Source organism: Thermobifida alba (genome assembly GCF_023208015.1).
GTDB lineage: Bacteria > Actinomycetota > Actinomycetes > Streptosporangiales > Streptosporangiaceae > Thermobifida > Thermobifida alba.
This window is the reverse complement of record NZ_CP051627.1, coordinates 1-57,671: the sequence shown is the minus strand read 5'-3', so window position 1 is coordinate 57,671 and position 57,671 is coordinate 1. Positions and strand designations below refer to the sequence as shown.

47 protein-coding genes, 2 pseudogenes and 1 riboswitch (1 of these 50 running past the window's edge) are annotated in these 57,671 nt (G+C 71.2%); of the genes and pseudogenes, 14 read left to right on the top strand and 35 right to left on the bottom strand.

Annotation, left to right across the window (positions count from 1 at the left end):
• On the bottom strand, positions 1-604 hold the 5' portion of the coding sequence (locus tag FOF52_RS00235) for an aldehyde dehydrogenase family protein (RefSeq protein WP_248591808.1). The gene continues 818 nt to the left of window position 1, outside the view; the window shows 604 of its 1,422 coding nt (coding positions 1-604); the start codon lies at positions 602-604; its stop codon lies off the left edge, out of view.
• A gap of 316 nt (positions 605-920) precedes the next feature.
• Between FOF52_RS00235 and FOF52_RS00230 the strand changes: the two genes are divergently transcribed.
• Entirely contained in the window at positions 921-2,693 is a 1,773-nt protein-coding gene (locus FOF52_RS00230; protein WP_248591807.1) for a hypothetical protein, read from the top strand.
• A gap of 11 nt (positions 2,694-2,704) precedes the next feature.
• Here the strand turns inward: FOF52_RS00230 and FOF52_RS00225 are convergent, their stop codons facing one another.
• Positions 2,705-3,529 (bottom strand): OmpA family protein, encoded by an 825-nt coding sequence (locus FOF52_RS00225; protein WP_248591806.1) that lies wholly within the window; start codon positions 3,527-3,529, stop codon positions 2,705-2,707.
• A 255-nt stretch (positions 3,530-3,784) separates the two neighbouring features.
• Between FOF52_RS00225 and FOF52_RS00220 the strand changes: the two genes are divergently transcribed.
• Complete coding sequence (locus tag FOF52_RS00220; RefSeq protein WP_248591805.1) at positions 3,785-4,699, top strand: 3-methyladenine DNA glycosylase; 915 nt, start codon at positions 3,785-3,787, stop codon at positions 4,697-4,699.
• Positions 4,700-4,772: 73 nt separating this feature from the next.
• Here FOF52_RS00220 and FOF52_RS00215 read toward each other — a convergent pair whose 3' ends face one another.
• From FOF52_RS00215 to FOF52_RS00195, 5 genes are all read right to left on the bottom strand, one after another.
• A complete protein-coding gene (locus tag FOF52_RS00215) occupies positions 4,773-5,660 on the bottom strand; it encodes an STM4011 family radical SAM protein (protein WP_248591804.1) in 888 nt (295 codons plus the stop codon).
• On the bottom strand, positions 5,657-7,000 hold the full coding sequence (locus tag FOF52_RS00210) for an STM4012 family radical SAM protein (RefSeq protein ID WP_248591803.1): 1,344 nt from the start codon (positions 6,998-7,000) through the stop codon (positions 5,657-5,659). The genes FOF52_RS00215 and FOF52_RS00210 overlap by 4 nt, the downstream gene beginning before the upstream one ends.
• Before the next feature lie 48 nt (positions 7,001-7,048).
• Positions 7,049-7,867 (bottom strand): STM4013/SEN3800 family hydrolase, encoded by an 819-nt coding sequence (locus FOF52_RS00205; protein ID WP_248591802.1) that lies wholly within the window; start codon positions 7,865-7,867, stop codon positions 7,049-7,051.
• A 299-nt stretch (positions 7,868-8,166) separates the two neighbouring features.
• Positions 8,167-9,330, bottom strand: coding sequence for an STM4014 family protein (locus FOF52_RS00200; protein ID WP_248591801.1), 1,164 nt, complete (start codon positions 9,328-9,330; stop codon positions 8,167-8,169).
• Positions 9,327-10,295 carry an STM4015 family protein gene (locus FOF52_RS00195; RefSeq protein WP_248591800.1) on the bottom strand — a complete coding sequence of 323 codons (969 nt, stop codon included), beginning with the start codon at positions 10,293-10,295 and terminating at the stop codon, positions 9,327-9,329. The genes FOF52_RS00200 and FOF52_RS00195 overlap by 4 nt, the downstream gene beginning before the upstream one ends.
• Before the next feature lie 311 nt (positions 10,296-10,606).
• On the opposite strand from FOF52_RS00195, the gene FOF52_RS00190 reads away from it, so the two are divergent.
• Positions 10,607-11,557, top strand: coding sequence for an NADP-dependent oxidoreductase (locus FOF52_RS00190; RefSeq protein ID WP_248591799.1), 951 nt, complete (start codon positions 10,607-10,609; stop codon positions 11,555-11,557).
• Positions 11,558-11,590: 33 nt separating this feature from the next.
• Here FOF52_RS00190 and FOF52_RS00185 read toward each other — a convergent pair whose 3' ends face one another.
• The 3 genes from FOF52_RS00185 to FOF52_RS00175 all read right to left on the bottom strand — a co-directional run bounded on the left by FOF52_RS00185 (position 11,591) and on the right by FOF52_RS00175 (position 14,747).
• Positions 11,591-12,583: an STM4015 family protein gene (locus FOF52_RS00185; RefSeq protein WP_248591798.1), complete on the bottom strand. Its 993-nt coding sequence runs from the start codon at positions 12,581-12,583 to the stop codon at positions 11,591-11,593.
• A 68-nt stretch (positions 12,584-12,651) separates the two neighbouring features.
• Entirely contained in the window at positions 12,652-13,680 is a 1,029-nt protein-coding gene (locus FOF52_RS00180) for an STM4015 family protein (protein ID WP_248591797.1), read from the bottom strand.
• A 101-nt stretch (positions 13,681-13,781) separates the two neighbouring features.
• The gene (locus FOF52_RS00175) at positions 13,782-14,747 is read right to left on the bottom strand and encodes a LysR family transcriptional regulator (RefSeq protein ID WP_248591796.1); all 966 of its coding nucleotides are present in this window, start codon (positions 14,745-14,747) and stop codon (positions 13,782-13,784) included.
• Positions 14,748-14,855: 108 nt separating this feature from the next.
• On the opposite strand from FOF52_RS00175, the gene FOF52_RS00170 reads away from it, so the two are divergent.
• Both FOF52_RS00170 and FOF52_RS00165 read left to right on the top strand, forming a co-directional pair.
• Positions 14,856-15,785, top strand: a complete 930-nt coding sequence (locus FOF52_RS00170) for a serine hydrolase (RefSeq protein WP_248591795.1) — start codon at positions 14,856-14,858, stop codon at positions 15,783-15,785.
• A 108-nt stretch (positions 15,786-15,893) separates the two neighbouring features.
• A complete protein-coding gene (locus FOF52_RS00165) occupies positions 15,894-16,907 on the top strand; it encodes an MBL fold metallo-hydrolase (protein WP_248591794.1) in 1,014 nt (337 codons plus the stop codon).
• A gap of 51 nt (positions 16,908-16,958) precedes the next feature.
• On the opposite strand, the gene FOF52_RS00160 is transcribed toward FOF52_RS00165, so the two are convergent.
• Entirely contained in the window at positions 16,959-17,591 is a 633-nt protein-coding gene (locus FOF52_RS00160) for a class I SAM-dependent methyltransferase (RefSeq protein ID WP_248591793.1), read from the bottom strand.
• A gap of 66 nt (positions 17,592-17,657) precedes the next feature.
• On the opposite strand from FOF52_RS00160, the gene FOF52_RS00155 reads away from it, so the two are divergent.
• A complete protein-coding gene (locus FOF52_RS00155; protein ID WP_248591792.1) occupies positions 17,658-18,122 on the top strand; it encodes a helix-turn-helix domain-containing protein in 465 nt (154 codons plus the stop codon).
• On the opposite strand, the gene FOF52_RS00150 is transcribed toward FOF52_RS00155, so the two are convergent.
• The 3 genes from FOF52_RS00150 to FOF52_RS00140 form a co-directional block, all read right to left on the bottom strand.
• Positions 18,074-20,026, bottom strand: coding sequence for an ABC transporter ATP-binding protein (locus tag FOF52_RS00150; protein ID WP_341849704.1), 1,953 nt, complete (start codon positions 20,024-20,026; stop codon positions 18,074-18,076). The genes FOF52_RS00155 and FOF52_RS00150 overlap by 49 nt on opposite strands.
• Positions 20,027-20,137: 111 nt before the next feature.
• Positions 20,138-21,100, bottom strand: coding sequence for a hypothetical protein (locus FOF52_RS00145; protein ID WP_248591791.1), 963 nt, complete (start codon positions 21,098-21,100; stop codon positions 20,138-20,140).
• A gap of 220 nt (positions 21,101-21,320) precedes the next feature.
• On the bottom strand, positions 21,321-21,518 hold the full coding sequence (locus FOF52_RS00140) for a hypothetical protein (protein ID WP_248591790.1): 198 nt from the start codon (positions 21,516-21,518) through the stop codon (positions 21,321-21,323).
• Between the two features lie 256 nt (positions 21,519-21,774).
• Between FOF52_RS00140 and FOF52_RS22070 the strand changes: the two are divergent.
• Positions 21,775-22,419, top strand: a pseudogene (locus FOF52_RS22070) (DUF4241 domain-containing protein); the annotation flags it as partial.
• A gap of 16 nt (positions 22,420-22,435) precedes the next feature.
• Positions 22,436-22,534 (top strand): annotated as a pseudogene (locus FOF52_RS22220) (hypothetical protein); the annotation flags it as partial.
• Between the two features lie 68 nt (positions 22,535-22,602).
• Here the strand turns inward: FOF52_RS22220 and FOF52_RS00135 are convergent.
• From FOF52_RS00135 to FOF52_RS00115, 5 genes are all read right to left on the bottom strand, one after another.
• A complete protein-coding gene (locus FOF52_RS00135; RefSeq protein WP_232306521.1) occupies positions 22,603-23,310 on the bottom strand; it encodes a lytic polysaccharide monooxygenase auxiliary activity family 9 protein in 708 nt (235 codons plus the stop codon).
• A 201-nt stretch (positions 23,311-23,511) separates the two neighbouring features.
• Complete coding sequence (locus FOF52_RS00130) at positions 23,512-24,339, bottom strand: ABC transporter ATP-binding protein (RefSeq protein WP_248591789.1); 828 nt, start codon at positions 24,337-24,339, stop codon at positions 23,512-23,514.
• Positions 24,340-24,361: 22 nt separating this feature from the next.
• The gene (locus tag FOF52_RS00125) at positions 24,362-25,387 is read right to left on the bottom strand and encodes a FecCD family ABC transporter permease (RefSeq protein ID WP_248591788.1); all 1,026 of its coding nucleotides are present in this window, start codon (positions 25,385-25,387) and stop codon (positions 24,362-24,364) included.
• A gap of 4 nt (positions 25,388-25,391) precedes the next feature.
• The gene (locus FOF52_RS00120; protein ID WP_248591787.1) at positions 25,392-26,417 is read right to left on the bottom strand and encodes an ABC transporter substrate-binding protein; all 1,026 of its coding nucleotides are present in this window, start codon (positions 26,415-26,417) and stop codon (positions 25,392-25,394) included.
• A 68-nt stretch (positions 26,418-26,485) separates the two neighbouring features.
• Positions 26,486-26,663, bottom strand: a riboswitch (cobalamin riboswitch).
• A 270-nt stretch (positions 26,664-26,933) separates the two neighbouring features.
• Positions 26,934-27,137: a hypothetical protein gene (locus FOF52_RS00115; RefSeq protein WP_068753113.1), complete on the bottom strand. Its 204-nt coding sequence runs from the start codon at positions 27,135-27,137 to the stop codon at positions 26,934-26,936.
• 136 nt (positions 27,138-27,273) lie between these two features.
• Between FOF52_RS00115 and FOF52_RS00110 the strand changes: the two genes are divergently transcribed.
• Positions 27,274-27,762 carry a MarR family winged helix-turn-helix transcriptional regulator gene (locus FOF52_RS00110; protein WP_248591786.1) on the top strand — a complete coding sequence of 163 codons (489 nt, stop codon included), beginning with the start codon at positions 27,274-27,276 and terminating at the stop codon, positions 27,760-27,762.
• A 76-nt stretch (positions 27,763-27,838) separates the two neighbouring features.
• On the top strand, positions 27,839-29,296 hold the full coding sequence (locus FOF52_RS00105; RefSeq protein WP_248591785.1) for an MFS transporter: 1,458 nt from the start codon (positions 27,839-27,841) through the stop codon (positions 29,294-29,296).
• A 48-nt stretch (positions 29,297-29,344) separates the two neighbouring features.
• On the opposite strand, the gene FOF52_RS00100 is transcribed toward FOF52_RS00105, so the two are convergent.
• Positions 29,345-30,244: an arginase family protein gene (locus tag FOF52_RS00100; protein WP_248591784.1), complete on the bottom strand. Its 900-nt coding sequence runs from the start codon at positions 30,242-30,244 to the stop codon at positions 29,345-29,347.
• Positions 30,245-31,290: 1,046 nt separating this feature from the next.
• On the opposite strand from FOF52_RS00100, the gene FOF52_RS00095 reads away from it, so the two are divergent.
• The 3 genes from FOF52_RS00095 to FOF52_RS00085 all read left to right on the top strand — a co-directional run bounded on the left by FOF52_RS00095 (position 31,291) and on the right by FOF52_RS00085 (position 35,232).
• Positions 31,291-32,796 (top strand): type ISP restriction/modification enzyme, encoded by a 1,506-nt coding sequence (locus FOF52_RS00095; protein ID WP_248591783.1) that lies wholly within the window; start codon positions 31,291-31,293, stop codon positions 32,794-32,796.
• 191 nt (positions 32,797-32,987) lie between these two features.
• Positions 32,988-34,313 carry a vWA domain-containing protein gene (locus tag FOF52_RS00090; RefSeq protein WP_248591782.1) on the top strand — a complete coding sequence of 442 codons (1,326 nt, stop codon included), beginning with the start codon at positions 32,988-32,990 and terminating at the stop codon, positions 34,311-34,313.
• Positions 34,314-34,404: 91 nt separating this feature from the next.
• A complete protein-coding gene (locus FOF52_RS00085) occupies positions 34,405-35,232 on the top strand; it encodes an MBL fold metallo-hydrolase (RefSeq protein ID WP_248591781.1) in 828 nt (275 codons plus the stop codon).
• Positions 35,233-35,351: 119 nt separating this feature from the next.
• On the opposite strand, the gene FOF52_RS00080 is transcribed toward FOF52_RS00085, so the two are convergent.
• The 3 genes from FOF52_RS00080 to FOF52_RS00070 are packed head-to-tail and all read right to left on the bottom strand — an operon-like array spanning position 35,352 to position 37,079.
• A complete protein-coding gene (locus FOF52_RS00080) occupies positions 35,352-35,582 on the bottom strand; it encodes a hypothetical protein (RefSeq protein ID WP_248591780.1) in 231 nt (76 codons plus the stop codon).
• Entirely contained in the window at positions 35,579-36,166 is a 588-nt protein-coding gene (locus tag FOF52_RS00075) for a hypothetical protein (RefSeq protein WP_248591779.1), read from the bottom strand. The genes FOF52_RS00080 and FOF52_RS00075 overlap by 4 nt, the downstream gene beginning before the upstream one ends.
• Entirely contained in the window at positions 36,156-37,079 is a 924-nt protein-coding gene (locus FOF52_RS00070) for a DNA-processing protein DprA (protein ID WP_248591778.1), read from the bottom strand. Before FOF52_RS00070 ends, FOF52_RS00075 begins: the two co-directional genes overlap by 11 nt.
• Before the next feature lie 284 nt (positions 37,080-37,363).
• Here FOF52_RS00070 and FOF52_RS00065 point away from each other — a divergent pair, with 284 nt between their 5' ends.
• On the top strand, positions 37,364-39,448 hold the full coding sequence (locus FOF52_RS00065) for a UvrD-helicase domain-containing protein (protein WP_248591777.1): 2,085 nt from the start codon (positions 37,364-37,366) through the stop codon (positions 39,446-39,448).
• 44 nt (positions 39,449-39,492) lie between these two features.
• Here the strand turns inward: FOF52_RS00065 and FOF52_RS00060 are convergent, their stop codons facing one another.
• The 12 genes from FOF52_RS00060 to FOF52_RS00005 all read right to left on the bottom strand — a co-directional run bounded on the left by FOF52_RS00060 (position 39,493) and on the right by FOF52_RS00005 (position 57,163).
• Positions 39,493-39,795 carry a hypothetical protein gene (locus FOF52_RS00060; RefSeq protein WP_248591776.1) on the bottom strand — a complete coding sequence of 101 codons (303 nt, stop codon included), beginning with the start codon at positions 39,793-39,795 and terminating at the stop codon, positions 39,493-39,495.
• A gap of 44 nt (positions 39,796-39,839) precedes the next feature.
• Positions 39,840-40,559, bottom strand: coding sequence for a hypothetical protein (locus FOF52_RS00055; protein WP_248591775.1), 720 nt, complete (start codon positions 40,557-40,559; stop codon positions 39,840-39,842).
• Positions 40,560-40,703: 144 nt separating this feature from the next.
• Complete coding sequence (drmC, locus tag FOF52_RS00050; protein ID WP_248591774.1) at positions 40,704-41,495, bottom strand: DISARM system phospholipase D-like protein DrmC; 792 nt, start codon at positions 41,493-41,495, stop codon at positions 40,704-40,706.
• Positions 41,492-43,351: a DUF1998 domain-containing protein gene (gene drmB / locus FOF52_RS00045; protein ID WP_248591773.1), complete on the bottom strand. Its 1,860-nt coding sequence runs from the start codon at positions 43,349-43,351 to the stop codon at positions 41,492-41,494. The genes drmC and drmB overlap by 4 nt, the downstream gene beginning before the upstream one ends.
• Positions 43,348-46,884 carry a DISARM system helicase DrmA gene (drmA, locus tag FOF52_RS00040; protein ID WP_248591772.1) on the bottom strand — a complete coding sequence of 1,179 codons (3,537 nt, stop codon included), beginning with the start codon at positions 46,882-46,884 and terminating at the stop codon, positions 43,348-43,350. Before drmA ends, drmB begins: the two co-directional genes overlap by 4 nt.
• Positions 46,885-46,937: 53 nt before the next feature.
• Positions 46,938-47,369: a hypothetical protein gene (locus FOF52_RS00035; RefSeq protein WP_248591771.1), complete on the bottom strand. Its 432-nt coding sequence runs from the start codon at positions 47,367-47,369 to the stop codon at positions 46,938-46,940.
• Positions 47,370-47,524: 155 nt separating this feature from the next.
• Entirely contained in the window at positions 47,525-49,255 is a 1,731-nt protein-coding gene (locus FOF52_RS00030) for an ABC-three component system protein (protein ID WP_248591770.1), read from the bottom strand.
• Positions 49,245-49,505 (bottom strand): ABC-three component system middle component 6, encoded by a 261-nt coding sequence (locus FOF52_RS00025; protein WP_248591769.1) that lies wholly within the window; start codon positions 49,503-49,505, stop codon positions 49,245-49,247. Before FOF52_RS00025 ends, FOF52_RS00030 begins: the two co-directional genes overlap by 11 nt.
• Positions 49,502-50,446 carry an ABC-three component system protein gene (locus FOF52_RS00020; protein ID WP_248591768.1) on the bottom strand — a complete coding sequence of 315 codons (945 nt, stop codon included), beginning with the start codon at positions 50,444-50,446 and terminating at the stop codon, positions 49,502-49,504. Before FOF52_RS00020 ends, FOF52_RS00025 begins: the two co-directional genes overlap by 4 nt.
• 650 nt (positions 50,447-51,096) lie before the next feature.
• Positions 51,097-51,732, bottom strand: a complete 636-nt coding sequence (locus FOF52_RS00015) for a hypothetical protein (protein ID WP_248591767.1) — start codon at positions 51,730-51,732, stop codon at positions 51,097-51,099.
• A gap of 41 nt (positions 51,733-51,773) precedes the next feature.
• Positions 51,774-53,003, bottom strand: coding sequence for an AAA family ATPase (locus FOF52_RS00010; RefSeq protein WP_248591766.1), 1,230 nt, complete (start codon positions 53,001-53,003; stop codon positions 51,774-51,776).
• Positions 53,004-53,071: 68 nt separating this feature from the next.
• Positions 53,072-57,163, bottom strand: coding sequence for an Eco57I restriction-modification methylase domain-containing protein (locus tag FOF52_RS00005; protein WP_248591765.1), 4,092 nt, complete (start codon positions 57,161-57,163; stop codon positions 53,072-53,074).
• Positions 57,164-57,671 lie beyond the last annotated feature (508 nt).

The following is a 57,671-nucleotide window of genomic DNA, read 5'->3' as shown; positions in this document are numbered from 1 at the left end:
AGAACGCCCCGGCGGGCAGGTCGGTCTCGGCGAGGATCTCGCCGAGCACCAGAGCGGACAGGGGGGTGGCGGGGGCGGGCTTGACCACGATGGGGGCGCCCACCGCGATAGCCGGGGCGACCTTGTGCGCGACCAGGTTGAGGGGGAAGTTGAACGGGGAGATCGCCAGCACGGCGCCCTTGGGGACGCGGCGGATCAGCGCGACCCGGCCCGCTCCGCCGGCGTCGGTGTCCAGCCGCTGCATCCGCCCGCTGTCGCGGCGGACCTCCTCGGCCGCCCAGGTGAACACCGAGACGGCCCGCCCCGCCTCGGCGCGCGCCCACAGGATCGGCTTGCCGCTCTCCGCGGTGATGAGCTGGGCGATCTCCTCGGACCGCTCCCTGAGCCGCCGGGCCACGTGGGCGAGCGCCTCGGAGCGGACGTGGGCGGGCAGGGCCGCGGTCTCGTCCAGGACGCCGTGCGCGGCGGCGACGGCCTGCTCGATCTGCTCGGGGGTGGGAACCGCGACGGTCGCCACGGTCCGGCCCGTGTAGGGGTTGGTGACGGTGAGTTCGCTGTCGCCGGTGGTAGCAGACCCGGCCAGCCAGAACGGACGTTTGGACATGTCCGTGACGCTACTGCTCCGCAGCGTCCGATTCCTCATCCATTCGGGCCCAACAACGCGGATCTCCGCTCCATACTGGCGGATGCCTCCGGTTCCGCTGCCTCCTCCCCGCCGCGCTCGGTCGCGGGTTGTGCACAGTTGTCCCCAGTCGGTGGCACATCCGACGCGGGTCGGCCACAGTGGTGTCGGGATGCGCGCACCGGTCTTCCCCCGCCGTTCGCGTGCTCGGGGCGGCATCGCCCTGCCCGAGCCCCGAAGAGACCGGGTCCGGCCGCCCGCCGGACCGCAGCGAGAACCGTCGACTGGAGATCGCCGCTTGCCGCTCGTCTACCGCACCGTCTTCACCGTCTCTCCGCCGTGCGACGTCGTCGGACTGAGTCTCGACACGTTCTCGACCTGGCTCGCGCACAAGTCCGGCGGCCGGTGCCCGGACCTGAGCCGCTCCGGGCACCACGTGCTGGACCACCGCTACACCGTGAAGGTCGTCCGGCACGAGAACCCCGCGGAGAACGTCCGCTTCCTGCGGCTCAGGACCGAGTCCACGCACGACCGCAGCGGAACCGTCTGGCAGACCGCGCTGACCGCCGTGTCCGACCCGGGGCGCGCCGCCGACCGGACCGTCTGGATCGACATGACCGCGATCCCCCCGGGAGCGGAGGCCGCGGAGGAGCGGTTCGAAGTGGTCCGTCCCAAGCTGGTACGGTCGTTCCTGAACGCGGCGCGGTGCTTCGACGGCGCGGCGGTGCTGACCGAGGCCCCGGTGATCGTCCGGGGCCGCGACACGCGGGCGGTCGACGCGCTGCTGGCGGCGATCCGCGACGACTCGCGGCGGATGGCGGTGGTCGTCACGGGCGCGCCCCCCGACCTCACCGTCGTCGGCTGGCGGGCGGCGATGGGCCAGGTGCTCAGGTTCGCGTGCGGCATGTACTCCGGTTACGTGCTGGACCGGGCGGCCCAGGAGCGGGTGGCGGCGCGGCTGCCCCGGGAGTTCGACATCCCCGCGGGCGGGGTCCGCACCTTCCGCCCCGGGGTGCGCCTGTCCGACCCCGGCGACCACCGCCGGCATCCGCGGCTCAGCACGCACAGCATGGACGCCGCCCGCACCGGCGGCGTGATCCGCTCCCGGATCGGCAGGGCCCTGGCGCACTCGCTGCGCGAGGTGGTCCTGGACGCCCCGCTGCCCGAGGAGCTGCAGCTGCTGGACTCACTGCTCACCGAGGAGGAGGCGGACCTGTCCGCGACTCCCGCGTCCCCGCTGTCCGCCCCCGTGGCGACGGTCGTCTACCGCACCGAGTCCGCCGCAACCCCCCGGCCTCCGGTGTCCACCCCGGCCGCCCCGGACCGCGCCGCCGGACTGGCCGCCGAGGTCAAACGGCGCACCGCGCGCATCGCCGACCTGGAGAAGGAACGCGAACGCCTGCTGGCCGAACTGGCCGAGACCGTGGCGGAACGCGACCGGTACCGGGAGGAGCTGCGCGGCGCCCGCCACGAGAACGCCTGGCTGCGCGACCAGTTGCGCGGCATCGGCCAGTACGCCCTGGCCGCCGCCAAACCCCCGGAGGCGCCCAGCGACCAGCCCCCCGACAACTTCGAGGAGCTGCTGGAGCGCATGCTCGACGGGGTCTCCTTCCCCTACCTGCGGGTGACGATCGGCGACTCGCTCGACGACGTGCGGGAACTCAGCGGCAACAAGAAGGAGCGGCTGTGGGCGACCAAGGCGTGGGAGGCGCTGCGCGCCCTCAACGACTACGTGCGCTACCAGCTGACGCATCCCGGCAACGGCAAGACCCTGCACGACTACCTGCGCGACCAGCCCGACGGCTTCCACACCATCCCGGTGAAGCGGATGGCCGCCCACGAGAGCGACACCGTGCAGAACCGGGCGAAGTTCAGCGGCAAGCGGATCTTCCGGGTCCCCGCCGAGGTCCACCCCGACGGGGAGGTACCGATGTTCGCGCACATCAAACTGGACGCCGAGTACGGGATCTGCCCGCGGCTGTACTACTACCCGGACCTGGGGCCGGGGCGGACCAACCGGATCTACATCGGGTACCTGGGCCGGCACCTGCCGGTGCACAGCACCAACTGACGCCGGCCGGCTCAGCCGCCCCCCGGGACCAGCCGTTCGACCTGCGGCACGGGCACTCCCGCCACGTCGTCCCGCTCCTCGTCGGCGGGCGGGACGCCGCGGTCGGAGCGGCCGGCCCCGGGGGCGCCGGTGCCCGCGGTCGCCTCGATACGGCGGTTGCGGGCGCGTCCCTCCACGGTGCTGTTGTCGGCCACCGGGTCGGCGGCGCCGTGGCCCGCGGTGACGAAGTCGATCCCCTCCACCGGCATCCTCTCCTGGAGGAAGGCCGCCGTCTCCTCGGCGCGCTGCAGGGAGACCCGCAGGTTCGCCTCGGGGGTCCCGGTGTCGTCCCCGTACCCGTCGATGCGCACCCAGGCGGCCTCGGCCGCGACCGCCCGCTCGGCGAAACGCTGCAGTGCGACGATTCCCTCGTAGGTGAGTTCGGTGCCGTTGTGGGAGAAGTGGACCACCGCGGTGACCTCCGGGCCGGTCTCCTCCGCCGGGAGCTCCCGGCGCTCCGCCGGGCCGGCGGAGCGGCCCCCCTCGGTCCCGGTCTCCTCCGCGGGTCTTGCCTCCTCCTTCCGGGAGGCGACACCGGTGCCCCTGCGCACCGGCTCCTCGGGGCTCCGCTCGGGGGCACCGTCGGTGTCGGAGGCAGCCGTAGCCGTGTCGTGGTCGTGCGGTCCGGGCGGGAACAGCGCGACCGAGAACGCGAACAGGCCGAGAACGAGGACGCCGACGAGGGGGAGGGTGACGAAGCCGGACCACGGCCCCCTCTGCGGCTCCCGTTCCCGGCCCGCGGTCCTCGTGTTCCGGGCCGCAGCGGCCCACCAATGCCCATACTGTCGTTCCGTCACCTGACCGAGAGTAGAAAACTCCAGCCCAGACCGGGGTTCGGAAAGGGATCCGGGTGGTCTTCCACCGCCTTTTCCGGGGCCGGAACCCCGGTGTTTTTCCACCCGTTTGCCGGTCGGGTTCCGCGGCGTGTCCGACTTCTCCCCCAAAACCTTCCGGAGATACAAGTGACGCAGATCACTTCTCCTGATTCCACGGTGGATCCGGTCGAGACCGGGACGCATCCGGCGTTCACGACGTCCTACCCTGGAGCTGTCATGGACAGCGCCGCCCGTTTCCCGATGCCCGAACCCCGTGTCGTCCTCACCGAGCAGGAGTGGCGGGAGCGCGCCGCCCGGCACGCCGAGCGAGCCGAGGAGTTCGTCCGCAGCGCCCAGCGCCCCTCGGCGCGGCCGGTGGAGGGCTTCCTGTTCACCTACTACAGCCACCGCCCCGCCCAGCTGCGCCGCTGGCATCCGGGACCGGGCGTGGTCCTGCTGGGCGAGTCGGCGCGCGCCGCGTTCGGCCGCTGGTACCGCACGACCACGGTCACCGGCCCCTCCGGTGTTCCGGTGCCGGGCGTGGAGCTGGACGTCGCGGCCTTCGTCGCGGACCGGGGCCGTGCGCTGCGGTTCGTCGCCGACCTGCTGTCGGCGGTCCGGGCGCGGAGCGCGTACTTCGGCTGCTTCGGCCTGCACGAGTGGGCGATGGTCTACCGGCAGTCCCCCGAGGAGCGGCGGCACGCGCTTCCGCTGCGGCTCGGCGCGGAGGGCACGGACCGGGTCGTCGAGTCGCACCGCATCCGCTGTTCGCACTTCGACGCGTTCCGCTTCTTCACTCCCGAGGCGCGCCCGCTCAACCAGCTCCAGCCCACCCGGGACAGTCAGGTCGCCCTCGACCAGCCGGGCTGCCTGCACGCCACCATGGACTGCTACAAGTGGGCCTACAAGCTCTCCCCCGCGGTCCCCGGCGAACTGCTGCTGGACTGCTTCGAGTTGGCGCGCGACGTGCGGGAGCTGGACATGCGCGCCTCCCCCTACGACCTGTCCGCCCACGGGTACGCCCCGGTGCGCATCGAGACGCCCGAGGGCAAGGCCGAGTACACCGCCGCCCAGCGGGTGTTCAGCGAACGCGGGCAGGCGCTGCGGGACCGGCTGCTGGACGTGGTCGCGGCGCTGGAGGCGGCGGCCTGACGCCGTCCCCGCGCGGTGCACGACCATGCCCCCACGGCCATTTCGGCCGTCCCCGGTGGTTCCAGGGACATGGTCACGCGCGCAGGTCGCGGCCCCATCCCGCCGGAACCCGTTCCAGCACCCCGCCGCGGAACACCTCGTACAGGTCGAGGGGCTCCAGGTGCACGTAGCCGATGTGGCAGTCGCACCGGGCCGCCGGGCAGGGGCGGGGACGCAGCCGCTCGGCGAAGGAGCCGTCGTACAGGTTGCCCAACTCGGTGGGGAGGAAGTGGCAGCGGCGCACCGTGCCGTTCCCGTCGACCGAGACGACGGTGTCGCCGGTGCGGCACGGCAGGCCCCGGCTGGGGTGCGGGTGGCGGCTGTAGTGGAACAGCGGGTCGACGTCCTGCCACTCGGCGGCCTCGGCGTCGGTGTAGGAGCGGCCTTCGGCGGCGTTGACCCACAGGTAGACGTCGTCGGGCAGGTCGGCGCGGAGCCGACGCGCCGCGGCCAGGTGCTCGGGCAGTCCGACGATCCCCACACTGAACCGCACCCCCAGTTCCCGCAGGCGGCGGCACTTGCCGAGGAACCGGTCGTAGGGCGTCTGGGTGGGGTGGAAGGTGGTCCACAGCGCCGCGGTGGCGAGGTCGCAGTCGGCCAGCCACTCCACGCGGCCGCTCAGGTTGGTCTGGATGGCGACCCGTTCGACGTGCGGCAGGTGGCTGAGCCGGACGATCGCGGCACGGTACCAGGACCGCACCAGCCCCTCCCCCCACGGGGTGAACAGCACCGACAGGCGCGTGCCGGGGCTCTGCCCGGCCTGGTCGGCGACCCAGTCGACGAACCGCTCCAGGGCGGCGCGGTCGGCGCGCAACCGCTCGGGGCTGTCGCGCCGCTTGGCGAACGGGCAGTACGCGCAGTCGTAGTCGCAGCTGGCCAGCGGCCCCCGGTACAGCAGGGTCAGCGTCTCGGGCAGGCTCATCGCGCGTCGTACTCCGCCATCAGCCGGTTCACGCGGGCGGAGAAGAACAGCGGGCCGACCGCGTCGGAGTGGGCGAGCCCCTCCTCGGTGAGCCGCACCGGCCCGGAGCCGTCGACGACCCAGCCGCGCTCGTCGAGCAGCGCGAACTCGGCGGGGAAGTCGGTGCGCGGGTCGGAGCCGAACCGCGACCGGTACAGGCCGGGGTCCACGCCGTCGGCCTGGAGCAGCGACTGCAGCAGGTGGCGGCGGCGGCGTTCGTCGTCGTCGAGGCGGAACCCCACCTCGGCGCGGTCGAAGCCGTCCGGTCCGCGGGAGACGTAGTCGTCGAGGATGGCGCGCACCGGGCTGACCCCCACCGCGTAGTCGAAGGAGTAGTGCAGGTCGCGGGTGTAGGAGCGGGCCCCGCAGCCCAGGCCGACCATGCCGTCGGTCTGGCAGCAGTAGGCGGGGCCGTCCACGGACGGCGCGTCGACCCGTTCGAACATGCGCATGGACACCTGCCGGTAGCCGTGCTCCAGCAGGTGGTCGCGGCCCCGCCGGTACAGGTCGAGACGCTGGTCGTCCCAGGCGCGGCCGCTCCTGCCCAGCCCGGTGAGCGGACGCACGTACAGCGGGTACAGGTAGAGCTCCTCGGGGCGGTGCGCCAGCGCGGTGTCCAGGGAGTGGCGCCAGCTGTCCGGGGTCTGCCCGGCGATGCCGTAGATGAGGTCGATGTTGAGGCGGGCCGCGGGGGCGTGCTCGCGGATCGCGGCGAGGGCCCGGTCCACGTCGGCGCGGCGCTGCGGCCGTCCCGCGGCGTGCGCCTCGGCGTCCACGAAGCTCTGCACGCCGATGCTGATCCGGGTGGCGCCGCGGGCGGCCAGCACGGCGAGGCGGTCGGGGGTGGCGGTGGCCGGGGAGGTCTCCACCGAGGTGGGGATGGTCGCCAGGTCCACGCCGAGGAGGTGTTCGGCCAGGTCGTAGAGGCGGTGCAGTTCGGCGGCGGTCAGGTAGGTGGGGGTGCCGCCGCCGAGGGCGGCCCGGGCGAAGCGGGCGGTGCCGCCGAGCGCCTCGGCGACCGCGGCGGTCTGGCGGGTGAGCGCCTCCAGGTAGGCGGTGACCTGTTCGGCGGGCGGCGTGGAGCGGGTGAACAGGTTGCAGAACCCGCAGCGCACCTCGCAGAACGGGATGTGGAAGTACAGCGACAGGGCGTCGGTCGGCTCGTCACGCCACACGTCGGCGAGCCTCGGGGCGTCGGCGAGCGGCCGGTAGGCGGTCTTGTGCGGGTAGCCGTACACGTAGGAGCGGTACGGCGAGTCCGCGGGCGGTGCGGCTACGGGATGGCTGTACAGGGTGGTCACGGGCCGTCGGTCCTTCCGTGCGGTCGGGTGCGGAGGGTGGTCGCGCGGTCAGCGCCGCAGGACGAAGTGCGCGTAGGGAACCGTCCACACGGTCTCGTGGCCGAGGCGGTGGCCGGTGTAGCCGTCCTCACCGTAGGCGGTGCCGTGGTCGGAGCAGACGATGGTGAAGCAGGGGCGGCGGGAGGCGGCCGCCTCGAACAGGGCGGGGATGTGCCGGTCGACGTATTCGAGTGCGGCGGCGTGGCTGGCCGGCGAGTCGCCGTCGTCGCGGGTGGCCCCGGGCAGGTGGAACCAGTTGGGCTGGTGCAGCGCGGACACGTTCACCAGCAGGAACAGCGGCTGCTCGGCGGGGGTGGCCGCGATGACGTCGACCGCGCGCGCCACCTGGTGCTCGAAGGAGGCGGGGTCGGTGACGCCGAAGGAGGGCTCCCAGTGGCTTTCGGCGAACAGGTCGGGCAGCACCGAGCCGAGCGCGGAGAGCCGGTTGAAGAAGCCGGTGCCGCCCACGCACGCGGTGTGGTAGCCGACGCCGGCGAGCGCGGTGGGCAGGTCGGGGGCGTCGAAGGTCCAGGTGCGCTCGTCGGTGGTGGCGCTGCCGGGGAAACCCGCCGCGAACAGCCGGGGGTGGGGGCCCGGCTCGGCGGGCGTGGGCAGGAACCCGGCGAGCATCGCCAGGTGGGAGGCGTAGGTGAAGCTCGCGGGGGCGTGCCGCCGCTCCCAGCCGCCGTCGGGCAGCACCGCGGCCAGGTTGGGGGTGCGTCCCTCGGCGAGCAGGCGCGCCGCCACGTCGTAGCGGAGCGTGTCGAGGGTGACCAGCAGGATGTCGTGGGTGCCGACCACCTCGTTCATGTCGGGTCGGGTGTCCATCGGCTGCTCCGTGCGGGGTTCGGGCGGCCCGGAAGGGCCGGTCTGGTGGTTTTCCGGTGGTGCGGGCGGGGCGGGGACGGCCGCCTCCCGCCTCCGGGTCCCGGTGCGGCGCGGGCCGGCTGCTTCCGGGCCCCGTTCCCCGGCCGTGCCCGCTCGGCGCGGCCTCGGGGCGTGGTTCCCGCGGAGTTGTCCACAGTGGCCGCGGGCCCGCTTGCCGCGGGGGCTTGACAACGAACAGACTTCTTCTCGCGGTTCCTCGGTGAGGGGGTGGCCTGCCCCCGGACGGGGTGGGGCGTGGATCAGTCCGCTCTCACCGCCGTCCCCTCTCCGGTTCCCGCCGTGTCGGGCCGCGCCCGGTGCGGTGTGGCGGGCGGGGGCGGGGTGAACCGTCCCGAGAACACCGCGTCGAGCTGTTCGGCGTAGCTGTCGCGGCCTTCGTGCAGGACGCCGGGCAGCAGGTCGCCGAACGCGTTGACCTCGCACACCGCGCTGCTGCGCCAGCCGGGACTGAGCAGCAGGTCGACCCCGGCGTGCAGGGTGCGCGGGAAGCACGCGGCGGCGGCCTCGGCGGTGCGCATCGCGCTGCGCCAGGCGGCCTCGCCCATGCGGTCGCGCAGCGCGGCGAGGTCGCCGCGGGCGTTGCCCAGGTGCAGGTTGGTCATGGGCGACTTCGCGGCGCGCACCACCACGTGGGTGGCGCGGCCCGCCACGACCAGCACCCGCAGGTCGATGGTGCGGTCGTGCAGTCCCGCCTTCGGCAGCCACCGTTCCACGTGCACGCCGTCGGCGCACAGCGTGTCGACGAGGGCCGCCACGTCCGCCTCGTCGGTGTAGGTGCGGATGCGGAGGCTGTTGTACAGCTCCACTCCGGTGCCGGTGCGCACCAGGTCGGCGGAGGTGACCGCGTGCACCCGGTCCGGTCGGGCGGCGAGCGCCACCACCCCGGAGGCGGAGGAGCCGTGCACGGGTTTGACGAACACCCGGCTCCAGCCGCGTTCGGCCATGCGCGCCCGCAGGTCGGCGTAGGTGTCGACCGGGCCGCGCAGGGCGGGCGGCACCGGCACCCCGGCGGCGTCGAGCCGGGCGTGGCAGCGCCGCTTGTCGCACATGACGGCGAGGTCGCCCACGTCCTGGAGGAGCCGGGCGCCGGGGGTTGCGGCCACGGTCGCGGCGAGCCGGTCCAGTGCGGCGCGCAGGCCCGCGTGGAAGGCCGCGCTGCCCTCCACCCGGTAGGGGTCGGGCGCGTGGTCGAGGCCGCTGAGCAGCCGCGCCGTCTCGGCGTCCTCCCCGGGGGAGTCGACGCGCACCAGCGCGCCGGGCGGCACCCGCACCTGCCCGGCCGCCAGTTCCGGCCAGGGCAGCAGGACCGGGTCGGGCCGTCCGGCGGCGCGCACCGCGTCGGTGAACAGGCGCAGTCTGCGGCTGCCGGGAACGGCGACGACGGCGAGGGGAACGCTGCTCATTCGGTGACTTCGGGGTAGTAGACGAGGATCTCGGTGCCGTCGTCGTCGACGTCGTGGTCGGGTTCCTCGCGTTCGCTCAGGTGGAGGTCGACCCCGGGCAGGGCCGCGCGCAGCCGCTCCTCCATCGCCTCGGTGAGGAAGTGGTAGCGGATGACGAGGCGCTCCAGGGTGCGGAAGGCGGGAGCGGTGGCCAGCACCTCTCCGCCCGCGTCGGTGAGCACGTTACTGGACAGGTCGAGGACGCGCACCCGCTCCAGCACGGGCGCCCCGGCCAGGGCGCGCACCAGGTCGTCGCCCCACGGCGAGTTGCGCAGCCCCAGACTGCGCAGGTTCGGGACGCCCTCCCCCTCCAGGAGGGGGGCGAGGTCGGACACTTCCGTGGTGCCGCCGTACCAGTCGATCCCGAACCACAGTTCCAGGTGCTCCAGCGCGGGCAGCTCCGAGGCGAGGACACCGGTGGTGACCTCGCGCGGCAGGCCGCCGGTCTGCACGGTGAGCCTGCGCAGCGCCCCGTGCCGGGTGGCGGGGAACTCCAGGCCGTCGCCGCCGCGCACCACGAACTCCTCCAGGCGGGGGAACGCCGCCAGCAGCGGGGCCACGTCGCACTGCTGGATCCAGGAGATCTCCGCCTCCTCCACGACGAACTCGCCGAAGAACAGCGACCGCAGCGCCGGGAACCGGTCGGCCTGCGCGATCAGCAGGTCACGCGGCTCCTGTGCGGTGTCCTCGTAGCTCTCCCCCCAGCAGCCGACGATCAGCGCGGTGACCTCCGCGGCGTCCACCTCGTCGAGGAAGGACACGAGGATCTCCTCGAACGTCGCCTCGTCCTCGTGGGGAAGGGTGTGCAGCCGCCACGCGACCGTCTCCGGAGCGGCGAGGGCGTCGCGGAGGACCGCCGGGTCGGGGGAGGGGAACTCGACGACGGGCAGTCCGGCGAACTCGGTGAGGTGCTCGTAGATGGCCAAGGCTGGCTCCAGGATCGGGGACCGGGCACAACAGTGGTAACAGGCGGGGCCGACAGCCCGAGGCGGCCGGGCGGACGCCGGCGGGGTAGGCCGGGCCGCGGGAGCCGTCCGCACGACGCATCGGTCCGCCGTGTCCGGCGGAGCAGCGTTGATCTTCGGGGTGTGCGCGAGAAGACTGGCTGTCGGTCCCTGTTCGGCGGAGCGGTGACGTGCCGGTTTCCGGGCGCGCACCGCCGGGGGTGCCGCCGCGGGCGGGGACCGTGACGACGTTCCGTGCGCGGCTGTCGCCGCCCGACGCTGTGGGGAGTGGCATGTCCCGTCCTGACATGAGGGCCGTGGTGATCGACTCTTTCGGCGGCCCGGAGGTGCTCCGCCTCACCCGGCTGCCCCGGCCCGTCCCCGGCCCGGGCGAGGTCCAGGTCGGGGTGCGGGCCGCGGGGGTGGGCCCCGTCGACTGCGTGACCCGCCGGGGCCGCGGCGAGGTGCGGATCTCCCGGTTCCCCGCCGTACTGGGGTGGGACGTCGCCGGCACGGTGACCGCGACGGGCCCCGGCGTGCACGGTTTCGCCGTCGGCGACCGGGTGTTCGGCCTGCTCGCGTTCCCGGGGCTCGCGGGTGCCTACGCGGAGTACGCGGTGGCGCACGTGAACGAGGTGGCCGCGCTGCCGGAGGGGGTCGCGTTCCGGGAGGCGGGGGGTGCGCCGACGGCGGCTCTGACCGCCTGGCAGGCGCTGTTCTCCGCCGCGCAGGTGGGCGCGGGCCAGCGGGTCCTGGTCACCGCGGCCGCCGGCGGGGTCGGGCACCTGGCCGTGCAGTTGGCCCGGTGGGCCGGCGCCGAGGTGGCGGGAGTCGCTCCGTCCGGTGCGCACTCCTTCGTGAAGGGTCTGGGCGCGTACCAGGTCGTGGACCGTTCGGCGGACCTCGCGGCGGAGACGGGACGGTCCTTCGACGTCGTGGTGGACGCCTCCGGGGACGCCGGGGACGCGCTGGTGTCGCTGCTGCGGCCGGGAGGGGTCTTCGTGTCCGTGGCCGCGGCCGGCGTCGACCGGTTCCGGGGGCGCGGTGTCGTGGCGCGCACCGTGGTGGTCCATCCCGAGGGGCGGCAGTTGGAGCGGGTCGCCGGCCTGCTGCGGTCCGGGGAGTTGCGGGTCGCCGTGGACCGGGTGTTCCGGCTTCCCGAGGCCGCGGCGGCCCACGTCCACGTGGAGCGGGGATGTGCGCGGGGCGGGGTCGTGCTGGAGGTGCCCGACGACGAGCGGTGATCCCGGCGGGCCGGGCGGCGCCGGCCGGGTCGGCTACTCGGTGACCGCGGGGTAGCCGTGGCGGAAGTACTCCGGGTCGTCGTCCGCGGGGTCGAACTCGTCCGGTTCCCGGCGGTCGTCCAGGTCGAGGTCGACTCCGGGCAGGGCGGCGCGCAGCCGCGCCTGGCCCTCCTCGGACAGGTAGTGGTGGTGCAGGTCGAGGCGGCGCAGCCGCCGGAACGCCGGGGTTTGGGCGATCACCTCGGCCCCGGCATCGGAGAGGGTGCCCAGCGACAGGTCCAGCACCTCCAGCCGGTCCAGCAGCGGCGCCTCGGCCAGCGCGCGCACCAGGTCGTCGGTGTGCTCGGCGTTGCGCAGCCCCAACGACCGCAACCGCGGAAACGCTCCGCCCGACAGCAGCCGGTCCAGGTCGTCGACCTCGGTGCTGCGGCCGTAGCCCTCGACGCCGAACCACAGCTCCAGGTGTTCCAGCGCGGGCAGGTCCGAGGCCGTGATCCCCGCGACCGGCCTCCGGGGCAGGCCGCCGGTCTGCACGGTGAGCCTGCGCAGCGCCTCGTGCCGGATCGCGGGGAACTCCAGGCCGTCGCCGCCGCGCACCACGAACTCCTCCAGGCGGGGAAAGGCGGCGAGCAGCGGGGTCACGTCGCACTGCTGGATCCAGGAGATCTCGAACTCCTCGGCGGTGAACTCGCCGAGGAACAGGGCACGCAGCGCGGGGAACCGGTCGGCCTGCGCGATCAGCAGGTCGCGGACCCCGTCGGCCCCGCTGTCCGCCGGTCCTCCCCGGCCGAGCCACTCGCCCATGATCAGCGCGGTGACGCGGGCGGCGTCGACCTGGTCGGTGAAGTCCGAGACGTACGCGGCGAACGTCTTCTGCTCCGCGTACCAGGCCCGCAGCCGCCAGGCCGCCGTGCCCGGGTCGGCGAACGCGGCGCGGATCCGGGCGTCCCTGTCGTCGAAGCAGCCGGGTGTGTAGTCGACGACGGGCAGTCCGGCGAACTCGGTGAGGTGCTCGTGGATGGCCATGGCGTGCTCCAGTCTCGGGATTCGGGAGACACCACGGGTACCAGCCGGGGCCGACAGTCTCCGGTCGGCTACTCGGTGACCTCCGGGTAGTAGTAGGTCCGGTCCTTGTAGACCTCGGGTTCCTGGCGTTCGCTCAGGTGGAGGTCGACTCCGGGCAGGGCCGCGCGCAGCCGCTCCTCCATCGCCTCGGTGAGGAAGTGGTAGCGGATGACGAGGCGGTCCAGGGTGCGGAAGGCGGGAGCGGTGGCCAGCACCTCTCCGCCCGCGTCGGTGAGCACGTTGCCGGACAGGTCGAGGACGCGCACCCGCTCCAGCACGGGCGCCCCGGCCAGGGCGCGCACCAGGTCGTCGCCCCACGGCGAGTTGCGCAGCCCCAGGCTGCGCAGCGCGGGGAACCGTTCCCCGGCGAGCAGCGGGGCCAGGTCGTCCACGGTGGTGGTGCCGCCGTAGTCCTCGACGCCGAACCACAGCTCCAGGTGCTCCAGCGCGGGCAGCTCCGAGGCCGTGATCCCCGCGACCGGCCCCCGGGGCAGGCCGCCGGTCTGCACGGTGAGCCTGCGCAGCGCCCCGTGCCGGATCGCGGGGAACTCCAGGCCGCTGCCGCCGCGCACCACGAACTCCTCCAGGCGGGGAAAGGCGGCGAGCAGCGGGGTCACGTCGGTCTGCCGGATCCAGGAGATCTCCGCCTCCTCCATGACGAACTCGCCGAGGAACAGCGACCGCAGCGCCGGGAACCGGTCGGCCTGCGCGATCAGCAGGTCACGCGGCTCCTGTGCGGTGTCCTCGTAGCTCTCCCCCCAGCAGCCGACGATCAGCGCGGTGACCTTCGCGGTGTCGACCTCGGCCAGGAACCGCGCGAGGTGCTGTCCGAACGGTTCCTCCGCGTCGACCACCACGCGCAGCCGCCACGCCGCCGTGTCGGGGGCGGCGAGCGCCGCCGCGTACCTCTCGTCCGGTTCCAGCCGGTCGGGGATCGGCTGGCCGGCGCGTCGGGCACGGTACTGGGCGTTGAGCAGCCGCTCCCCTTCGATCTCGGGGGAGAGGAACTCCACGACGGGCAGTCCGGCGAATTCGGTGAGGTGTTCGTTGATGCTCATGTGACCGTGTTTCTGTCGGTGCGGGGCTGGGTCGCCCCCAGTGAAGCAGCGCGCACCGACAGACCGGACGCGCCACGCCCGAAAGCGCGGCGGTTCCCCGGTCAGGGGAGGGTGGGCGGCGTGTACACCACCGTCCACGGCAGGGGTGCGGTCTCGGTGGGGGTGACCGGGGAGGTGTGCGGGTCCTCGGCCATGGCCGCGGCGACCGGTTCGGCGAGGCGCGGCGCGGCCGGGTGCGGTGACGCGGCGGGCCAGGCCGCGGAGACGCGGTGGTGCAGGGGGGTGCCGGCGAGGGGCCGCCAGGTCACGCGCGGTTCCCGGCGGGCGGCGGTCTGCGTCGTGACCGCCACCCCCTGTCCGGCCAGCACCAGGGCGAACAGGAATTCCAGGGTGGTGGCGGTGCGCACCCGCCGGGGGGTGTAGCCGTGGTCGCGGCACACGTCGAGGAGGTGGTCGTGCCAGGCGGGCGCCGCGCTCCGGGGCAGGGCCACCAGGTCGTGGCCGGCCAGGTCGGCGAGGGCGAGTTCGCGGCGCCGCGCCAGCGGGGAGGGGCGCGGCAGCACCACGCCCAGCGGGGTGCGCGCCACCGGGCCGAGGCGCAGGCCGTCGGCGTCGACGGGGTGCTGCACGACGCCCACGTCCAGTTCGGCGTCGGCGAGCCGCCGGACCTGTTCGGCGGTGGTCAGTTCGGCGGGTTCCACGCGCAGGTCGGGGATGCGTTCGGCGACGGCGGCGAGCAGGGCGTGCAGTGCCGTGGCCGGGGTGCCGGGCGGCACGCCCAGGCGCAGCGTGCCGAGTTCGCCGTCGCGGACCCGGCGCATGACGGTGCGCAGCCGTTCCTCGCGGGCGAGCAGTTCCCGGGCCTCGGCGAGCAGGTGGGTTCCGGCGGTGGTGAGCCGGATCCGGCGGCGCGACCGGTCGAACAGGGTGACGCCCAGTTCCTCCTCCAGGCGCCGGATGGACTGGCTCAGCGGCGGCTGGGCCATGCCGAGCGCCTCGGCGGCCCGGCCGAAGTGCATCTCCTCGGCCACGGCGACGAAGTGGCGCAGGTGCCGTGCCAGGTTCACCCCGTCTCCCTCCGTGTCGTCGCGTCCGCGGTCGTCCGGTTCCGCCGCCGGGGTGCGGCCGCGGCGGCATGATCACGATAGGGGCGGCGGTCCGCTAGCGTCGACGCCGTGGAGACGCACGAACGGATCGCCGCCCTGTTCGACCGGGTCGGGGTGGAGGGGCGCCTGCACGCCGTGGACCTCGCCACCGGGGCGGAGGTCGGCCTGCGCGCCGACGACCAGGTGGTCATCGCGTCGATGTTCAAGGTCCTGGTCCTGCTGGAGTTCGCCCGCCAGGTCGTGGCCGGGCAGGTCGACCCCGCCGAGCGGGTGGTGGTGACCCGCGCGGACCGGCTGGGCGGGTGGGGCACCGCCGGGTGCGTCGACGACGCCGAACTGTCCCTGCGCGACCTGGCGTACTTCATGATGTCGGTCAGCGACAACACCGCGGCCGACCTGCTGCTGCGCCGGATCGGGCTGGACACGGTGCAGTTGCTGGCCGCGGAGCTGGGGTTGGCGCGCACCCGGATCGTGGGCGGTCCCCGCCAGGTGCTGGAGACGATGTTCGCGGACGTGGGCGCCCGCGACGACGCCGAGTTCGCGCGGCTCTTCCCGGCCCTGCCGCCGGAGCGGGTGCGGGCGATGCGGGTGCTGGACCCGGCGCACACCACGTCCAGCACGCCCCGGGAGTTGACCCGGCTGCTCACCCTGGTCTGGGAGGACGAGGCCGGTCCGGCCGAGGCGTGCGCGATGGTGCGCGCCCTCATGTCCCGGCAGATCTTCTGGACCCGGATCGCCTCCGGTTTCGACGAGGCGGTGCGGGTGTCGGCGAAGACCGGGACCCTGCCGAGCCTGCACATGGAGTGCGGGGTGGTGGAGTACCCGGACGGGGGGCGGTACGCGCTCGCGGTGTTCGCCCGGTCGCGCCGGCTCGACCTGCGGCGCCTGGACGTGGACCTGACCGTGGGGCGGGCGGCGCGCACGGCCGTGGACGCGCTGCGCGGCGAAGATTTTTCCGCCCCCTGCGGCGGGGAGGGGACCGGTCCGGTCCTGGGGTGATAGGCGGACGGGTATCGGTGGTGCCGGTGTCCGGTCTTGGACGCGGCCGGATCCGGGGTGGTTGGGTTCCTCGCGGTGACCTTCCCGACACCGAAGGAGAGGGACGACATGTCCGACACCGGATTCGACCGGCGTGGTTTTCTGCGTGCGGCGGGCGCGGGGACCGCGTTCGCCTCCCTGCTGGGCTCCGCCGCCGCGCACGCCGCCACCGCCCCGGCGGCCGCGGCTGCCGCCTCCCCGGCCGCCGCGCCGGCCGCCGCGCCGGGGAGCGGGCGGGGCGCGAGCGCGGTCTGCGAGTGGCTGGGCACCTCGGGGTGGCGGGTGCGGATCGGGGACCGGCTGCTGCTGGTCGACCCCTACCTCAGCCGCTACTCCACGGGCCTGTTCGACGGCCGCGGTTTCGACTCGGCGACGAGGCTGACCGTGGACGCCGCCGTCGTCGACGAGCACACCGGGGGCGCGGAGACGGTGCTGGTGACGCACTCGCACTGGGACCACTTCAACGACGTGCCGCACATCGCGGCGGCCACCGGGGCGCGCGTGGTGGGCACCGCCACCACGAACAACCTGGCGCTGGCCATGGACGTGCCGCAGGCGCAGCTCAGCCCGGTCAAGGGCGGTGAGGTGCTGGACTTCGGGGACTACACGGTGGAGGTGGTGGCGTCGCTGCACAGCCGCAACAACAACTACTCGATGCCGTTTCCGGGGGTGCGGCTGGAGCCGCCGCGGAAGCGGCCGAGGACCATCGCGGACCTGCCGGAGGGGGACACGCTCGACTTCCAGGTGACGGTGCAGGGCGGGCCGTCGCTGTTCTTCATGGGCGCCAGCGACTTCGTGTCGCGGAACCTGTCGGGGCTGTCCCCGGACGTGGCGATGCTGGCGGTGCCCGCGACCACCAGGACCCACGACTACGTTCCCCGGCTGCTGGAGGCGCTGGACCATCCGCGCACGGTGGTGCCGGTGCACTGGGACAACTTCGAGGTGCCGCTGGCCAACCCGCCGCAGCAGGACCCGACGATGGCGGTCACGGTGGCGGAGTTCGCCGACGCGGTGCGCGCGGCCAGCCCGGGCACCGAGGTCCTCGTCCCCGAGTACCTCACCCCCTACACCTTCACGCGCTGACGGCCGCGGCGCCGGCGGGCGGGCGCGGGGCGGCCCGCCGGCGCCGGCGGCTCACGGCCGGTGCGCGACCACCCGGTCGAAGAAGCCGAGCGCCAGGGGTTCGAGCCGGTCGACCACGAACCCCTGGTCCCGGGCGACGTCCACGGGGCGGCGGCGGGGGTCGGTGCCGCGCCGCCGGGCCCGTACCGGTTCGATCCAGCGGAACGGGGCGCGGGTGTACTCGACGTGGTCGACCAGCAGCAGCCGTCCGCCGGGGCGCAGCACGCGGCGCATCTCGGCGAGGGCGGCGGCCTGGCCCGGGATCTCGCACAGCGCCAGGGAGCACACCACGGTGTCGAAGTCGGCGTCGGGGAAGGGCAGGTGCCTGGCGTCGCCCTCGCGCAGGTCGACGGGGAAGCCGACCCGGGCGGCGGCGATGCGGGCCCGGGCCAGCATGCCGGGGCTCAGGTCGATGCCGACCACCTCGGTCACGCTGTCGGGGTAGTGGGCGAGGTTGCGGCCGGTGCCCACGGCCACCTCCAGCACCCGGCCGCGGGCCTGGCCGCACAGCCACTGCCGGGTGTCGCCGAGGAGGCGCCGTTCCAGGCGCGCGCCGTTGTCGTAGCCGGCGGCTCTGCGGTCCCAGAACCGCCGGGTGCTGTCGACCGCCCGGTCCTGCCGGACTTTCCTGGTCTGCTCACTCATCGCTGGACCACCGTCTTCTCGTGCCCGTGGTTGACGTCTGCCCCCAGTGTGGAAGTTAATGTCAACATGAAGTCAAGCGTCGTGGAGCTGTCCATCGGACAGCTCGCCGAACGGTTCGGGCTGGCGCCGCACGTGCTGCGGCACTGGGAGTCGGTGGGGCTGCTGCATCCGGCCCGGCGGGTCAACGGGCGCCGCCGCTACACGCCCGACCACCTGGCCCGGGTCGCGTTGATCCTGCGCGGCAAGGACGCCGGGTTCAGCCTGGAGCAGATGCGGGAGCTGCTCACCGCGCCCGACGGCGCGGCACGCCGCGCGCTGCTGACCGACCACCTGGCCGCGCTGGACGCCAAGATCGCCCAGTTGCAGCTGGCCCGCTCGCTGGTGGAGCACACCCTGGAGTGCACCGCCGACGACTTTCTGACCTGCCCGAAGATGCTGGCGATGCTGGACTGCCTGGTCGCCTCCGCGCTGTCGTCGTCCGGTCAGGCCGAGCGCAGCCCGTCGTCCTGCGCGGCCGGGACGCTCCGGTAGGCGGAGGCCTGGAGCGTGTACAGCTCGGCGTAGAGCCCTCCGGCGTCCATGAGCTGCTCGTGGGTGCCGTGGGCCACGATGCGGCCCCGGTCGAGCACGTAGATGCGGTCGGCCATGCGCACGCTGGCGAGGCGGTGGGTGATCAGCACGACCGCGCTGCCGGTGCGCCGGGCGTGTTCGTGGATCGACTCGAACAGCCGGTGCTCGGCGCGGGCGTCCAGCGCGGCGGTGGGTTCGTCGCAGACGAGCAGGGGCGCGTCGCGGTAGAAGCCGCGGGCGGCGGCCATCCGCTGCCACTGCCCGCCGGACAGCTCCTGGCCCGCGGCGAAACGGCGGTCCAGCAGGGTGTCCCAGCCGTACGCGAGTTCCGCGACGACCTCGTCGGCTCCGGAGAGGCGGGCGGCGTCCCCCAGCCGCCGCTCGTCGTCGGGGCTGCTCATGGTGACGTTGCGGCGGGCCGACAGCGGCCAGTGCGTGTGGTCCTGCGCGACCACCGCGATGCGTTCGCGCAGCGCGTGCGTGTCGACCTCGGCCAGGTCGGTGCCGTCCCAGCGCACCCTGCCCCGCTCGGGCTGGTAGAGCCCGGCGAGCAGTTTGGACAGGGTGGTCTTGCCGGAGCCGTTCTCGCCGACCAGCGCGATCGTCTCGCCGCGGTCCAGGTGCAGGCTCACCCCGGCGAGGGCGGGCCGGTCCTTGCCGGGGTAGGTGAAGGTGGCGTCGTCCACGGTGATCCGGTCGAAGCCGGCGGGGGCGGGCCGTCGCGGGGGCGGCGGCAGCCACCGCTGGGCGTGTTCGCAGAAGTCCAGGTAGTCGCGGAAGTACAGGCCGGACTCGTAGGTGTTGTTGACCGCCCGCAGGGTGACGGCCAGCTCGGAGCGGCCGGTGCGGATGGCGAGGACCGCGGTGCCCGCCACCGCCAGCGGCATCACCCCGTTGACCAGCAGCAACCCCAGGACGACGTAGGTCAGCGCGGTGGCGGCGCCGCCCGCGCCGTCGCCGAACAGCCGCACCAGGGCCTGGCGGCGGGCCAGGTTCAGCTGCACGTCGCGTTCGTGTCCGGCGATCGCGGCGAACTCGGCCAGCAGGGGTTCGCGCATGGTGAAGGAGCGGACCTCGGCGCAGGTGTCGCGGGCCGTCATGAGGTCGTCGAGCATGCCCTTGCGGCGCCGGGCGTCGGTGATCGCCATCAGCCAGGTGTAGCGCATGCGGGCCGCGCGGGCCGCCGCCCACCCCTCGGGCAGCACGGTGAGCAGCAGCAGCGGGAGCAGGACGGGGTGCAGCACGCCCAGCACCCCGGCGGCGGCGCAGATGCCGATGGCCCCGGTGAGGATGTCGACGGTGAAGGTGACGAGGCGTTTGGTCTCGCCGGCGCCGCGCACCGAGGCGCGGAACATGCGGTCGTGGAAGTCGTTGTCGTCGAAGGCCAGCACCTGCACGGCGGTGGCCAGTTCCATCAGGCGGGTCTCGGCGGCCTGTTCCACGTGCGGTTCCAGGCGCGCCTGCGCCCATCCGGCGGCCGCGGACAGGGCTCCGCGCAGCACGGTCGCGGAGGCGACCAGCACCAGCGCGGGCACTGCGGCGTACACCCGGTCGGGGGTGGGGCCGGCGGCGAAGAGTTCGTCGAGCACCCCCGCGGTGGCGACCAGCGCGACCGCGGTGAAGACCCCGGCGGCGAGGTTGAGGGCGAGGGTGGCCGCGGTGTTGCCGGGTGAGGCCCGCCACGCCAGGGCCAGCGCTCTGCCCACGAGTCCGGGGAGCTGCCCGATCATGCGCGCCCACCCGGTGTGGAGGACCTGCCGGTCGTAGCGGTACCACTCGGGTTCGACCAGTTCGGGCAGTTCCAGCCCGGTCGCCGCCCCGGTGGCCGGGGTTGTCGGTTCTTTTGCGGATTGCGGGGATCGCACGCACCCTCCTGCGCTGCCGGCACCGCCTCGATGATGGCGACGCGCACGGTCGGGTGTGACCGGTTTCCCGGAACGGGCGGGATTAGGGGCGGCCCGAATCCCGCCGCGGCCTCACCGGGTTTCCAGGTCGGCCCGGTACCAGTCGGTTCCGCACAGGGCGTGCAGTTCGGCGCCGTGGCCGGTGAACCGGGTCTGTGCCGGGGCGGGGCTCCCGTCGGGGAGGCGGACCCGGCCGGTGCCGGTGGTGGCCGCCTTCCCGGCGGACCGTTCCAGGAACACGACCCGGTTGTGGTCGGTGTCGTAACCCCCGACCAGGGCGACGCGGTCGCCGTGCACCGCGAGGGCCTGCGCGGGCACGCCCGCGGGCCACGCCTCCGCCCGGCCGTCGCGGATCCGCACCACCGGGAAAGCGTCGTAGTAGCAGGTCCACGTCTCGGTGTCGGTGACGTTCAGCGCGTAGCAGTCGGCGATGAACCCCGCTTCCTCGGGGGGTTCGTACCGCCAGGTCTGCCGCAGGTCGGCGTCGAAGCGGACCAGGCCGGGCGCGCCGATCGGGTCGTCCCATCCCAGGTTGCCGAACACGCCCTCGTCGAAGTAGCCGACCCAGACGTCCCCCGCGGTGGTGGTGCGCACGTGTTCGATGCCGTCGCCCAGGACACCGGTGCGGACCGGGGTGCCGTCGGGGTCGTGGACGGCGGCGTTGTGCTCGGGGTCGCCGCCGCGTCTGCGGCACCGTGCCCCCACGACCAGGAGGCGGCCGTCGGGCAGCGGCTGCACGCTCGGGAAGCCGATCCGCAGCTCCCGCAGCGTCACGACCCGCTGCATCCGGGGCGCGTACTCGGCGACACGCACTTCGACCGGCCGTGCCGTCCGGGGGTCGGGGAAGGAGGCCCCGCCGCTGCCGCGGGTCCGGCCGAACAGCGCCTCCCGGTCCTCGGGGCGGGCCCACAGCGCGACCATCGTCCCCTGCGGTCCGAGGTCGGCGGAGACCAGCACGTCGCCTTCGACGGGGGGTGCCAGCCGTCCGTGCCGTCGCAGCACCAGGGAAGTGTCGCGTTCCGTTTCGTTGCTCACCCGGTGAGCGTTCCAGAACCGCGGTTGGCGGCTCAACGGGATTTCCGGGCGGATCGGGGGTGCGGGACGGGGGCCGCTGTCCCCACCGCCCCGGTTCTTCTCCGGCTCCCGGTGCGCGGGCTTCCGTTCGGCTGTCGCCGGCTACCGCTCCAGTGCCGCCGCCGTTCGCCCCGCGTCCCAGGAGCGAACCGCATGCACTCCCCCTCTTCTCGCAGGTCGCCTACTGCGCGGGCTGGTCCGCGTCGACCGCCTCGATCGTCGGCCCGATCAGTCCGGCCACGGCCCGGGAGCGCGACTCGCGCGGCGAGCCGTACGCCGTCGTGCTCGGCGACGCGGCGGGCACACCGCTGGTCCTGCTGGAGATCTCCTGGCGGGACGCCCACTGCGGGGTGTGGACGCTGGACGGGCGCCGCCGCACCGCCCACCACCGGTTCGTCCGCGACGGCGACCGGTTGCTGCTGATCCGCAGCCGCGAGTGGCGCTACGCCGAGGAGGACCCCGAGTTCCACGACGGGGCGTGGTACCGGGAGCGGGAGTACGAGGTGGACGGCTCCCACACCCAACTGCTCCGCCCGCACGGTGAGCGGGGCAGCTTCCGGCAGGACCGGGACCGCAACCCCGACAGCACGGTCCACCGTCGCACCCCGGCCTTCGGGGACTGGGCGGACCTGGCGATGCTGCACCCCGCCGTGGTATCCCCGCCCGCCCTGACGGAGGCGGCGGCGGAGGACGCCCCGGTCGAGGCGCCCTGGTCTCCCCCGCGGCCGCTGCGGTTCGAGCACGCCGACGCCCTGTTCCGACCGGGGGCGGTGTTCCGGTCCGGCCACTGGACGGGGCGGACCGCGCGCGTCGAGGTGCACGACGCGGGCGTGCTGCGGCTTCCCACCGGCCGCGTCGTCGCCTGCGACCCGACGAGCGTCTGGGAGAGGACCGAGCCCTACACCGTGCCCGTCCCGGTCGGCGACCACCCGGTGGCGCTGTCGGCGGTCCGGTTCGACGACGATCCCACGCACGTGCGCGCCGCCGCCGCGCGGGTGGTGTTCGCCGACGTCCCCGTGGCCTCGTGGGAGCCGGCGACGCTGCCGGGGCAGGACCCGAGGCGGCTCGACGACGGCGAGTTCTTCGGGTTCGGTGTGGACGGCGGCATCGGCTGCTTCTTCGACGCCGCCGCCCTGCCCCACTTCCTGAAGCTGATGGAGGACTTCGACCGGTACACGGACGTCTTCCTCGGAGACAACCCCGAGGGAATCGAGGTGCAGGGCGAGCGGACGCTCAGCATCACCGACCCGGACAGCGGCGCGAACCTCGTCGCGTTCTCCTCGGGATGGGGGGGACGGCAGCTACCCGGTGTGGGCGGGCCGGGACGCCGACGGGCGGGTGTGCCGCCTGGTCGCCGACCTGCTCGTGGTCAACGGCGCCACCCTCCTGGGGTGAGGGCCGCGCGGCCCCGTTCGCCGTGGGGAAAGACCCGAACGGGGGCCGCGCGGCGGCTTGCCCGGGGATCAGCCGGGGAAGACCACGTCACTGCAGGCGTAGAACGTCTGGTCGTAGTGGCTGGCCTTCCAGATCATGTAGACGACGTGGCGGCCGGTGCGTCCGGGGGCGTGTACGTCGATGTCGATGGACACCCCGTTGAGGGGGTAGCTGTTCTCGGGGCGTCCCTCGCCGGGCGCGAGGAGGCCGGTGTCGGCGACGAGTTCCAGGTCGTCCCAGCCGAGCGGTTCGGTGACGGGGTCGTAGCCCTGCTCGGTGACGTAGATCCGGATGTAGTCGGCGCCGTGGTGGGCCTGGTCGTGCACGGTGACGGTGAAGTCGTTGTCGACCTCGGTGGCGTGCCACTCACCGGGCACGTCGAGTGCGGCGTAGCGGTCGCCGCCGGTGCGGCCCGCGCTGCACAGTTGTCCGTCGGGGATGGCGGCCTGGTGGTTGCCCGCGACGTGCTCGCGGTACAGGCCGTTCCAGTTCCACATGGCGGTGGTGTCGGCCTGCCAGGCCTGCCAGCACATGGGGTCCTCGGTGGCCATGTCGGGCGACTGGAAGTCGCTGCCCCACCGCTCCCAGCAGCCGTAGTTGCGGGACGGCGGGTCGATGGTGGAGCCGTGCGCGGACGCGGTGCCGACCATGACGGTGGAGAGCAGCAGCGTGGCCGCCGAGGCCACGACGAGTGCGCGCCGCCCGAGGCGGCGTCGGATCTGTCCTGCGGAAGGCAAGGGACCTCCTCCGAAGCGGGGTTTTCGGTGGTGTGCTCCCGCTGGGATAGTAGGACCGTAAGCTCTGCGTAATCAAGACATAACAGTACGGAAAACTCTTTTCCGTGACGGGACCGTCACACCCGACCGTCCTCCCGCAGGTGGCGCCACTCGACAGGACCGCCGCGGGCGGGAGTCCTCGGCGGAGGACTCCCGCCGCCGTCACCCCGTGGCGGACGAGAAGCCCCCGACCGTGCCCGTTTGCGGCGGCGTCGGCGCGTCCGGCACCGGGGGCAGGAACCGAACGGAGGGCCTGCCGTCCGGCCCGTCGCGGGTCACCACGGTCCGGACGCCGTAGACGTCGGCGATCAGCTCCTCGGTGAGCACCTGCCCGGGCGTGCCCGCCGCGACGGCGCGGCCGTGCTTGAGGACCAGCAGGTGGTCGCAGAACATCGCCGCGAGGTTGAGGTCGTGCAGCGCGACCACGCTGGTGAGCGGCAGCCGCGCGACGAGCGCGAGCAACTCCAGTTGGTGCTGGATGTCCAGGTGGTTGGTCGGCTCGTCCAGCAGCAGTTCGCGCGGCTGCTGGGCGAGGGCCCGGGCGATCTGCACCCGCTGGCGCTCTCCGCCGGAGAGCGTGTGCCAGGACTGTTCGGCCCGCTCCTCCAGACGGGTCCGCCGGATGGCCTCGCGCACCGCCTCCTCGTCCCTGGCGGAAGGGACCCCCCAGGGGCGCCGGTGGGGAGTCCGCCCCAGGCGCACCACGTCGAGGACGGTCATGTGGACCTGGGTGGTGGCGTGCTGTTCGACGACGGCGACGCGCCGCGCGACAGCCCTGCGGCCCAGTTCCCTCAGGGGGTTCCCGTCGAGCCGGACGACCCCTGACGACGTCGGCCGCACTCCGGCGAGCAGGCGCAGCAGCGTCGACTTGCCCGAACCGTTGGGGCCGAGCAGCCCCAGGGTCTCACCCGGGCGGGGTTCGAGGCTGACCCCGTCGACGATGATCCTGCCGCCTGCCGTCCACGAGACGTTCTCGGCGCTCAGTCCCACGCCGTCACCTCCTTCGGCACGTTCACGTTCCCCTCCGCACCCGGTAGAGGACGACCGCGAAGGCGGGCACCCCGACCAGTGAGGTCACCACCCCCACGGGGATCTCCTGCGGGTCCATCGCGGTACGGGCGACGGTGTCGACCCACACCAGGAAGACCGCTCCCGCCAGGGCGGTGGTGGGCAGCAGGCGCCGGTGCCCGGAACCGACGACGGCGCGCACGGCGTGCGGCAGCACCAGCCCCACGAACCCGATCGCTCCGGCCACGCTCACCAGCACCGCGGTCAGCAGGGCGGTGGCGGTGAGCAGCAGCAGCCGGACGCGGGTGACGGAGACCCCGAGGGAGGCCGCCGCGTCGCTGCCGAAGGCGAACGCGTCCAGCGCGGTGGCGGTGTAGACGGCCACGGCCAGCACCGCGCCCAGGACGGCGGCGCCCGTGATGACGTCGTTCCAGTTCGCGCCGCTGAGCGAGCCCAGCAGCCAGAACAGCACGCCGCGGGTCTGCTCGGCGTCGGCGGAGGAGATCACGATGAACGACGTCAACGCCGAGAACAACTGCATGGCGGCGACCCCGGAGAGGACGAGGCGGTCGGTGGTGCCGCCGGAGGCGTAGCCGAGCAGCAGCACGCAGGCGAAGGAGCACAGCGCTCCCGCGAAGGCGCCCACGGACAGCGACACCGCCCCGCCGCCCACTCCGAGGACCACCACCAGGACCGCCCCTGTCGAGGCGCCCGAGGAGACACCGAGCAGGAAGGGGTCGGCGAGCGGGTTGCGCAGCAGGGACTGCAGGACGGCTCCGCACAGTCCCAGCCCCGCCCCGCACACCGCGGCGAGCAGGGTGCGGGGCAGCCGCAGGTCCCAGATGATCCCCTCGCGGATGGGGGTGAGGGAGGACTCGCCCCCGCCGAGCCGGGAGACGACGACCGCCCAGACGTCGCGGACGGCGATGTCGGCGGGGCCGATCGTGATCGCCGCGGCGACGGAGAGCGCGAGCAGGGCGAGACCGCCCGCCCACAGCAGCAGAACCCCCCGGGGTCCGAGCCTGGCCACCGGGTCAGTCCGCGAGGCCGAGGTCGCGCAGGCCCTGGGCGACCTTCTCGATTCCCTCGACGGTGCGGATCGACGGGTTCATGGCGGCGCCGCTGAGCAGGATGTAGCGCTCGTTGCGGACCGCGTCCATGTGCCGGGTGACCGGGTTGCCCTCCAGGAAGCGGATCTTGGCCTCCGCCGTCTCTGCGGTCTGGCTCTCGCGGGTGAGGTCGCCGATGACGAGGACGTCCGGGTTGCGGTCGGCGACGGTCTCCCAGTTGATCTGGGGCCACTCGGCGTGGGTGTCGTCGAAGACGTTCTCGGCGCCGACCGCCTCGGTGATGATGCCGGGGGCGCCGCAGCAGCCCGCCATGTAGGGGGATTCGGAGTTGGCGAACCAGTAGAGGACGGTGACCCCGGAGGCGTCGATGCCGGAGGTGGCGGTGTCGACGCGTTCTTGGAGTTCGGCGACGAGTTCCTCCCCGCGTTCCTCGACCCCGAAGACCGTCGCGAGGTCGCGCACCTCCCCGTAGACGGTGTCCAGCGCCAGCGGTTCCTCGCGGACGCCGTCACCGGCGCCCTCGTTGGACTTGACGCAGTCGGCCGGGGACAGGTAGGTGGGCACCCCGAGGTTCTCGAAGTCCTCGCGCGTGGCGACCCCGCCCTCGCTGAGGGTGGAGACGAACGACGCGGAGACGAAGTCGGGCTCCTCCGCCAGGACCCGCTCGAACGACGGCGCGTTGTCCGCCAGTCGGGGGACGGTGGTGTTGGCCTCCTCCAGTCCCTCGGCGACCGGGTCGGTCCAGGTCGCGGTCCCCACCATGCGGTCGGCCAGGCCGAGGGAGAGCAGGATCTCGGTGGAGCCCTGGTTGAGGGAGACCGCCCGCTCGGGCGGGGCTTCGACGGTGACTTCCCGACCGCAGTTCTCGATGGTCCTGGGGTAGCCCTCGGCGGTGCCGGCGGGGGCTTCGGTCGCTTCCGTGCCGCACGCGGCGAGCAGGAGCAGGGGAGGCAGGGCGAGCGCGGACAGGACACGTCGCGGTGAGGGCATGGCTGTTCCTCTGTGCGTGAGGCTCGTGCGCGGAGCCTGGCGGCTGTTCGGTCTCCGTCCGCCGCGCGGGCGGCCGGAGGGTGCCAGCAGGTCTTCGGGCTCGGGTTCATCCGAGCGGGACGCCTTCCCAGAGACCGCTCCAGTGGCCGATGTCCCGCCCGTCCCCCACACCGCTGCGCGTCAGCTCCGGATTCGCACCGGATTCCCTGGCCCAACCGTGGGTTGACTGGCAGTGGCAAGCTATCACGGGGGCCGTCCGGCTCCGCCGGGGCCTTCCCCTTGCCCATCCCGTCGGGGCCGAGCGGCCCCCCGGCGGCTCGGGCAGGCCCCTCGCGGCCGGTCCGCGGTTGCCCCTGTCCTGTCCACCGTGCTCGCGGCCCCGGGCCTCCCTCCCCCACCGGGCGCCTGCTTCCCCGCGATCGGCACCGTCTCCGGACCACTCCCGGCAGTGTGGTCGCGGGGCGACGGGTCAGGGGCGGGTCCGCCCGGAGCGGTCTCCCGCCGCACCGCGGCCGCTCACTCCGACGGTTCGGGCAGGTCTCCGCAGTCGACCTGGGGGTTGGCCCCCATGTAGTTGAGCGGGCCCGCGACGACGGTGACGAAGGTGGTGCCGATCGACGCGCAGTTCTGCTCGGAGGTGCTGAAGTAGCCGCGCTGCCAGGCCGCCAGGGCTCCGATGGCCAGCCACACGAGGACGATGAGTGTTGCCAGACCGCGCACTGTTCCTCCTGGGGGGTCGACGGTTGTGGTGGACGCGCCACTACCCGGGGGACACGGGAGCATCCGCGGAAGGGGCGGAAGAGGATGGTCCGTTCACCGGACAATCCGGAAAAGACCTGGTTGCTAGGCTCGTCGTATGACCATGAGCGTGCCCACCCGGACCGTCGCGGACCTGTCCTACCTGCTCTCCCACACCGGTCGCGTGCTGGCGACCCGGATGGCGGCGGCCTTCGCCGAGATCGGGATCACGCCGCGCGCCTACTGCGTGCTGTTCCACGCCATGGAGGCCGAGCGCACCCAGATCGAACTGGCCGAGATCTCCGATCTGGACAAGACCACGATGGTGGTCACCGTCGACGAACTGGAGAAGGCGGGGCTCGCCGAGCGCCGCCCGTCGAGCCGGGACCGGCGGGCGCGGATCATCCACGTCACTCCCGAGGGGGAGCGGTTGGCCGCCCTGGGCACCGAGATCGCCGACCGGGTGCACCGCGAGGTCCTCGACGCGCTGCCCGAGGAGCAGCGGGGTGTGTTCCTGGCCGCGCTCACCGGTCTGGCCGAGGGGCACCTGGCCACGCCGGTGGAGTCACCGAAACCGGTACGGCGGAGCCGCCAGCGCCGAACTTAGATCCAAAGCATATCGTCTACAAAAAAACAATCTGCTATGGCCTCTCTCTGTCGTCCACCGACAGAGAGAGACCGCCATGTCCCACCCCTCCTCCCCGCCCCGTTCCCGCCGGCTGGCACTGGCCGTACTGTGCGCGGGAACGCTGATGATCATCCTCGACGGCAGCATCGTCACCGTGGCGCTGCCGCAGATCCAGCACGGCCTGGGCTTCTCCCCCGCCGACCTCACCTGGACCGTCAACGCCTACCTGATCGCGTTCGGCGGCCTGCTGCTGCTCGCCGGACGCCTCGGCGACCTGCTCGGCCGCAGACGCGTGCTCGTGGCGGGCCTGCTGGTGTTCACCGCCGCGTCGCTGCTGTGCGGCCTCGCCACCGGCCAGGAGATGCTGATCGCCGCGCGCTTCCTGCAGGGTGTCGGCGGCGCCGCGGTCTCGGCGGTGAGTCTGGGCATGATCGCCACGCTCTTCCCCGAACCGGGTGAGCGCGCGAAGGCGCTCGGCGTCTTCAGTTTCGTCGGAGCCGCCGGAGCCTCCCTCGGCCAGGTCCTCGGCGGTGTCCTCACCGACGCGTTCGGCTGGCCCTGGATCTTCCTCGTCAACCTGCCGTTCGGCCTGGCGGCCGCGTTCGCGGCCGTGCGGGTGCTCGCCGACGACCGCGGGCCGGGCCTGCGGACGGGAGCCGACGCGCTCGGCGCGGTCCTGGCCACCGCCGGCCTGATGCTCGGCGTCGCCACGATCGTCGCCACCGACCAGCACGGCTGGGCCTCGGCGCGCACGGTCGGCGGCGGCGTCCTCGCGGCCGCGCTGCTCGCCGCGTTCGTCGTCCGCCAGACGCGGGCGGCCACCCCGCTGCTGCCGCCGCGCGTGCTCGCGGTGCGCGCGGTCCTCGCCGCCAACCTCGTGCAGGTGCTGCTGGTCTCCGCGACGTTCGGATTCCAGATCCTCATCGCCCTGTACCTGCAGAACGTGCTCGGCTACGGGGCGCTGGCCACCGGAGCGGCGATGCTCCCGGCCGCCGTGGTGATCGCGGTCGTCTCGCTGGGCCTGTCCTCCCGCCTCGTCGCGCGTCTCGGCGAGCGGACCGTACTGCTCACCGGTCTGGGGCTGCTGGCCGTGGCGGTCGGACTGCTCACCCGCCTGACCGCGGACGCCGGATACGTCACGCACGTGCTGCCGACGATGCTGCTCGCGGGCGGCTTCGGCCTGGCTCTTCCCGCACTCACCGCCCTGGGCATGTCCGGGGCCACCCCCGAGGACGCGGGAGCGGTCTCCGGGCTGTTCACCACTACCCAGCAGGTCGGCGGCGCGCTCGGCGTCGCGGTGCTGTCCACGCTGGCCGCCGCGCGCGCCGATGCCCTGCTCGCCACTGGACAGCCCGAGGCGCAGGCGCTGACCGGCGGCTACACGCTCGCCTTCGGGGTCGGCTCGGGCCTGCTGGCCGCGGCGTTCGCGCTCGTCGCGGTTCTGCTGCGGCGACCGGGACGTGTGCCGGTCCCCGAGGCCGCAGCAGCCGAGGCGCCCTGCCCGGCGACCTGACCCCCGCGTCCTCGCCGCGGGCACCGCGCCGAGGACGCGCCGTCCTGTTCAGCGGTGGAGCGTACGCGCGACGATGTCGGCGACCAGGGCGGCCTGGGCACCGTCCGGGTCGAGGTCGGGGTCGAACACGGTCAGCTCGAAACCCGCCGCGCCGGGCAGGGACAGCAGGTCGCGCAGGATCTCCACGAGGGTGTCGGCGTCGAGTCCCTCCGGGTCGGGGCTGTCCACGGCCGACACGACGGACGGGTCGAGCACGTCGATGTCGACGTGCACCCAGAACCCGTCCAGGTCGGGGCGGTCGAGCACCTGGCGGGCCGGGTCGCACGCCGCGGCGGGGCCGTCCCGCAGGATCTGCCGGCTGCTGACCGCCCGGATGCCCTCCGCGAGGACGTTGACCGTCTCGTGCTCGCGGGCGCCGAGCACCACCACGTCCTCGTCGCGCACGTAGGGCCGCAGCCCGTCGATGTCGGCCAACTCGTCGGCGCCGCGTCCGGTGGCCAGCGCGACGGCCTCGCCCCCCGCGGAGCCCACGTGCGGGGCGTTGCCCAGGTGGCGGAAGTCGTCGTGCGCGTCGAGGTAGGCCAGCCCGTAGCGGCCGGTCCGGCGCAGCGCCAGCGCGCCGCCGAGCACGATCGAGCACTCGCCGCCGAGGACCACGGGGAAGCCGCCGCGCTCGCGGACCGCGCCGATCCGCTCTGCGAGCGCACGGGTGTAGGCGGCGATGGCCGCGGCGTTGCGGACCCCGTCGCCGGGCTGCCACGTCGCGACATAGCGCGGCGGGGTGACCACGCCGCCCTCCTCCGCGCCCAACCTGGCGAGCAGGCCGGTGTCGCGCAGCGCCCCCGGCGCCTTGTAGCACCCGGGGACCGCGCCCTCGACCGGCGGCCGCAGGCCCAGGTTGGAGGGGGCGTCCAGCAGGACGAGTCGCCGTGTGTCGGTGTTGGTCATGGGGCGACACTACGCCGGGGGTCTGACACTTCATGATCTTGACGGGAGCGGGGTGTTACCGGCGCTTGGTGTCAACTGGTGCGTGCACGCGGGTCAGCGGGTGGCCACGGACCGGAGTCCGGGTCGCGGCCGAACCAGTAGGTCTGCTTCGGCCGGGAGGCCCGGCAGCCCTACCCCAGCCCTCGGGTGCCGGAGGGACGGCCAAGCGACGGGCACCCGGGGGCGAAGCCTCGCGGGGCTGGGAACGTAAAGCGCTGCGGGAGGACGACAACCCCTCCAGGACCGGAGCGGCGCTCAAGGCTGCCGCGCCTCGCGGCCGAAGCAGACCGGTCACCCGACCGCCCTCCCCGACATGACCATGATCTTGACAGAAATGACCCATAATCTGCGCTTGTGACCCCGCTGGTGTCAAGATCATCGTCTTGGTGGTGCCGCTCGGACCTCAGTCCGGTTGCTCCGACCGCGGCGCCGGGCAGCGCCCCGGACGGCTCCCTCTTTTTTCCGTCCTCGAACAAAAACTATTGACGGAACTCCTCGGAAAAGCGTCTCCTGGAATTGTCGGAACGGTCCTGAACCTCGGAGACGTGATGACCGCTCTCACCCACGGAGCACCCCAGGCCCACGGACAGCCGCCGAGGAACCGAAAATTCACCGAACGGATCGTCACCAATTTCCTTCTGGACACTTCCGAATCCCCGGGGTTCGCCTTCCGCGGCGAGGGTCTGCTGCGTGAGCCGCTGCGGACGCTCCTGCGGAGCATGGGCGCACTGCTGGGGGTTCCCGTCGTCCTGCACGAGGAGGTCCGCCCCGCCCAGTCGGGAACACGACCGGTTTTCGGGGTGTACGCCGACGGTGTTTCCAGCGGTCCGGAGCACCGCATCGGGTACGTGGAAATCCGCTCTCCCGGAAGTCCCGTTCCACCTGACGCTCCCGCGAACGAGAACGGCCGGGACGGGTGGGAGGCATTCCGGGATCTGCCCAATGTTCTCTGCACCAGCGGCTCCGAATGGTCACTTTTCCACCACGGAACGCAACGGGGGCGGACGGTGCTCCTCCCGCAATTCCTCGGTGCGTCGGCGGAGCGGATTCCCGGTGCGGAACTCGAACTGCTGTTCCGGGAATTCCTGTCGTGGCGGCCGGACGACGGGCGCGGCGGTGACCGCACCGCGTCCGTCCTGCTGCGGCGTCCCCGCGGCGGGACGGACTCCGAGCCCTCCGACCGGGGGCAACCGCGCGTTCCCCGACCGGCCGTCCCCCCGGACGAGACCACCGGCCGGACCCCGGGGGAGCGGCCGTCGGCCCGGCCCGCCCCGAAGCCGCCGGAATGGCGGTCGCTGCCGACCTTGGACGACCTGCTGCCGTGGCACCAGCCCGGTGTGGCGGCACGCCGGGCGTGGGTGTGCGCGCCGGAGGAGCGGACGCTGCGGCGCCGGTGGCAGCGGCTGGCCTCGGCCCCGCCCGGGCAGCGGGACCTGCTGCTGCGGACGGACGAGGCGCCGCCCCGCCCCGGCGCACCGAGGCGACCGGCGGACTCCCCGGCCATCAGCCCGGTCCTGCACCGGGCCTTCGACCGCCGGTACCTGCTCACCGAAGAGCACTGCCTGGACCGGCCGCGCCCCCACCTGTGGCAGGTCGCCGGTCCCCGGCAGGTCTACGTGGTGGAGCAGCACGCCCACCCGTGCACCACCGGCCCGGGCCTGCTCTTCAGTTCCCTGGTTCCGGACGCGGACTGCTTCAACGGCCGGGGCGGCCGGGTACTGCCGCTGTACCGCGACCCCGAGGGCGGCGTCCCCAACCTGACGCCGGGCCTGCTGCCGTACCTGGCCGACCGGCTGGGGCTCCCGGTCTCCCCGGCGGACCTGGTCGCCTACCTCGCGGCGGTGGTCGCCCACCCCGGTTACTCCGCCGCGTTCCGCGACCGGCTGGCGGTGTCCGGCGTCCGGGTGCCGCTGACCGCCGACGCGCGGCTGTGGGCGGAGGCCGTCGCGCTCGGCCGCGAGGTGGTGTGGCTGCACACCTTCGGGCAGCGGTTCACCGACCCGGAGGCGGGACGCCCGCCGGGCCCGCCCGTCCTGCCGGAGGGCGAACGCCCGGAGGTGGCCGTGGCGGTCCCCGACTCCCCCGCCGCCTTCCCCGACCGGGTCCGGTACGACGGCGACACCGGGGTGGGAGGGCACCGGCTGCGCGTGGGCGGCGGCGTCATCGCCCGGGTCCGCCCCGAGGTGTGGCGTTACGACGTGGGCGGTGTGCCTGTGGTCCGCAGCTGGTTCGGCGCCCGCCGCCGCTTCCCGCACGGCGGGCGCCTCTCCCCGCTGGACCGCGTCCGCCCCGACCGCTGGAGCCCGCGCCGCACCGGGGAGTTGCTGGAGCTGCTGACCGTGCTGACCCGCCTGGTCCGCCTCGAACCCCGCCAGGCGGACCTGCTGGGCCGTGTCCGGGGCGGACCGCTGGTCACGGTCGCCGACCTGACCGCGGCGGGCGTCCTCCCGGTCCCCGAGGGCGCCCGCACACCACCACCGCTGGACGGGCAGTTGGAGCTGCCGCTGGACTGAGGCGGTGGTGGCGGCCGCCTTCGCACAGATAACGGCCGGGGGGCGGGGCCGCTGCATCGGGCGACCGGTCCCGCACCGTCGGCGCCCTCCCACACCGGCCTGGCCGACATCGGCCAACCTCGTCCTCCTCCCTTGGAGGGGAAGCCCGCATGGCCCATGCTGTGTTTCCCCGCCCGACCGGAGGAACCCCCATGCACGTCTCGGCCCTGTTGGAATTCGACGCCGTCCCGGTGGACTCCGCCGACACGGTGCACGTCCTGCTCGACGTCACCGCGCCGGAGCAGCCCGGCGCGAACCGCCCGCCCGCGACCCTGCAGGTCGTGCTGGACCGCAGCGGCTCGATGGCCGGGGAGCGCCTGGAGGGGGCGATCCGCGCGCTGCTGAGCCTGGTGGACCGGCTCGACCCGACCGACCACTTCGGGCTGGTCACCTTCGACAACACCGCGCGGGTGGAGGTCGCGGCCGCCCCGCTGACCGACAAGGCCGCGGTCCGGGAACGCATCCGCGGCCTGCGGCCGGGCGGGCTGACCGACCTGTCCAGCGGTCTGCTGCGCGGCATCCAGGAGGCGCGGCGGGTCTCCGGGGACCAGGGCGCCACGCTGCTGCTCGTCTCCGACGGGCACGCCAACCAGGGCGTCACCGACCACCAGCGGCTCGCCGGGATCGCCCGGTCGGCCCACGGCCACGGGGTGGCGACCACCACGCTCGGCTACGGCCTGGGCTACGACGAGGAGCTGCTGGGCGCGATCTCCGACGGCGGGACCGGCAGCGCGCTGTTCGCCGAGGACCCCGACACCGCGGGCGCGCTCATCGCGGGCGAGGTGGAGAACCTGCTCGCCAAGACCGTGCAGGCGGCGTCGCTGCGGGTGCGTCCGGTGGGCGCGGCGCGGGCGGTGTCCGTGGTCGGTGAACTGCCGTCGACGCGCCTGTCCGACGGGACGGTCATGGTGGAGCTCGGCGACTTCTACTCCGGAGAGCAGCGCAAGCTGCTGCTGCGCGTGGACGTTCCCCGGGTGGCCGCGCTCGGCCCCGCGCAGGTGGCGGAGGTGGAGGTCGGCTACGTGGAGCCGGTGTCGCTGACCACGTACACGGTGTCGCTGCCGGTGTCGGTGAACGTGGTTCCCGGCGACGACGCCGCGGGCCGGGTGCCCCGTCCGGAGGTGCGCACCGAGCTGGCCTACCAGGAGGCGCAGACCGCCAAGCGCCGCGCCGCCGAGGCGATGCGCCGCGGCGACCGCGAGACCGCCACCGGCATCCTGTCCGCGGCCAGCGGTTCGCTCGCCGCCGCCCTCCCCCTGGACCCGTCGGGGGAGCTGCGTGCCCAGGTCGCGGACCTGGACGCGCTGGCCGCGCAGGCCGGTACCGACGACGTGAACCGCACCGCCAAGAACCTCTACGCCAACCAGTACCAGGCCAGCCGCAAACGCGGCAGGCCGCAGAGCGCCCCGCCGCAGCCGCCGCGGGACACGGACCGGCAGGCGCCGCCGGACGCCCCGGACGACCGCCGGCGGCGCTGACTCCCGTGCCCGGCTTCCTGGCCTCCGGGGCGCGGGGGTGCGACCATCCCCGTGTGTACTCGAACTCCGGGACCTGAGAAGGGGATGCGCCGTGGACCGTTCGCCGTGGATCTGCCTGACCTGCGGGGGCCACTACCCCGCCGCCGAGGAGCCGCCCGCCTCCTGCCGGTTCTGCACGGACGAACGCCAGTGGGTGCCGCCGACCGGCCAGCGGTGGGCGACCCTCGCCGGTCTGGCCGCGGACGGGTATGCGACCGAGGTCCGCGAGGTGGAGCCCGGCCTGCTCGGCATCGGGGTGCGCCAGCACATCGGCGTCGGCCAGCGCGGTCTGCTGGTGCGCACCGCGGAGGGCAACCTGCTGTGGGACCCGCCCGCCTTCCTCGACGAGGAGGCGGTCCGGGCGGTGCGGGACGCGGGCGGGCTGCGGGCCGTCACCGCCAGCCACCCCCACATGTACGGGGCGATCGTCGACTGGAGTGACGCCTTCGACGCCGAGATCCTGCTGCCCGAGGCGGACGCGCACTGGCTCCAGCGGCCGTCGTCGGCCGTGCGCACCTGGTCGGGCACGCTGCCGGTGCTGCCCGGTGTGACGCTGGTGCAGTGCGGCGGGCACTTTCCCGGCAGCGCCGCCCTGCACTGGGCCGACGGCGCGGACGGCGCCGGGGTGCTGCTGGTCGGCGACACGGTCATGGTCACCCCCGGGGAGGACCGCGTCACCTTCATGTGGAGCGCGCCGAACCGGCTGCCGCTGCCGGAACGCTGGGTGCGCGGCATCGTGGCGGCGCTGCGCCCGTACCGGTTCGACCGGATCTACGGCGGCTGGTGGCTGCCGGTGCTGCGCCGCGACGCCAAGCGGGTCCTGGAGTCCTGCGCCGACCGGTACGTCCAGTTCCTGCGCGGCGAGGTGGACCTGGGGTGAGCCCATGCGGGCACGGCTGCCCGGCAGGGCCTCCGGACAGCGGATTCATCCGGTGGCGGTCCGGAGCCGTCGACGGCGTCGATGCCGGGCGGTGCTCTCCCCGGTCCCGCTTCTCGGGGTCACGACCGCCCCGGCCGGTCCGCGACCGCGACCGACGGGCCTCCTGCCGCGTCCTCTTCGTGGACGGCGCAGGTGGTGGGGTCGAACGGGTCGCGGGTGATGCGGTTGACCAGTGGCTGTGCCGGCGGGAAGCTCGGTTCGAGTTGTCGGGCGAGCACCACCGTGACGACCTTGTGGGCTCCGGCCTGTTTGAGCCTGTGGGCCGCTGACTGGGCCCGGGCGCCGCTCACCCACGTGTCGTCGACGAGGAGGACGGCGGTCTGCGGCCGGGGTCCGGGATCTCGTCGAGGAGGAACCATTCCTGGTGGAACTCCCGTGCTCCGGGCGAGACGTCGCGATTGACTCCGAGATCGATTCTTCGGAGGCTCCGGACCGTCGGCGCGAGCAGGGTCTGCAGCGGATGGGCCTGGCCGGGGTTCTTGGTGCTGGGCACGAAGGCCACGTGGGTGAACGACGCGACTCCGGCCGTCTTCTTGACGCAGCGGATGTGTCGCACGCAGAAGTCCCGGAACAGCACGGCGAGGTTCTTGCGGGCCGCTTCGCTCGCCGGATTCTTCTTGTACATCCGCAGGTCGCGGCTGTGCTGTCCTTCGTGCCCGTTGCGGTAGGTGATCGGGACGACCAGGTCGGCGAGGAGTCCGTGCGCCCTGCGCTGGATCTTCTCGCACTGGTAGCAGTGCTGGTACCAGGGGCTCGTGGTCGCGCCGAAGCAGGTCCGGCAGACGCCCTCTCCGTGGCGGGGTCCGGCGTTCAGGTAGTTGAGCTGGACTGCTACCCGGTTGGCTATCTGGTGGCGGCGTACCTCACCAGCCAAGTTCTGCTGCTTCCAGGGAAGCGACGAGTTCGTCGACCGTCATGGTGGACTCGGCGAGGATGTCGTCCACGATCTCCATCAGGTCCGCCATCCCCGCCACGACGTACACTCCGGGGCGTTCGGCGTAGTCGCGCGCCCACTGGTTGGCCAGGAGTTCCCGGGGGAAGATCACCGGCCGTCCGTGTTTGAGGGCGTACCGCGCCTGGATGCGCGCACCGCTGTGCTCTCCGGCCTCGACGACGATGGTGGCGGCGGCGTAGCCGCTCATCACCGCGTTGCGCATCGGGAAGCTCTGCCGGGTGGGCGGCGCGTCGGGCAGGAACTGGCTGAGCACCATTCCCCGTGCGGCGATCTCGTCTTGGAGTTCCCGGTTCTCCCAGGGGTAGTAGCGGTTGATCCCGGTCCCGATGACGGCCACGGTCCGTCCGCGCTGTCGCAGTGCCGCGGTGTGCGCGGCCGTGTCGATCCCCGCCGCGAGGCCGCTGACGACCGTCACTTCCCGGTCCACGAGCGCTTCGGCGATGTTGCCCGCGATCTCCAGGCCGCGCGGGGAGGCCCTGCGCGAGCCGACGACGGCGATGGCGCGTCGGTCGTCAGCCTGCTCGCCTCTGGTGAACACCACCGGGGGCATTTCGTGGATCTCGCGGAGTGCGGCGGGGTAGTCGTCCTCCCAGAAGGCACGGACGCCGATGCCGCGGGACTCGCAGTGTTCCAGGAGGGCGCGGGCCCGGGACATCGCCTGCTCGACGGGATCGTCTGCGACGTCGAAGAGGACATCCCGGGAGCCGAGGGTTTTCTCCAGGACCGTCCAGACGCTGTCGGTGTCGAGGATGTCCTCGACGATTCCCGACCACCCGCTGCCCCTGCCCAGCAGAAGGGCGAGCAGGGCGACCCGTTCTTCACTGCGCCGCATATCCCCCAGGTTAGAGCGTTTCCCCTGGACAGCGAATTCCGCCATCGGAGCCACTCCTTCCCTGGTCGCACTCCACCAACGGAACCAGTCTAGAACACATGTTCTAACACAGGAGGGGTCGATGTCGAGAGCGGACTTCCGTGGCGAGAGGCCGCTCCCGCCTCTCGAACAGCCCGATTCCGCGAAGTTTCGGACACTCCGCCCGTAAGCTAGGAGACACGTTCCGCTCCTTTCCCGCCGAAGGCGGCGTTTTCATCCCCCGACGTCTGGAGAAGATCCCCGCCATGCCGCAGCTCGCCATCGACAAGGACTTCCTGCAGCGGTACGCGAAGCTCGACAAGCGCGTGCAGAAGGCCGTGGACGAGGCCCTCGCCAAGTTCGCCACCAACTACTACGCCGGCGGGCACCTGGAGAAGATCGCCGACGCCCGCGACCCCCGCGTCCGCACGCTGCGCGTCACCCGGGGCTACCGGGGCGTGGTGCTCGCCCCGGAGAGGGGCGACACCTACCTGCTGGTGACGGTGCTGCCGCACGACGACGCCTACGCCTACATCCGCACCAAGCGCTTCTCCGTCAACCAGGCGCTGGGCGTGCTGGAGGTCCGCGACGAGGCCGGGCTGGAGACGATGAGCGACGTGCTCGCCTCGGTCGCCGAGACCACCGAGACCCGCCTGTTCGACCACGTGCCCGACAAGCACCTGCTGCAGTTGGGCATCGACGACCAGGTCCTGTCGATCGTGCGGCTGCTCACCGACGAGGCCCACCTGGACGCGTTGGAGGCCCTGCTGCCCCCGGCCCAGCACAACGCCCTGGTGGCGCTGGCCTCCGGGATGACCGTGGAGGAGGCGTGGGAGCAGCTCAGCCGGGACCTGGTGGAGGAGGCCGCGCCCGAGCACGTCGACCCCGACGACCTCACCGCGGCGATCCGCCGCTCCCCCGACCGGGCGGTGTTCGTGGAGGGCCCGGAGAGCCTGCGCGACCTGCTGGACGCCCCGTTCGACCTGTGGCGGGTGTTCCTGCACCCGCAGCAGCGCCGGATCGCCCACCGCGACTACAGCGGCCCGGCGATGGTCACCGGCGGCGCGGGCACCGGCAAGACGGTGACGGCGCTGCACCGCGTCGCGCACCTGGCGGCCCGCTACGACTCGGGGCGGCCGATCCTGCTGACCACGTTCACCAAGACCCTGGACGCGGCGCTGCGCACGCAACTGGAGCTGCTGGTCAAGGACCCCGCGCAGCGGGAGCGGGTGGACGTGCGCAACCTCGACCGGGTCGCCTACCAGGTAGTGGCGGAGGACCGCGGCTCCGCCCCGACCCCCTGCCGGGACGCGGACCTGGAGCAGCTGTGGGACGAGGCGGGCGCGGACAGCGGGTTCCCCGGCGCGTTCCTGCTCGGCGAGTGGGACCAGGTGATCCTCGCGCAGAACCTGCGCACCGAACGCGACTACCTGGAGGCGCGGCGGCGCGGCCGGGGCGGCAGGCTCGGCCCCGAGCAGCGGCGCCGGGTGTGGCGCGCGGTGCTGGCCGCCACCGCCCGGATGGCCGAGGCCGACCTGTGGACGTTCACGCAGATCGCCGCGGAGGCCGCCGACATCCTGGACCGCACCGGGCAGCGGCGCTACTCGCACGTGGTGGTGGACGAGGCCCAGGACCTGCATCCGGCGAAGTGGCGGCTGGTGCGGGCGCTGGCCGCCGAGGGCCCCGACGACCTGTTCCTCGCGGGCGACCCGCACCAGCGCATCTACGACCACCGGGTGTCGTTGAGCGCGCTCGGCATCAACGTGCGGGGCCGCAGCCGCCGGCTGACGGTCAGCTACCGCAGTACCCAGGAGATCCTGTCGTGGGCGGTGCGGGTGCTGGGGGCGGCGCCCGTCACCGGGCTGGACGACCTGGCGGACAGCCTGGACACCTACACGTCCCCGCTGCACGGGCGGCGGCCGGTGGTGCGCGGCTTCGCCGACCGGGCGGCCGAACTGGACGCGCTGGTCGCCCAGGTGGAGGAGTGGCTGTCCCAGGGCGTGGAGGCCGACTCCGTCGGGGTCGCCGCGCGCACCCGGTCGCTCGCCGGGGAGGTCACGGAGCGGCTGCGGGACGCGGACATCGACAGCGGGTCCCTGACGCACGGCCCGGGGGTGCGGGTGGGCACCATGCACGGCATGAAGGGCCTGGAGTTCCGGTGCGTGGCGGTCGTCGGGGTGGACGCCGACCTGGTGCCGTACGCGGAGCAGGTCGCCGACCGCGCCGAGGACCCCGTCGCGCACGGCCACGACCTGCAGCGGGAGCGGAACCTGCTGTTCGTGTCGTGCACCCGGGCCCGGGACGCGCTGTACGTGTCGCACAGCGGTGAGCCGAGCCCGTTCCTGCCGTAGCCGCGTGGGGCGGGCCGGGACCGCGGCCCGCCCCACGCGGCCGGTCACATGCGGTCGCCGACGCGGCTGCGGGCGGTCTCCAGTTCCTCGGGGGTGAACAGTTTCGCGTAGGCGGGGTGGCTGAGCACGACCGCCTCGACGGTCAGGTCGAGCCGGCCCAGTTCCCACAGCCGGACGAAGCCGTCGGAGATGGTCGGCTTGGACAGCAGCAGTCTGGCGGTGGCCAGGGCGCCGCGCTCGTTGAGCATCTTCCGGAAGTAGGTGGGCCGGTACCCGGTCTCCGTCCAGGTCCGGTCGCACGCGGAGTTGAGGGCCTCGTCGAACGCGGCGAGGATCTCCGGGTCCACCCGGCCGTCGGCGGTCTCCGGTGCGGCGGGCGGGCCGCTACGGGTCAGAAGATCTCCAGCTGTCCGGGGGTGGGCCGCACGACGGCCCTGATGTGGCTGAGGGTTTCGGGGGACACCTCGTAGAGCCGGTCGACGTCGTCGGTCCACAGGGCGAAGGCCGACCGCAGCTCCTCGGGGAGCCGCTTGAGTTTGGCGATTTCGAAGGTGAGCGCGGAGTCGTCGCCGATCTCCGCCGCAGAGCGGACCGCGGTCCAGATCTCGGCGAAGCTGCCGAACAGCGCCCGGAGGTGGGCGGCGCAGCGGTCGATCCGGTCGAGGAGTTCGGCCGCGCTCTCCTCCCGGTCCGCGTCCCCCTCGGCGGAGGCCGCCGGTTCGGGCAGGTCCTCGTCGGCGAAGAGGTCGTCCTGCTCCTCCTCGGCCGTCCACCGGGGGATCTCCCCGCTGGGCGTGTAGCCGACCTTGCCGGGCACGGCCCAGAAGTCGGTGCCCCAGTCGTCGAGCAGCACGTCCTTGGCGACCCGCGCCAGGGCCGCGTAGACCCGCAGCGGCGCCTCGTCGAGCTGGTCGACGGTCGCGCAGAGGTCGTCGACGCACCGCCTGATCCTGGGGTGGCGGAAGTCGGCCAGGTCGTCGTCGATCCGCGCCGCGTACGCCCCGATGCGCCGGGAGGTCTCGGCGAGCCGCTGGTCGAGGGCGGCGAATTCGACGTTCAGCCGCTTCTTGAGTTCTTTGAACTCCTCAAGCGCTTCCTTGTCCCTCAGCACGGGGCCCGCTCCCTCACCACCGGTTTCCAGACGTGGGGAACCGTAGCAGGCGGATATGACATCCCCGCGGGTTTTCCACCACCCGGCCATTTCTCGAACATTTGTTCGCATTTCTATCAGCGAAAAGGGATCCTCTCCCATTCGCTAGCTCTGTCCCAGATCTGTTTTCAACAGTTTCAGCGGACCGTCTTCCCCCATCAATGCCCGAAAGTGTCCGACGATCCGCCTCACCGTTCGAGGATCGCGTAGGAACACCCCCACCTCGATGTTCTCGTTCAGTGCCCGTCCGGTCAGGTTGGCGCTTCCCACGAGCGCGCTGCTGCAGTCCGCGGCGATCACTTTGGCGTGCAGGGCAGCTCTCCCGTTGGCCCCCCGTTCCGCCGACGGCCAGTGCCAGAACCGGACCCTGCCCTGGAGAGCGGAGAACGCGTCGGCCGCCCCCGTGGAGTCCTCCAGGACAAGGTCGATCCGCACCCCCCGGTCGGTGGCTGCCGCCAGCGCACCGACCAGCCCCGCCGACCGGTAGGCGGCGAAGCTGACCACGAGGAGTTCTCGCCGGGCAGAGGCCACGAGCTGGAAGACCGCAGCGGAGGTGAGCCTGGTGGGCTGTTCCAGGCTCGACGGACCGGTGACGACCACCTGCGCCCGGAGCCGTTCCGCACGTTCGCTTGTCTCCGACGCGGTGAGGAGGGCCAGCGCCAACGCCGTTCCGGGAACCTTCGGTTCCCGACGCCACTGGGCGGCCAGCGTCGAGGCCAGTGACGCCGAACCGCCACCGGGGGCGGCTGCGATCAGTTCGGCTTCCAGCGCCTGGTCTGGTCCGGGATGCCGCCGGAGGATCGCCGCCCATGCGTGAGCCTGCCGCGCGGGCAACTGGGCGGCGATGCGAACGACCGTGTCGACGAGTCCCCGCCGGAACCCGGATTCTTTCGTCACCCGAAGAACCCGGCGCCTCGGGTGGCCTGGGACATGGTGTCGACGACCAGTGCCCGGTCCAGGTAGTGGTTCCCGCGTACGCAGGAGGTCTCGGCGGCGAACAGGCAGGCGTGGCAGGCCGCCCCGTAGAGCCTGGCATGGTCTACGGGATCGTGTTCGGCGCACAGGGGGTCGGAACTGCACAGCCGGGCCGCGTCGAGTGCCTGCTCGATGATGGCTCCCAGCCTCTCGGGTTCCTTGCCGAGGGAGACCAGTCCGCCGAGGGTTCCCTCGCTGTCGGCGGCGGCGGTGTAGAGGAGAATGCCCGCCATGGGCTGGGATCCTCCGCGGGCGTAGATGCGTTCGGCGATCCCGGAGGCTCCGTACCCGGATTCGAGGGCGAGTTCGCGGATGAGCACGTGGGCCAGTGAGTGCAACAGCACGTAGCGGGCTCCGGGCCACTCCCCCGGTTTCATCTGGCGGGCGGCGCGCCACCGCTCGTGCCCCTCGACGAGGCTCCTCTCTCGCTCTTGGACGGCCGGTGATGTCTCCCAACGGGCGATCCGCTCCTCGGAGAACTTCAGGAAGATGCCCTCGCCGCGTTGTTCCGCACACGGCACCCAGGTCGGTTTCTCGATACTCAGGGATGCCACTCGGGCGTGGTCGGTGGAGAGGACGTCGAACTCGGGGGCGTCGACCCGGGTGAAACCGTAGAGCGCGCCAACCTCGCGCAGTCGGGGCACCAGGACGACCCGGTCCAGAAACGACGTCGCGGTGCGGGGGGTGGCGACGCGCTGGGTGGTGAAGTCGGGCAGGGTGACCGGTTCGGGGCGGGTGAACGCCTCCCATTCGGGTTCCAGGATATCGATCTCGCCGTCCTCGTCGGAGGTGTCGACGGTCTCCTGCTTCGCAACGGCCCGTTTCTGAATCGCGGCCCAGACCTTGTCGAAGCCGTGGCGTTCCAGTTGCGGCCAGAAGTTCATCTGGGTGATCAGGGGTTGCGCCTGCTCCTTGGAAAGGGCGGTCATCATCTGGAGGGTCGACCAGTTCTCCGCGATGTCGTTGTCGAGTTCGTCGTCCTCCTGGGGGAGGCTGAACACCCTGATCTGCATCGGGAACCAACTGTTGGTGGCGCCCAGGGACATGGCACGGGCCGGCTTGCCACACCCCTCGAAGGTTCCGAGATGCGGGTGCCGGCCCCGGCAGGCCGGAAGGTGGCGGAAGGCGTTGTCCGTCCCGAAGGCCACGGCCATCGAACGGCCGGCGCCGCAGGAGCAGCGGACGAAGAGGTTTGCGGCCTCTCCTGAGGTGCCCCGTTCACTGAGGGTCAGTGAGTGGCCGCCGTCACCCGGCGCGGGTTCGGCTCCCTGATGCGCGTAGTACATCCACGGGAAGTCGTCGAGGTGGCCGTCCGCACAGGCGAGCACGAACCGGGCGGGTACAGCGGTGGGGCGTTTGCGTCCCTGTCCGGAGCAGCCGTGCACGTAGCGGGTCTTGTCCGGCCGGTAGGGGTCGGGCAGCAGGGTGAACAGACCGGAGTCGACCGGTGCGATCTTGTTGCACACGGGGGAGGTGCAGCGCAGCCAGCGGGGGAAGATTCCCACGGGGACGCCGATCCTGACCCATTCGTCGAAGACGTTCCTGGTCGGCGGGGTGTAGGGCGGGGTCCGCAGGTCGGTCACCTGATCGCCGAGTTTGCGGCGGACCGTGGCCAGCAGCCGGTCCTCCTTGACGGGGGTGCTCTTGGCCTGTTTCCACTCGTCGAGGCCGAGGACGATGACGGAGAGGTTGGGCAGGTCCACGATCGAACCGACCCCGTAGGTGTGCAGCAGCTGGTTGGCGCGTACCTCTCCCACGCGCTGCGGCTCGCCGGTCATTCGTTCTTCTCCTGGTTGGGCAGGAACGGCGGTTCGTTGTCGGTTCCGACGCCGTGGTCGGGGTTGAGGACGAGTCGGATTCCCGGTTCCACCTCTCTCAGTGAGGTGGGGCAGGTGGTGGGCCGCCAGCGTCCTTCGCCGGGGTCGGTGAGCAGGCCGACGACGTCCTTGGACTTGTAGGGGGGCTTGTAGGCGAGGGTGATGCCGTCCCTGCCCTGCCTGTTGCGGCGCTGGTGCCATACGTCGAGGCGGTGGTTGGCCTGTTCGGCGACCGCGAGCGCCTCGCTCCTGTTGTCGGTGACCTGTTCGGCGCGCCGTTCGATCTCGTTGACGATGTGATCGGCGAGTTGCCCGGTGCGGTCGAACCGTCCTGCGCCGAGGTTCGGGTTGAGGGTGTCGGAGAGGTTGCGGGCCAGGGAGACGATCAGACCCATCAGGCCGCGGTCCACGGCTCGGGCGGCGAACGGGGTCACCGAGAGCGCTTCGACGTGCCGGTAAAGAGTGGCGTGGTAGTTGCCGAACCGTTCGTAGTGGGACAGGTCGCGGGGGCGCGACCAGCCGTAGACAGTGAACACCAGTCCGGGGCTGCTGCGGCCGACGCGGCTGGTGGCCTGGATGTACTCGGCGGTGGACTTGGGTTGGCCGTTGACGATCATCACGCCGAGACGGGAGACGTCGACGCCGACGGCGATCATGTTGGTGGCCAGCAGCACGTCGATGGGGTGGCGTGTGTCTTCGGTCTTCGGGAACGGCACCTGGAGTCGGGAGAGGACCTGCGGGATCGCTTCGGATCCGAGGCGGGAGGTGAGTTCCTCCACGAGGGGACGGCCGCGGCGGGCGAGTCCCCGTTCGTCGGCGCGGCCGAGCCGGGTGGCCACGTCGTCCTCGACGACGCGGCGTACGCCGCCCAGGTCGCGCAGGCTGTTGAAGTAGCCGACCAGGGTCATGTACGGGTCGGTGATCTCGTTGCCGCCGTACTTGTCGTGGAGTTTCTGGGCGGCGGCGAGCACGGCCACGTAGAGGCGGATCTGGGTGGAGCGGAGCCGGACGCCGTGCGCGCAGATCCCCACGTAGCGGCGGCCGTCGCGGACGGCGGGGTCACGTTGGCGAGCGAAGAAGTTGTCCGCGGCGTCCAAGCCCGGTGGTGGGAAGACTCTGGTCTCACGTCCCGCGAACAGCGAGCTGATCTGTCGGGAGGCGCGTCGCACTGTCGCTGTGGAGGCGATGACCTTGGGGCGGACGTTCACGGTCATCTCCCTGCCGGGGACGGGATACTCCCAGGTGGCGAGGCGGTCCACAGCGGTCTCGTAGAGGCCGACCAGTGAGCCCAGGGGGCCGGAGATGAGGTGGAGTTCGTCCTGGATGATGAGGTCCGGCGGGCGGAGCCGCTCCGCTGGTCGGACGGACGCCGCAGGGTGGCTCCGCCCTCTGTGTTCCGCCTTGTGGCTCCGGGCGTCTCCGCAGACGGTGGCGTGGAGTTCACCGGTGAGATAGCCGTGTCGCTCGCAGACCTGGCGCACCCCGCCGAACAGGGCTCGTGTCTCGCCCTGCCAGGCGAGTTGGGCGAACTTGTCGACGGTGGCGATGACCAGGGAGGGCACCAGGCGGTAGATCTCCTGGTCGACGACGAGAACCGGGAGGCCCTCTCCTTGACTGTTGTAGGAACTGAACGGGCAGTCGAGGTCGGGGCAGTGCACGAGGGTGCGCTGCCGCACGGTGTCGACGTCGATGTCGGTCCCGGGGTCGATGGCGCTGCCACACCAGGCGCAGGCCATGAGCTGGTGAGGGGAGCCGTCGGCCCGGTTGCCGCCGCGACCGGTGCGTTTGGCCTTGACCCAGTCCGCGGCGGCGTCGGTGCGGTTGGGGGTAACTTTGCCGCCCACCCACAGGCCGATGCGGAAGGGCACTGCTCCCCATGTCTGTTCGTCCTGGCGGCGGAGTACCTCGCAGGCGCAGATGAGGGTGGCGGCGCGTTGGAACTGCTGGATGGTGAGCAGCCGCAGTGTGTAGCGCATGAGGACGGCCACCCCGGAGTGTCCGCGGAACGCACCGACCGTGCCCTGAAGGCGGCGGATGGCGAGCGTGTAGGCGGTGAGGCCAAGGTAGGCCTCGGTTTTGCCGCCACCGGTCGGGAACCACAGCAGGTCAGCGATGCGGCCTTCGTCGTCGGCCCGTTCGGGGTGGGCCGGGTCGGTGAGTGAGGGCAGGTTGAGCAGCAGGAAGGCGAGCTGGAAGGGGCGCCAGCTGCGGTTGCGCGGCACGTCCAGGGACTCCACCAGGTCGTCGATGGCCTGGTCTTCGTCGCCGTCGCGTTTCTGCGCAGCGATGGAGTGGACGCGTTGCAGGTACATGGCGCGGTTGGCGAACCGGAACGCGGCGAACGCCCGGGGGTCGTTCTCCAGCAGGTCGATGGCCTGGCCGATACGTTCTGCGGCGACTTCGGCGTCCACAAGGTTGCGTTCGGCTTCGGCGCGGTAGTCGCCGAGGTGGGTTCCGGGGTCATCGATCCGCGATCTCTGGCGTTCGATCCACCGCCGGTAGCCGGTGACCAGCGGGTCAAGGGCGGTGCGTGCGGACACGGCGTCCATCTCGGAGAGCGCCTTCATGTCCACGACGAGGTCGGCGAGTTCGGGCAGGTCGGGATCGTCTGCGGCGTTGGGCACGTCGGTCGCGGGAAGTTCGTGTCCGGGGACCGCCGAGGTGCGCACCCGGACCGCCCGCATCGGGTCTCCGGGGGCTGTCTCGACGTCCACTGCGACGCTGTGGCCGACCGCGAACTCGGCGGCGAACCGGTGGGTCATGGCCAGTCGCCGCTGTTCCTCGATGTCGAGCCGGTCCCCGCCGGCGAAGCTCTCGGGACGGGGCACGAAGACCGGGGAAACTCCGTCAGCGGCGGTGAGGCTCAGTTCGGCCTGGAACAGCCAGAGTTCCTGGCTCTTGGCGTCGCCGTGCTGGGCGTTGACAAGGAAGACGGTGACCAGTCGGAGCCCGCCGTAGGTGCGTACCCGGCCGCGCACGCACACCCCCGGCTGGTCGGGGTCGAGGTCGAATGGTCCGAACTCCCCATCCCGGTCGACGGGGATCTCTGTCTCGCCCCGGTGGGGCTCTCGACGGTAGATCTTTCCCTGCTTCTCCGGGTCCGGGTTGTCCACTGAGATGTAGCGCGCCCAGGAGGCGCGGGCGTGCAGCTGCGTGGTCTGCGGTTCCACACACACGGTGAATCCGTGCGCGGAGCAGAACATGCTGGGTGCCGCGGGGGCGTCGGGGCCGGTGGAGCCGGTGTCGTCCACGTCGGGCTCGTCGCTGTCGAAGACTCCGGAGTCGGCGAGCCCGTCTTGTTCCTCGGGTTGGATGAGCGCGCCGTTGGGGGCGAGGCGGCCGAGGATGTAGCGGTCGACGGGACGTTCCCCGCTGGGCAGTTCCTCGTGTTCGTCTCCGTCGACCGGCCCGTACAGGTCCTCGACGACGAGCCGTTCGAGTTCGGCTCGGATCTGACGCGCGGTGGGGGGCGTGAGCACCGGCTTGTCACTCATGCAGGCCACTGTAGGGCGATACGGTGACAGACCGCGAGGGATTGGGAAAAGCCTCAACCGGTCCGCAGGGAGCCGAGCTTCTCACGGGTGGCGGAGACCTTCCAGAACTCGTATCCGTTGCGGCTGGCTGTTCCCGCTCCCGGTTTGAAGTGGCGGATGACGGCCTTCGCCGCCCCGCTGGGGGCGGGGAACAGTTCCCCCGACCACGGCGGCGTGTCGATGGTGAGGGTTCCCGCTCCCGGGTCGTACCGCCCGTCGACGCGTTCACCCGCGTAGAGGGCGAACACCGGGACCTCCCGCGGCTCGGTGGAGCCGTTCTGCTTCGGGGACCGGACGTTTCTCGGGGACTCCGCCGGGGCGGATTCCCCGCTCCAGGAGTCGATGAGGCGGATGACGACCCCGCTCTCGCTCACTCCCATCAGGCGGGCAGCAAAACGGAGTTTCTCGATGGCTTCTTCGGGGAGGTCCAGGAGGATTTCGGGCATCGGTGGCTCCGGCAGTTCCAGAGATCATCGGGCACGATCACTGTGCCACGGTAACCGCGCTCTCGCCCCTTGTCGTCCACTTGTTCCGGTCAGGCGCTCCCCAGAGACCGGCCGGGAGCGGGCAACGTCCCCTGGAGGGCTGTTCCGGTCGTCCTTCAGAACCGGAAGCCGAAGAGCCCTCCGTCGGGGGTGTCGTCGAGGCGGGGCTCGATGACGTAGGGGGCCGGATCGAATCCGAGGTTCTCGGCCTTGGCGAGGTCGTCGGAGTTGATGGTGACGACGTACTGCATGCCTTCGTCTTCCATGAGCCGGGCGGCCAGCGTCAACGCCCGGTGGACCTGGCGTTCGTCCACACCGTCGTAGAGCTTGCTGTCGTGGACCAGGAAGTCGGGGCCGCGTCCCGCACGGTGCGCGATGATCGCGCAGGTCAGGTCGAAGCAGAAGGTCTTCATGTTGGAAATCCCGCTGCTGTCGTCGCTGTCGAGCTGCAGGATGATGTCCAACGCGCTCTTGCGTGCCTTGAAGGCGAGATAGGGTGTGCGGTCGTTTCCGTAGAGCTCCTGGACGAACGAGCTGAACAGGGCGTTGGCCTGCTGTTCGACCTCGGCCCGCTCCTCGATGTCGGTCTGCATCTCCTCTTCGAGGCGGTCTTTCTCCCGGTCGATCTCCCGTTTGCTCTGTTCCAGGGCCTGTGCTGCGTTGAGCCGGTGTTGCAGCGCTTCGAGGTGGGCGAGTTCCCGGCCGAGGGCGTGCTGCATGACGGTGAGCGTGTCCAGTGCTCCGCCCTCGTTCAGGACGCGCATGAGTTCGGCCTGGCGGAGTCCCAGTTCCTCGCGTTCCCGTTCGCTGGCTCTGATGCGTTCCCGGAGCTGGGCGATCTCCTCGTCCAGGTAGTGCCGACGGTTGCGCACCACTGCCTGGTGGAACTCCCTGACCTGGTCGAAACGGGCCCGAACCTGGTCGCCGAGGACGACGTTGAGTTCGGCGTAGGCCTGTTCCAGGTAGCGGTCGTCGGGTTCGTGCACGTCGGTGACGGCCTGTTCCAGCTCTTCCAGGTTGCGGCGGTGGACGACCTCGTCGTTGCGGAGTTTGCGGATGCGGCTGTTGACCTCGTCGGCTTCCCGTTGGATCTCCTCGTACTCGGGGACCACCTGGAATTCGTCGATCTGCCGTTGCAGGTCGTCGACCCGCTGCTGGACCGTGCGAATCTGGCCGCGTAGTTCCGCCGACGAGCCGACGATCCGGCCCCACACGGGGTCCTTCTCCGCGGCGGCCAGTTTCCTCCTGGTCGACTCCCTCTCGGAGAGGTCGGCGTAGCGCCGGGCCAACGCCCAGTCCATGCCGAGCAGGTAGCACAGGTTGGTGGTGACCAGGTGGGCGGAGGCCCGTCCCGCGGGTTTGAGCGCGTCGTTGAACCCGTCCCTCTCCTCACGGCGCAGGTAGAGGCTGAGTAGGGTGCGTCCGCTGAGTCCCTTGTCCTCAGGGCGTATGCCGAACAGGTCGCGTTCGATGGCGGCACGCCACTCCTTGAGCGGAACGGGCCGCTCACCGTCGAAGAGAGTCTGCGGCCCCCGTGTAACGTCCGGATTCAGCAGGACCTCGCTCGGCCGACGGCCGGTCCGCCTGACCCTGATCGGTGTCTCCTGCCCCGGCCAGTCCATGTCGAGCTGGAAGATCGAGTCGACGGTGGCCTTGTGGGTGGTCAACTTCGTCTTGTCAGCCCCGAGCAGGAAGTGCAGCAGTTCCACCACGCTTGTCTTGCCGACGGCGTTGCGGCTCTGGTCATCGGTGGAGGTCTCGGTCCGGTCGGCGACGAGCAGGTTGAGCCCCGGCCGGAAGCGGACCGTGCGGAAACGGGGGTCGTCCGATCCGAGTTCACGCAGCATGGGGACGCTCCCTGAACACGAGGACGTCGTGGCGGAGTTCGACCACTCCCAGCGCGTAGAGGACGTCGAGAGCCAGGACGAACCACCAGAAGGGAATGGGGGAGGTGTGCCGGTGCTCGGCCCGCCACTCCTTGAGCCGCCGCCACGCCTGGGTGACGGTGACGGACTGGCGTTCGGTGGCCAGCAGGATCTGCGCACCGACCGCGAGCAGGGCGCGTTGCGGCGCGATGCCCTTCGTCGGGGTGATCACCCTGCCACCTCCGTGTAGTCGTCCGACGGCTGCCAGTCTTTGGGCGGGACCTTGAAAATCTCACACTCCCCGAAGAAGTACATCAGGATGACCTGCGCGTCGACGTATCTCTTCCGCGAGGGAGCCTTGTTGCCGAGAACGTACTGCTGAAGCTGGTAGAAGACCTCGTCGGGGTCCTCGTGTTCCTGGCTGATCCGCTGGTACTCGACGTGGAAGGCGGCAGCGGCCTCGTCGCGTTCGAACGGGTCGTTCCGCTGCTGGTAGTAGGCCTCGACCAGAGGGACGTACTTCATGCGCTGCACCAGTTCGTCCCGCAGGTCGACGGAGAATCCGTTGTATTCGAGCTTGTTGCGCGGCGGCGGAGAAATCGCTCCCGGCGGTCTGGCCTGTGCCCGCTTCTCCCTCAGTTCGTCGAGGAGCGGAGCGAGGTCCCTCAGCTCGACCCCGGAGACCGTCTCTTCCGCGGGGAACTCCTGTCCGAGCAGGTCCTCCGCATCCGGGACTTCAAGTCTGCACATCTCCTGGATGAAACGGGCCGCTCCGAACACTTCGAACGCGATGGAGGGGTGGGCCGTCCGGGCTTTGCTGAGCTCTGAGCTGACCACCGGCCCGACCCCCCGGAGGTCGTTGTGGACGAAGACGAAGGTGTCGAACTCGTCCCCGCGCTTCTCCAGGGCCCCGGCGAGGTCCTTCGTGAACTTTCTTCTGATCTCGGAGGCGTCGTAGGTCTCCGGCGCGTAGCACGCGTAGAGCTTCCGGTTGTTGATCGTGAGTCCGTCGGCGCTCAGATCCCCCAGACGGCCCTGGGTGCGAACCGGCACGAAGTCGGGGTAGCGAAGTTGCATCAAGCTGTGGAAAAAGGACTCGAACCCTTGGCTGTGCAGTTCACTGAGCTTCGCTCGCACCATCGGCCGCACGAGAAACCGCTGCCAGGACTTCACCGTTGCCCTCTACCTCTTCCTGCCGCACCGCTCCTTTCTTATCAAGTTTGCATGACCCCTGCTATAGATTTCTCCGATTTGAGCCCTCGCAGGAGGAACAAAAGCTTCCTAGCAAACCAACACGAGCAGCTGAGCCACTTCTTTCACATTTTCGATCAGCCGATGATTGCAATCAGCACTGGAAGTTACACAGAACTCACGTAGCTGCGAGAGTACGGTGGGTACGCGAAGAGTTTCCTACTGGTCTACGACCGCTCGCGAGGTGCGCTGCTCAGCGAGGCAGAGTTCAGCGACACCCGCGAGGCCATGCACGCCTGGTTCGCGACTGAGGACACCTACCGAGACCAGAACATCGAAGCCGTGTGCTCAGCGCCCGGGCCCGCAACGATCTGCTCCAGACCCACGGCCGCTACTTCCTGTCCATGCACGAACTCGCCGAGAGGTTCTCATCGTCAGTCCGAGCCGCCTCAGCCTGAACGGAGAACCCGTTCGTCGCGCTTCGAAGTCATCACTTAGAGTGATGACTTCGAAGCGCGACGAACGGCGCCGTTGTGGTTAGGATCGGGCGTACGCCCGATCCTAACCACAACGGTACTTGTTGATCAATTTGATTCTTGAGACACTCATGCAAAACTAAAAGCCGAGCTCGATCAGCCTTTTCCCACTCTGAGGTGGCTGCTACCGCACTCGCGGGCGTCCGAACAGAATCGGTCCCAGGAGCGGTTGGAGCCTTTCGGCGAGGCGAGGTGGCCGCCGTCGACGATCGTGCGGAACACGTCCGAGGCGTCCGATTCCCGGTAGCGCCGTTTTCCTTTTCCAAGCTCGCCCATCAGGATTTTCTTCGGGTCGGTGATCCGCCCGGTGTCTCTGCCCTGATGTTTGGCGGGGAGTTTCCATGTGGACACCATGGCGGTGAGCGCCTGGGGGAAGAGCAGCATCCACGCCTCCATCTCCGCTACAGCCAGCACGTAGTGGGCGCTGTCGAGTTGAGTGCGGAGTTCGCGTTCCACTTTCTGGTGGACTTCCGAGTACCCCCGACTCTCCGGGGCGTCGAGGTCCTCATGGATGAAGACACAGGCTACTTCTGCCTGTTCCAGCTTTGCCCGCGCCCGGACCTTGCGTGCCAGCGTGTCAACCCGGTCTCTGAGGTTGCTCCCCGTCGCTTCCCGTAAGCGCACTTTGTCCTTGATCTCGACGATCCGGCCACGCATCTCCGGACAGATCTCTTCAAGCAGGATGCGCAGACTCGCACGGTCATTGCGGTCCTCCCCCGCAACGACGACCACCGGTTTGCGCGTCGCCCTGGTGCTGGTGCCCCCTCTCCGGCTCAAAGGTCCCCTCCCAGACTGCCCGAGAACCACAGTTCTCCCAGCGGCAGCCCTTCGCTGGCCTCCACGATCTCCTCGATCTGTCTGGTGGACAGCGCCGGAACCTGTGAAGCTCCCTGCTCGTCACGCTGGCAGACGATCAATTCGTGGGGTTTCAACCGGTCGGCGAGGGCAGGTGAGTGAGTCGCGATGAGGAACTGAGTGCGTTCACTCGCGTCCCGGAGGCGTTCGACCAGCAACTCCAACGCCTGCGGGTGAAGACCGTGGTCGATCTCCTCAATACAGGTGAGTGCGGGCGGATACGGATCGTAGAGCAGTGCGAGAAGTCCCAGCAGCCGGATGGTCCCATAGGAAGCGTCAATGAGCTGTATAGGACCGTTCAGCCCTTTTTCGTGCAGCACAATGACGACCTCGCGCCCCGCCCCCGAAGGAAAGTCAAAATCGATCCGGTTCAGCTGCGGCAGGACTTCCCGAGCGTCCTCCTCAAGCTGCCCCCACGCCTCTTCCTCCTCCTCTCGCAGCCACAGCAGGAACGCGGCGAGATTGGAAGCGTCGGGGGCCAGCGTGAAAGCCCCGTCAGCCAGTGAGAGGTGATTCATGGCAACCGGGTAGCGCGTAGGGTTACAGGCCGCGGAAACGTTCACGTCAAACACCCGAAACGAAGCGAGCCGTTCTGCAAGCGCGGCCACCTCGGTCCCGCCGGACTCGTCGGTCAGCCGAGGGAGGACGGACAGCCCACTGCTGAGACGGCGCAGACCGATCGAGTGTCTCGTCTCCTCCTTGGTCTCCTGCTTCACGTCGACCACTTGGGCCCTCTGCCCACTGATGGTGATCCGCCGTCCGCGCCCCTGAGTGCGTTTGAACCTAAAGCTCTCCCGGCGTGACAGCGAAACGGATTCTCCTTTCGAACGTTGGGTGATACGCAGCTCGTACTCGTCGGGGGCGTTGTGACTACTGTTCCTGGTCCAAGTGGCCTTCAGGTTGATCCGGATGTGGGACGGCGTTCCTTCCATCCCCCGAAACGCAGTTGCCGAGAAACCGCCTCTGGCGTTCAGTGCGGGCTCGATGTCGTACCGGATGATGTCGGCAAGGAATCCGAACACGTCGAGTACATTCGTCTTTCCCACGCCATTGGGTCCGACCAGCACATTGAGCGGTCCGAGCGGAATCTTGACTCGACGCAGGCTGCGGAAGTTCTCGACGCTCAGCTCAAGCAGCCGTCTCTCCACAAGATCAGCTTCCTTCCCGTCTCTCTTCAGAGACTCCCCGGAGGGCTTGTCGGCTTGGACTCAGGGCCCTAGAACAGTGCGTTGTCCGGGGGGAACATCGCGCCGTCGATCGAGGGCTGGGGAGTGGCCGCAGGCTTCCGCTTCTTCTTGGCCGCACCCTTGCGCTTCCTGCTCGGGTACAGGCCCTTCCGCACCTCTTCGTCGTGCCGGGCGAAGTTCAACTCCAGCAACCGGTCCAGCACCTCCACCCGGGCGGCGGGGCTGATCGTCCAGCGCGTCCCCTGCGGGGTCTCGTGGTGGCCGTGCCCGAGGTCGAGGTCGTGCCAGCCGTAAGCTTCCTTGACGGCTTCGTCGATCTCCACGTGGATCTCACGGAGGCGGTCGATGTCGGAGTCGGAGTAGTCGGGATCGTGAACGAGGTTGTAGAGCTTGGTGAGACCGAGTTGCCGGGAGAGCATCAGGGGACGGCGGAAGGAGTCGAGGAGTTCGCCGGTCTCGGTCACCTTGGTTGTAAGTTTTGGATGCGGAAAGGTCTCATAGACATCCGAAGGGGAATAATTAAGATCCGCCTTCATAGTAGAAGAACGAGCCCACGCCCAGTGATAATGAAAGGCACTTGACAAAACAGAGAAGTGAGAAGTTTTGCTAGTAGCGAAAACCGCAAGTTTATGGGCAAAAACTTGTCCAGCAAGAACAAAGGCTGGCATGACCAACGGACTCACAAGGGTGATAACCAGAACTCGATCCAAGCCCGAGATCGCCTCTTGCATCTCTGGCCGGGTTCTCAAGAACTGCCACCAGTACTTACGCCCGTAGTCATCTTTCTGCGCCATCCTCTGAGGCTTCACGTCTCGCTCTACGATGGCGAATGGCTCAGGGTATTCTCGGGCCTCGTCTTCGGTCATCGTGCCAAAGTTGATGACCCAGCGACTGGGAGAGCAGTCCGGACGGGTGTTGAGGTCTTTACCGTTGAGGTAGGGGAACAGCACGTCCCGGTTGCGGGGATCTCGTTCGATGAGGGCCTCTGCCTCCTCGGGTTCCAGGATGAACCCCTCACCGAGGACATACGTTCCGATGAACGCCTGGTCTTCGTTCGCCACCAGCCTCCACGGCTGCCACCGCTTCTTTTGCTTCTTTCTTTCCTCGACCACCCGTGATGCCGGGTCCAGGGACGAGGTAATGGCCCGGACGGGATCGTCGTTCAGGACAGCCTTCTCCTGCTCCCCGGCGTGTCCTGCCCATACCAGCGAGACGTGTACGTTTGCGCTTCCTTGCCACTTCTGGCTTTTGACAGCCCGGTAGATGGTCCATCCTTGTTCGACTACCTGGTCCAGGCCTACTTCCCGGGTGTCCCCCTGGGCGATGGTGTTGGTGGCGATGATCCCGGTACGGCCCTTCGGGGCGAGCTTCAGGTTGCGCAGCAGGAAGTAGGAGCACAGGTCGGCGCTGCCCCGCTTGCCTCCGGCGATGTCCACCACCAGGTACTCGCGCACGTCAGTGCCGAGGATGCCGGTGAGCCGCTGCCCGCCGATGAACGGCGGGTTGCCCACTACCGCGTCGAACCCGCCGTTGCCCATCACCTCGGGGAACTCCAGCACCCAGTGCAACGGCTTGATCGGGGCTTCCCGCTCTCCGGTCAGCCAGTCCTCGATACGTTCCCTGAATCGTTCCTCCACGAGGGAGTCGTGGGTTCTCTCATCCAGCAGCGCCCTCATGTCGGCGGAAATGTTGAGCAGCAGGTCGTCGTAGGCCGCCTGCCAGCCGAGTTTCTTGCTCTCCCTGTCTCCCTGCTCCCACCAGCGTTCCACCGTGGTGTAGCGGTCGGCCGCCAACGCGGCAGCGATCACCGCATCAGCGGCGAGACGGAACCGCTGGGAGTGTCGCCTCGCCTTGGCGAGCAGGTCTGTCTTCCTCTCGATGTCCGAGGGATCGTTGTCCGGGATCTCCTCGATCTGCTTCCTCAGGTCAGCAGTCTCAGCCAGCACGCTTTCGATCTCGTTCTGGATTTCGATCACGTTGGCGTGCAAGCTACGGCCCCGCTCCGGGTCAGTGTGGAATGCTCGGAGCTGTTCCTCGCTGACCAACCCCACCAGGGAGTCCCCGCAGCGCAGGGCGTGGTCGAGGAAGCTGAACGGCTTGTTCTTCTCCAGGGTCTCCAGCCACAGCGACAGCTTGGCCAGTTCCACCGCCATGTCGTCGCGGTCCACACCGTAGAGGCACGAGGCGGCAACCCGGCGCTTGGCGAACAGGGTCAAGTCGTCGAAGTTGGCGTCCCAGCCGAGGGCTTCTTCGATCTCTCTCGGCAGGCCGTCGCGCCGCCATGCCTCCACCACACGGTCGGCGAGATAGCGGCAGGCCGCCACGAGGAACGCCCCCGACCCCATAGCCGGATCCACGACCTTCAGCTTCAGCAATTCCTCAGCGGGTTTGACCCGCCATTCCGCGCGCTCTGCGCCCTCGGCCGGTCCCGGGCTGTGGACCAGCGGAGCAAGGGTGTGCTCGACGACCTTTTCTGCCAGGGAGCGCGGCGTGTAGTGGGTGCCGGTCTTGCGGCGCTCTCCCACCTGGGTGAACAGCACTGACCGGGCGGGGAAGACCGTCGGCTCGCTGCGTAGATCCGCGCGGAGCAGGCCCCAGAACGGCAGGACCCGGTCGGCAAGGTCGGCGTCGGAGTCCCCGGCTGCGTGCAGGGCGGCGCTCTGCTCGGCTGTGGGGACGGCGGCCAGCGCTTTCTCCAACTGCTTGGAGGTGGCGTCGGTCTGCTCCTTCAGCCAGGCGAGGAAGTGCTCTTCCCCTGCCGAGTACTGGGTTTCCAGTTCGCGAAGCGGCAGCTCCGGTTCACGTTTGCCGATGAGTCCCACGTACGGTTCGTCTACCCGGACGCAGGAGAACTCCAGCAGGCCCTCGTAGATGTGCCCGATGTCCTCGACTCCGAGTCCCTTGTAGGAGATTCGGGTGGGCGTGCCCTTCCTGCCGCGGGGACGCAGCATGAGCAGAGCGTCGAGGACTTGGAAGACGACCCGGTCGGTGACCCGCAGTCCGTCCAGCCATGGGAACCGGGTGGGGCTGAACATCTCACCCCCGTAGGCGGGCATGCGCAGGTCGGGGTGTTCCACCCCCTTGTAGATACCGGTGAACAGGGCGATCAGGCGCGGCCAGGCGGCGGCCCTGCGGTCGCCGATCTGCTCGCCGTGCCGGTCCTGGTCTCGCTTCAACTGGTCGTAGAGTCGGGTCACCGAGTAGTGCTCGACGTAGAGGTCGTCGCCGGGCAGCAGCCGCTGCTCCTCGGCGTAGAGCAGGAACACGATCCGCATGAGGACGGTGAGCGCACCTCGGTAGATGTCGCGTTCACTGACGGGAGCGAGCAGTGCGCCGTCCGCCTCCCGGTCGAGGCGGGCGATCTCGGCGACCAGCAGTTCCACGGCCTGGCGGACCTGTTCGCCGAGCTTTTCGGTGAGGCTGCCCTGCGCGGCGAAGGTGCGGGCGAACAGCGCCGCCGTGGAGTCGGTGGGATTGGTGCCGTCACGCTCGATCTCGGGCAGGCGCACCCGGTTGCCGGCGAGCAGCGTGACGAAGGCCGCTAGGAGGACCGGTTCCTCCAGCCACAGGTCAGCGTCGAAAACGGCTGTGGAGGTGGGTTCTCCGGGGCGGGCGTGGACCAGTGCCCACAGGCGTCCGTTGGTGAGCAGCGCCAGGGGGACGCCTTCGCTACGGCAGCGTGCCGCGGCCCGTTCGACCGGAGCAGGGCTGTCGCGCCGGGCGCTGGTGAGGTCGGTTTCCCAGGGAAGGCGATACAGGTGCAGGCGTGGTTCGGGCTGCCCGCTGGGACCGGGGCCGGTGAGCACACGGTCGGGGTGCGGTCCGGGTCCGCTCCGGGTTGGTTCAGTGAAGAAGCGCGGTTTCCAGCCGAGCAGCTTCTCGGTGACGAAGTCGATCCAGGAGGGCAGCAGCAGGTCGGGGTCGGCCTGGACCTCGCCCCACGCCTGGCGTACTCGGCTCCGAGTGTCGGTGTCCACGCTGTCGAGGCCGTGCGGAAAAACCTGGGTGAGGACGTCCACCGACAGGAACGGCCCGTCGGGAGCGACGAGCCGCAGCCACTCGGCGTGCTGGTCGGCGGGCGTCTGCTGGGGGATGCGCGTACCGCGCCGCTTCGGAGGCATGCTCCGAGATTATCGACGCCGGTCCCCGGAGGAAACCGGAACTCCACGATCCGTGGTGTGGCCGTTCCGCCTGGCAAGAACACTGGAAGCATCCTCCCAGCCTCTTTCGGTGACCACTGGCCCCTCACAGCATCACCCATTTAGGGGATGTCCGGACATCATTCCCATATTCCGGACACGATCATTGTCAATCCCGAAGCCTCCCCTGATACTGGCTCGTCATTACGCCTCAGGAGACTGTCAGGGTCACCGCCACACCTCTTGATGTGGAGCGGGTCCTCCGCCCTCAGCTCGCCCCCCGGTGCGGGATTCCAGGGAATCCGCTGATCTCGGCACCCGAATCCAGAACCTGGCCGATTATTTCAATTCTCGTCGTTCCTGACCACCCTCTGGCACGGCTCCACCGTAAGAATCCCTCACCTGGTGCCCTCCGAAGCCCGCCAAGCGAGCAGGGGAACTCCCCTGCACCGCTCGCACTCCTAGACCTGACTAATCGGAGGTGCAAAGA

What these genes read in the sequence shown, in the direction of transcription:
- FOF52_RS00220 (WP_248591805.1), top strand. Translation starts at nt 3,785, where the DNA reads ATGGACAGCGCCGCCCGTTTCCCGATGCCCGAACCCCGTGTCGTCCTC.
- FOF52_RS00215 (WP_248591804.1), bottom strand. Translation starts at nt 5,660, where the DNA reads ATGAGCCTGCCCGAGACGCTGACCCTGCTGTACCGGGGGCCGCTGGCC.
- FOF52_RS00205 (WP_248591802.1), bottom strand. Translation starts at nt 7,867, where the DNA reads ATGGACACCCGACCCGACATGAACGAGGTGGTCGGCACCCACGACATC.
- FOF52_RS00200 (WP_248591801.1), bottom strand. Translation starts at nt 9,330, where the DNA reads ATGAGCAGCGTTCCCCTCGCCGTCGTCGCCGTTCCCGGCAGCCGCAGA.
- FOF52_RS00190 (WP_248591799.1), top strand. Translation starts at nt 10,607, where the DNA reads ATGTCCCGTCCTGACATGAGGGCCGTGGTGATCGACTCTTTCGGCGGC.
- FOF52_RS00185 (WP_248591798.1), bottom strand. Translation starts at nt 12,583, where the DNA reads ATGGCCATCCACGAGCACCTCACCGAGTTCGCCGGACTGCCCGTCGTC.
- FOF52_RS00180 (WP_248591797.1), bottom strand. Translation starts at nt 13,680, where the DNA reads ATGAGCATCAACGAACACCTCACCGAATTCGCCGGACTGCCCGTCGTG.
- FOF52_RS00165 (WP_248591794.1), top strand. Translation starts at nt 15,894, where the DNA reads ATGTCCGACACCGGATTCGACCGGCGTGGTTTTCTGCGTGCGGCGGGC.
- FOF52_RS00160 (WP_248591793.1), bottom strand. Translation starts at nt 17,591, where the DNA reads ATGAGTGAGCAGACCAGGAAAGTCCGGCAGGACCGGGCGGTCGACAGC.
- FOF52_RS00155 (WP_248591792.1), top strand. Translation starts at nt 17,658, where the DNA reads ATGAAGTCAAGCGTCGTGGAGCTGTCCATCGGACAGCTCGCCGAACGG.
- FOF52_RS00120 (WP_248591787.1), bottom strand. Translation starts at nt 26,417, where the DNA reads ATGCCCTCACCGCGACGTGTCCTGTCCGCGCTCGCCCTGCCTCCCCTG.
- FOF52_RS00110 (WP_248591786.1), top strand. Translation starts at nt 27,274, where the DNA reads ATGACCATGAGCGTGCCCACCCGGACCGTCGCGGACCTGTCCTACCTG.
- FOF52_RS00105 (WP_248591785.1), top strand. Translation starts at nt 27,839, where the DNA reads ATGTCCCACCCCTCCTCCCCGCCCCGTTCCCGCCGGCTGGCACTGGCC.
- FOF52_RS00100 (WP_248591784.1), bottom strand. Translation starts at nt 30,244, where the DNA reads ATGACCAACACCGACACACGGCGACTCGTCCTGCTGGACGCCCCCTCC.
- FOF52_RS00090 (WP_248591782.1), top strand. Translation starts at nt 32,988, where the DNA reads ATGCACGTCTCGGCCCTGTTGGAATTCGACGCCGTCCCGGTGGACTCC.
- FOF52_RS00070 (WP_248591778.1), bottom strand. Translation starts at nt 37,079, where the DNA reads ATGCGGCGCAGTGAAGAACGGGTCGCCCTGCTCGCCCTTCTGCTGGGC.
- FOF52_RS00065 (WP_248591777.1), top strand. Translation starts at nt 37,364, where the DNA reads ATGCCGCAGCTCGCCATCGACAAGGACTTCCTGCAGCGGTACGCGAAG.
- drmB (WP_248591773.1), bottom strand. Translation starts at nt 43,351, where the DNA reads ATGACCGGCGAGCCGCAGCGCGTGGGAGAGGTACGCGCCAACCAGCTG.
- drmA (WP_248591772.1), bottom strand. Translation starts at nt 46,884, where the DNA reads ATGAGTGACAAGCCGGTGCTCACGCCCCCCACCGCGCGTCAGATCCGA.
- FOF52_RS00035 (WP_248591771.1), bottom strand. Translation starts at nt 47,369, where the DNA reads ATGCCCGAAATCCTCCTGGACCTCCCCGAAGAAGCCATCGAGAAACTC.
- FOF52_RS00030 (WP_248591770.1), bottom strand. Translation starts at nt 49,255, where the DNA reads ATGCTGCGTGAACTCGGATCGGACGACCCCCGTTTCCGCACGGTCCGC.
- FOF52_RS00005 (WP_248591765.1), bottom strand. Translation starts at nt 57,163, where the DNA reads ATGCCTCCGAAGCGGCGCGGTACGCGCATCCCCCAGCAGACGCCCGCC.